General features: G+C 56.1%; 29 protein-coding genes and 7 pseudogenes (1 of these 36 only partly in view). 20 read left to right on the top strand and 16 right to left on the bottom strand.

Annotated features, from left to right (window positions below; all coding sequences use genetic code 11):
• From AWM79_RS23970 to AWM79_RS25465, 3 genes are all read left to right on the top strand, one after another.
• Positions 1 to 2,356, top strand: partial view of a hypothetical protein gene (locus AWM79_RS23970; RefSeq protein WP_244159605.1) — the 3' portion only. Its footprint begins 914 nt before the window's first position; the window shows 2,356 of its 3,270 coding nt (coding positions 915-3,270); its start codon lies beyond the left edge, outside the window; its stop codon occupies positions 2,354 to 2,356.
• Positions 2,357 to 2,378: 22 nt separating this feature from the next.
• On the top strand, positions 2,379 to 3,977 hold the full coding sequence (locus AWM79_RS23965; protein ID WP_060783914.1) for a pentapeptide repeat-containing protein: 1,599 nt from the start codon (positions 2,379 to 2,381) through the stop codon (positions 3,975 to 3,977).
• A gap of 172 nt (positions 3,978 to 4,149) precedes the next feature.
• Positions 4,150 to 5,742, top strand: coding sequence for a pentapeptide repeat-containing protein (locus AWM79_RS25465; protein ID WP_060783913.1), 1,593 nt, complete (start codon positions 4,150 to 4,152; stop codon positions 5,740 to 5,742).
• Between the two features lie 1,169 nt (positions 5,743 to 6,911).
• On the opposite strand, the pseudogene AWM79_RS25835 reads toward AWM79_RS25465, so the two are convergent.
• The 7 genes and pseudogenes from AWM79_RS25835 to AWM79_RS26200 form a co-directional block, all read right to left on the bottom strand.
• Positions 6,912 to 7,049, bottom strand: a pseudogene (locus AWM79_RS25835) (group II intron reverse transcriptase/maturase); the annotation flags it as partial.
• A 377-nt stretch (positions 7,050 to 7,426) separates the two neighbouring features.
• Positions 7,427 to 8,011 carry a hypothetical protein gene (locus AWM79_RS23955; protein ID WP_017134419.1) on the bottom strand — a complete coding sequence of 195 codons (585 nt, stop codon included), beginning with the start codon at positions 8,009 to 8,011 and terminating at the stop codon, positions 7,427 to 7,429.
• A gap of 420 nt (positions 8,012 to 8,431) precedes the next feature.
• Positions 8,432 to 9,253 (bottom strand): hypothetical protein, encoded by an 822-nt coding sequence (locus AWM79_RS23950; RefSeq protein ID WP_156430151.1) that lies wholly within the window; start codon positions 9,251 to 9,253, stop codon positions 8,432 to 8,434.
• On the bottom strand, positions 9,228 to 10,097 hold the full coding sequence (locus AWM79_RS23945) for a hypothetical protein (RefSeq protein WP_060783910.1): 870 nt from the start codon (positions 10,095 to 10,097) through the stop codon (positions 9,228 to 9,230). The genes AWM79_RS23950 and AWM79_RS23945 overlap by 26 nt, the downstream gene beginning before the upstream one ends.
• Before the next feature lie 295 nt (positions 10,098 to 10,392).
• A pseudogene (locus AWM79_RS26210) lies at positions 10,393 to 17,391 on the bottom strand (amino acid adenylation domain-containing protein); the annotation flags it as partial.
• Positions 17,392 to 17,607: 216 nt separating this feature from the next.
• A pseudogene (locus AWM79_RS26205) lies at positions 17,608 to 23,976 on the bottom strand (amino acid adenylation domain-containing protein); the annotation flags it as partial.
• Between the two features lie 102 nt (positions 23,977 to 24,078).
• Positions 24,079 to 27,183: pseudogene (locus AWM79_RS26200) on the bottom strand (non-ribosomal peptide synthetase); the annotation flags it as partial.
• A gap of 1,212 nt (positions 27,184 to 28,395) precedes the next feature.
• Here AWM79_RS26200 and AWM79_RS23930 point away from each other — a divergent pair.
• Positions 28,396 to 28,938, top strand: coding sequence for a cupin domain-containing protein (locus tag AWM79_RS23930; RefSeq protein WP_017134416.1), 543 nt, complete (start codon positions 28,396 to 28,398; stop codon positions 28,936 to 28,938).
• Between the two features lie 25 nt (positions 28,939 to 28,963).
• Here the strand turns inward: AWM79_RS23930 and AWM79_RS23925 are convergent, their stop codons facing one another.
• Positions 28,964 to 30,259, bottom strand: a complete 1,296-nt coding sequence (locus AWM79_RS23925; protein WP_279615817.1) for an MFS transporter — start codon at positions 30,257 to 30,259, stop codon at positions 28,964 to 28,966.
• Positions 30,260 to 30,516: 257 nt separating this feature from the next.
• Here AWM79_RS23925 and AWM79_RS23920 point away from each other — a divergent pair, with 257 nt between their 5' ends.
• Complete coding sequence (locus AWM79_RS23920) at positions 30,517 to 31,335, top strand: AraC family transcriptional regulator (protein WP_017134414.1); 819 nt, start codon at positions 30,517 to 30,519, stop codon at positions 31,333 to 31,335.
• Positions 31,336 to 31,491: 156 nt separating this feature from the next.
• On the opposite strand, the gene AWM79_RS23915 is transcribed toward AWM79_RS23920, so the two are convergent.
• Positions 31,492 to 31,989, bottom strand: coding sequence for a DUF3788 domain-containing protein (locus AWM79_RS23915; RefSeq protein ID WP_244159603.1), 498 nt, complete (start codon positions 31,987 to 31,989; stop codon positions 31,492 to 31,494).
• A 152-nt stretch (positions 31,990 to 32,141) separates the two neighbouring features.
• Positions 32,142 to 33,155 (bottom strand): AraC family transcriptional regulator, encoded by a 1,014-nt coding sequence (locus AWM79_RS23910; protein ID WP_082712673.1) that lies wholly within the window; start codon positions 33,153 to 33,155, stop codon positions 32,142 to 32,144.
• 410 nt (positions 33,156 to 33,565) lie between these two features.
• On the opposite strand from AWM79_RS23910, the gene antA reads away from it, so the two are divergent.
• From antA to antC, 3 genes are read left to right on the top strand one after another with little or no spacing between them, the layout of a single operon-like run.
• On the top strand, positions 33,566 to 34,954 hold the full coding sequence (gene antA, locus AWM79_RS23905; protein ID WP_060783904.1) for an anthranilate 1,2-dioxygenase large subunit: 1,389 nt from the start codon (positions 33,566 to 33,568) through the stop codon (positions 34,952 to 34,954).
• Between the two features lie 2 nt (positions 34,955 to 34,956).
• The gene (gene antB / locus AWM79_RS23900; RefSeq protein WP_060783903.1) at positions 34,957 to 35,448 is read left to right on the top strand and encodes an anthranilate 1,2-dioxygenase small subunit; all 492 of its coding nucleotides are present in this window, start codon (positions 34,957 to 34,959) and stop codon (positions 35,446 to 35,448) included.
• Positions 35,449 to 35,466: 18 nt separating this feature from the next.
• Positions 35,467 to 36,510, top strand: coding sequence for an anthranilate 1,2-dioxygenase electron transfer component AntC (gene antC / locus AWM79_RS23895; RefSeq protein ID WP_017134409.1), 1,044 nt, complete (start codon positions 35,467 to 35,469; stop codon positions 36,508 to 36,510).
• A gap of 202 nt (positions 36,511 to 36,712) precedes the next feature.
• Here the strand turns inward: antC and AWM79_RS23890 are convergent, their stop codons facing one another.
• The gene (locus AWM79_RS23890; RefSeq protein ID WP_060783902.1) at positions 36,713 to 37,633 is read right to left on the bottom strand and encodes a LysR substrate-binding domain-containing protein; all 921 of its coding nucleotides are present in this window, start codon (positions 37,631 to 37,633) and stop codon (positions 36,713 to 36,715) included.
• Positions 37,634 to 37,793: 160 nt separating this feature from the next.
• Here AWM79_RS23890 and AWM79_RS23885 point away from each other — a divergent pair, with 160 nt between their 5' ends.
• From AWM79_RS23885 to AWM79_RS23865, 5 genes are read left to right on the top strand one after another with little or no spacing between them, the layout of a single operon-like run.
• Positions 37,794 to 39,002, top strand: coding sequence for a CaiB/BaiF CoA transferase family protein (locus tag AWM79_RS23885; RefSeq protein WP_017134407.1), 1,209 nt, complete (start codon positions 37,794 to 37,796; stop codon positions 39,000 to 39,002).
• A gap of 60 nt (positions 39,003 to 39,062) precedes the next feature.
• The gene (gene dctP / locus AWM79_RS23880; RefSeq protein ID WP_082712672.1) at positions 39,063 to 40,064 is read left to right on the top strand and encodes a TRAP transporter substrate-binding protein DctP; all 1,002 of its coding nucleotides are present in this window, start codon (positions 39,063 to 39,065) and stop codon (positions 40,062 to 40,064) included.
• Between the two features lie 55 nt (positions 40,065 to 40,119).
• Positions 40,120 to 40,638 (top strand): TRAP transporter small permease subunit, encoded by a 519-nt coding sequence (locus AWM79_RS23875; RefSeq protein ID WP_017134405.1) that lies wholly within the window; start codon positions 40,120 to 40,122, stop codon positions 40,636 to 40,638.
• On the top strand, positions 40,626 to 41,942 hold the full coding sequence (locus AWM79_RS23870) for a TRAP transporter large permease (RefSeq protein WP_017134404.1): 1,317 nt from the start codon (positions 40,626 to 40,628) through the stop codon (positions 41,940 to 41,942). Before AWM79_RS23875 ends, AWM79_RS23870 begins: the two co-directional genes overlap by 13 nt.
• Before the next feature lie 58 nt (positions 41,943 to 42,000).
• On the top strand, positions 42,001 to 42,744 hold the full coding sequence (locus AWM79_RS23865; RefSeq protein WP_060783900.1) for an enoyl-CoA hydratase/isomerase family protein: 744 nt from the start codon (positions 42,001 to 42,003) through the stop codon (positions 42,742 to 42,744).
• A gap of 65 nt (positions 42,745 to 42,809) precedes the next feature.
• Here AWM79_RS23865 and AWM79_RS23860 read toward each other — a convergent pair whose 3' ends face one another.
• Positions 42,810 to 43,781, bottom strand: coding sequence for a hypothetical protein (locus AWM79_RS23860; protein ID WP_060783899.1), 972 nt, complete (start codon positions 43,779 to 43,781; stop codon positions 42,810 to 42,812).
• A gap of 2,600 nt (positions 43,782 to 46,381) precedes the next feature.
• Positions 46,382 to 46,948: a hypothetical protein gene (locus AWM79_RS23850; protein WP_156430149.1), complete on the bottom strand. Its 567-nt coding sequence runs from the start codon at positions 46,946 to 46,948 to the stop codon at positions 46,382 to 46,384.
• A gap of 380 nt (positions 46,949 to 47,328) precedes the next feature.
• Here AWM79_RS23850 and AWM79_RS23845 point away from each other — a divergent pair.
• Both AWM79_RS23845 and AWM79_RS24755 read left to right on the top strand, forming a co-directional pair.
• A pseudogene (locus AWM79_RS23845) lies at positions 47,329 to 47,600 on the top strand (type II toxin-antitoxin system ParD family antitoxin).
• 17 nt (positions 47,601 to 47,617) lie between these two features.
• Complete coding sequence (locus tag AWM79_RS24755) at positions 47,618 to 47,959, top strand: type II toxin-antitoxin system RelE/ParE family toxin (protein WP_244159673.1); 342 nt, start codon at positions 47,618 to 47,620, stop codon at positions 47,957 to 47,959.
• A gap of 205 nt (positions 47,960 to 48,164) precedes the next feature.
• Here the strand turns inward: AWM79_RS24755 and AWM79_RS26195 are convergent, their stop codons facing one another.
• Positions 48,165 to 48,293 carry a hypothetical protein gene (locus AWM79_RS26195; RefSeq protein WP_482211631.1) on the bottom strand — a complete coding sequence of 43 codons (129 nt, stop codon included), beginning with the start codon at positions 48,291 to 48,293 and terminating at the stop codon, positions 48,165 to 48,167.
• A 1,303-nt stretch (positions 48,294 to 49,596) separates the two neighbouring features.
• Between AWM79_RS26195 and AWM79_RS23840 the strand changes: the two genes are divergently transcribed.
• The 5 genes from AWM79_RS23840 to leuS all read left to right on the top strand — a co-directional run bounded on the left by AWM79_RS23840 (position 49,597) and on the right by leuS (position 57,056).
• Entirely contained in the window at positions 49,597 to 50,835 is a 1,239-nt protein-coding gene (locus tag AWM79_RS23840) for an aminotransferase class I/II-fold pyridoxal phosphate-dependent enzyme (protein ID WP_017134396.1), read from the top strand.
• 110 nt (positions 50,836 to 50,945) lie between these two features.
• The gene (locus tag AWM79_RS23835) at positions 50,946 to 52,163 is read left to right on the top strand and encodes an ATP-grasp domain-containing protein (protein ID WP_060783895.1); all 1,218 of its coding nucleotides are present in this window, start codon (positions 50,946 to 50,948) and stop codon (positions 52,161 to 52,163) included.
• The gene (locus AWM79_RS23830) at positions 52,160 to 53,239 is read left to right on the top strand and encodes an MFS transporter (protein WP_060783894.1); all 1,080 of its coding nucleotides are present in this window, start codon (positions 52,160 to 52,162) and stop codon (positions 53,237 to 53,239) included. The genes AWM79_RS23835 and AWM79_RS23830 overlap by 4 nt, the downstream gene beginning before the upstream one ends.
• A gap of 50 nt (positions 53,240 to 53,289) precedes the next feature.
• The gene (locus AWM79_RS23825; protein WP_017134393.1) at positions 53,290 to 54,351 is read left to right on the top strand and encodes a fatty acid desaturase family protein; all 1,062 of its coding nucleotides are present in this window, start codon (positions 53,290 to 53,292) and stop codon (positions 54,349 to 54,351) included.
• Positions 54,352 to 54,461: 110 nt separating this feature from the next.
• Entirely contained in the window at positions 54,462 to 57,056 is a 2,595-nt protein-coding gene (gene leuS / locus AWM79_RS23820; protein ID WP_060783893.1) for a leucine--tRNA ligase, read from the top strand.
• 136 nt (positions 57,057 to 57,192) lie between these two features.
• Here leuS and AWM79_RS24740 read toward each other — a convergent pair.
• Positions 57,193 to 57,385 (bottom strand): annotated as a pseudogene (locus tag AWM79_RS24740) (tyrosine-type recombinase/integrase); the annotation flags it as partial.
• Positions 57,366 to 57,647: pseudogene (locus tag AWM79_RS24735) on the bottom strand (IS3 family transposase); the annotation flags it as partial. The pseudogenes AWM79_RS24735 and AWM79_RS24740, both read right to left, overlap by 20 nt.
• Positions 57,648 to 57,671: the final 24 nt, after the last annotated feature.

Below are 57,671 nucleotides of genomic sequence, written 5' to 3'. Positions count from 1 at the left end.
GTTGACGATGAGCAACACCTATGTTCGTTACCTGGGGGCCTACATCCGATTCTTCGACGCCAAGGGTAACGCCATCAGCGTAGCGGATTGGAAAATCGATAATCCTGACATGACCTACAATGCGCTGCGAGGCCTGAACATCGACTACGACGACCTGCGCTGGCTCGGCTATATAGGACCGGTGAACAACGTAATGGCCGTGCCGATCCTATCCGATCCGGGTGTGCTGCAAGTCACCCTGACCTTTCCCGAGGACGCGGTAAGCGCCGCGATCTATGGCTCTGGTTTAGGCACAGGCTCCGACGCATGGCCGAAGTCGCCTATTGTGGGCGGCGTCATGACCGGCTGCGTTAATCTCGCCGTGCCTGCGTTCATGCTCGGCTTTGCCACGGCGATGCAGGCCTGCAAGCCGCTGTATCACTTTGTCAACGGGCTGATGTCGGACGCCAAGTTCCTCAGCGCGGTGATCGGCGGCGGATTAGCCTACTATGGCACGCAATTCGGCACGAGTGCCGCCAATAAGCAAATGAACTGGCATGCCTTCTCTTCACTGGCGAAAGTGCTGTTCGATCCGGCCGCCACCAAACTCCTGGCATGGATCGAGGCTGAAATGGTGGGTGAGGAACTGGTCGACGAGATCCCCTTCGCAGGCTGGATCATCGCCGCCATCAATGTCGTCACCGGCATCGCCCAGATAGCTGAGACGATCGTGGAAGTGGCCACCTCGCCGTGGAACATTGCGAACTCGATTTCGACCTCGATCACCACCACGGTGAAGGTCCACCCCGACCCTCGACACCAGGCATTTCCACAGCCTCCGGCAGGCAGTAAGGCCAGTCTGAAGGTTAAAGTCATCTATCAAAACCAGTTGCGGGCGACCGTGATAGCTACCGTACCGGTGCCCACGAGTACCCCTCCCATATTGGCCGCGGTTTTCCCAAACAACACACTGGGCGGCCAAGTTAAGTTCGAAGCCGATTACTACATCGACACCTGGCTGGCTGGCAAAGCGACCACGGGTGTGGTGAACAACGATGAGGCCGACGCCAGCGATATTGAGATGTTCCTGGTGCAATATCCGGTGCCGCTGAGCGAAAAATCGGTCTATGAACATAGCGCCTTGCTGACGTATCAGAACGCTACTTACGTTTGGCAATCCACAGGCAAGGCACCCACGGCCACGATCACCGACGCCAACACCAGCAGCGATGGCAATGCAATTTCCATCTGGTCCGGGCTCACCTTGAGCCAGCGCTACGGCGCAGTGGGTACGGCCTGGAAGGCAGCTGGCATGGGTATCACTTCCTTGTCCAGTGGACTGGGTGGCCAATTATTCGCCATGCAGAACACCAATATCCCAGGCACACCGATGGACGACCTGCAATTTCCGGCCTACGGCCTGGACGCGCAGACCCTGTTGGTCTATGACCCCTATCCTCCCAAGTTCTTGATGCAGGATGGCAACTGGATACTCGGTCCAGACGGTCATCCACTACCGGACCCAAATGACCAGCCTTTGGGTGAGTATTACGTCGACCCGCGCAAGGCCAACAACGATCCCTTAAAGGACGGCGGCTTCCACCTACGCAAGGTCACGCTGTCGTCACCGACTCCGTTCGACATGGGTAACAACCTACTCAGCTACGGCCGCTTCCAACTCCAGCCCGACTCCATCGCGCTACACCCCTCAGGTTTCGTCATCGCCGTGAGTACGCAACCTGCGAAAATTCAGATAGGCCAATTGGTCCCGGCCGGGGCGGCCGACGCGGACGTACCAATGGCCCGCATCCATGCCGGTCTGGCGCGAACGGTCGACCGGCCGGGGCTGCTGTTCCATCCCGTGGCAGTGAGTTGCGCTTACGACGGCACAGTGCTGGTGCTGGAAGACACCAAGTCTTTCGATGACCAGGGCGTGGTCCTCGCCCGCGTGCAGGCTTTCGACCTCAATGGCAATCCGGTGAGCCGCTTTTTTGACGGAGGGGGCTTACCCACTTCGTTCCTGAACCTGTCCACCACGGGCGACAACACCTACTTGGACATCTGCGCGATCGGCGATCAGCACATGACCTACCTCTACATCCTGTACTACGCGGGGGACGGTTCACAGGTCAGCGACTACCACATGGCCATCTATCAATATGGCACGTCGGCACCGACCACCAATCCACTGGTGACTACCGATGGCTTGGCGGCTGCTCGTCTGGCAGTTGATATGTGGCATACGCTCTACGCGCTGAACTACGCGATGGTGACTGACGGCCAGGGCAAACCAGCAGGCCCGAAGAACGCGACCACGGGTCCTAACGGCCGCACTGTACCCTCGATCAGTGAATGGCTGCCGCCGGTTCCCCAATGATCTGACACTTCTGGAGATCACCATGGTCGACAAACGTAGACAGGCAATGCACGGTCTCGCCCTGGCCCTGACCTCGTTCACCGCCGCTGCGCTCTCCGAGTCGCCAGCGCAGGCGCCGACATCCTGCGGTGGTTCGCCTCTGACCTGTCCATTCAGCACCCTCACCGGCGTCGACTGGTCGGGTCGGGACCTGACCAATGCCAACCTGCAAGGTGCCGACCTCACCCAGGCCAACCTCAGCGGTGCGAACCTCAGCGGCGCCGAACTCGCCGGTGCCAAGCTCATCAACGCCAACCTGAGCAACGCCATACTTAAGCGGAGCGGCAAGGGCGATGCCGACCTTTCCGGCGCCAATCTCCAGGGCGCCAATTTGACCGGCGCGAAGATAGACGGCACTGACCTGGAATACACCGATCTGGGGGGGGCGGATTTCTCCACCACCGACCTTAGCCGGGCACGCCTCGGACCGACGCTCCACACGGGCCTTTACGCCGGGCGCAAGACGCTCTTGCGCAACACCCTCCTGCCCGCCAACCTGGCGCTGGATCCTGCTACCAGCGACAGCACCGACGCACGCTTCGCCACTGTGGCGGACCCAGCGGTAACGAAGACAACCTGGGAGGTCGATTGCGGCTCGTCGGATCTCAGCCAACTGACCAACGTGGTCTACGTCACCCCTGCCGGTATTGACAGCAACAGCTGCGGCACGTCGCTGGAGGCGGCCTGCGCCACAATCGAACAGGCCCTCGGCAACTGTCAGGCGAGCGGCTGCGGCGTGCTGGTCGGCTACGGCGAGTATCAGCAAACCACCTCGCTGGCGGTGCGCGACGGCGTCAATCTCTACGGAGGTTGTGTGCGCACGGACCAGAGCAGCGACGGTCTGCGCTCGTTGATCAAGGCGCCGCCAAACGGTGTGCCGGCCATGACGGCGACCTACATCGACTCGGCCACACAGGTAGAGAATTTCAAAATATTTGCCAGCCCTGCGACGTCGACGGGGGGCGCGGCGAGCATCGCCTTGCAGGTCAAATACAGTGAGCAACTCGCCATCGTCAACTCGGAAATCTACGCGGCGCCCGGGTCTCCTGGCGACAAAGGTTGCGACAGCTGCAAGACAGATAGCAGCGGCGTAGCACTATGCAGCGGCTTGGGTTTGCCCTCGTTGGACATGCTGGGGAGCTTCACCGATACCCTCTGGAGCGGCAGTCGCGGTGGGGATGGCCGTGCGGGTTACGACGTTCACCGCTATATCAGCCGAGGCGGTGGCGGTGGGCAGCAGGGGGGCGGTTCATTTGCCGTGCTCCTGACCAATACCGCGGTTCATATCGGCAACAGTCGCATCGTCGGCGCAAGCGGTGGAAAAGGCGGGGACGGCGGCAACGGCGCAACCAACCCTTTGCACAATACGGGTAGCGGCGCGGGCGGTAATGGCGGGCCGACCGTGGGCTTGGCCTCAGCCGGCAATGTCCAACTCTCTACCGACCCAGATGTCGTGTTTTACCTTGGCAGCCACGGGCCTGGAGGCAGTGCCGGCACTATCCAAGGTAAATATTATGATGCCCTCTGTGTGGCCCGAGGCGAAGGTACTCCTGGGTGGGCCTATGAGCAGAAGGGATTTTGAGGGGAAACAACCAGGCAGAGCGAGTGGTTAAAGACTCTTTTGTACCGATGACCAGGGCCATTCGACTGCCCCGAATAACGCGACGAGAGGCCCGATGACCGCGCCGTATTCTCGATCAGTCGCTGGCTTGCGACGACTCCTCAACAACGATACGCCACATCAGGAGATCACCATGGCCCTCAAACTTCAACCGGCAATGCACGGTCTGCTCCTGGCGCTGACATCATTCGCCGCCGCTGCACTCTCCGCATCGCCAGCGCCGGCACCCTGCGGCGGTTCGCCGCTGACCTGTCCATTCAGCACCCTCACCGGTGTCGACTGGTCGGGTCGAGACCTGACCAATGCCAACTTGTTGGGTGCCGATCTCACCAATGCCAACCTCAGCGGCGCGAACCTCAGTGGCGCCGAACTCGCCGGTGCCAATCTCACCAATGTTAACCTGAGCAACGCCATACTTAAGCCAAGCGGCAAGGGCTATGCCGACCTCTCAAGGGCCAATCTCCAGGGGGCCAATTTGACCGGCGCAAAGATGGACGGCACCGACCTGGAATACACCGACCTAGGGGGAACGGATTTCTCCGCCACCGACCTTAGCCGGGTGCGCTTCGGACCGACGTTACACACGGGCCTTTACGCCGGACGCAAGACCCTCTTGCGTAACAGCCTTCTGCCCGCCAACCTGGCGCTGGATCCTGCTACCAGCGATATCACCGACGCGCGCTTTGCCGCCGTGGTGACCCCAACGGTAACGAAGGCAGCCTGGGAGGCCGACTGCGGCTCGTCGGATCTCAGCCAACTGACCAGCGCGGTCTACGTCACCCCCGCCGGCACTGACAGCGACAGTTGCGGCGCGTCGCTGGAGGCGGCCTGCGCCACGATCGAACAGGCCCTCGGCAACTGTCAGGCGAGCGGCTGCGGCGTACTGGTCGGCTACGGCGAGTATCAACAAACCACCTCGCTGACGGTGCGTGACGGCGTCAGTCTCTACGGAGGCTGTGTGCGCACAGGCCAGGCCAGCGACGGCCTGCGTTCCTTAATCAAGGCGCCGCCAAACGGTGTGTCGGCCATAACGGCCATCAATATCAAATCGGCCACGCAGATAGAGAACTTCAAAATATTTGCCAGCCCCGGGGCGTCGACGGGTGGTGCGGCGAGCGTCGCCTTGCAGGTCAAATACAGTGAGCAACTCGCCATCGTCAATTCGGAAATCTACGCGGCGCCTGGCGCCACTGGCGACAAAGGTTGCGACGGTTGCAATATAGGTAACAATGACCAACCAATGTGCGGTGGCATGGGCTTGCCCTCGGTGGACATGATAGGGAGCTTTACTAGTACCCTTTGGAGCGGGAGCCGTGGTGGGGGCGGCCGTGCGGGTTACAACGGTTATCGCGGTGTCAGCGGAGGCGGTGGCGGTGGGCAGCAGGGGGGCGGTTCATTTGCCGTGATTCTGGCCAATACCGCCGTTCATATGAGCAGCAGCCGTATCGTCGGCGCAATCGGCGGAACAGGCGGCAACGGCGGCAACGGCGCAACCAACCCTTTGCACAATACGGGTAGCGGTGCGGGGGGTAATGGTGGGCTGACCGTGGGCGTAGTCTCAATCGGCAATGTGCAGTTCTCTGCCGACCCAGATGTCGTATTTTACTTTGGCGGCCATGGGCCTGGAGGCATTGCCGGCATTTTCCAAGGTGAGTCTTATGATGCCCACTGCGTGGGAGTGGCCGAAGGTAGTCTTGGGTGGACCTATGACCAGAAGGGATTCTGAAGGGAAACAACCAAGCAGAGCGAGTGGTTCAGAGTTTTTTGTACCAATGACCAGGGCCATCCGACTGGCCCGAAGAACGCGATAAGCAAATTTCGATCAACCCCAGATTCGAGCCGCATTGTAACATGCACATAAGCTTTGACGTGCCGAATTCATATTGACCCCTTGATCGCATTGGATTATTTAGCATCATTCACCGAAAACATATAAAGCCAACTGGATTTATCGATTTCATCTATAAAACTTAACAACCAGAGTGACGAATTCATTCGATTAAGCCGAAACACACTCTACCAACTTATAATAATAGTCAACCTATTCGACGTGTTTGAGTCATTATCCTTCTACGACGTCGCCGGCTTATGTATTCCAAAACCAGTATGTCATCGGTGTGGCTCTAATCGAAATTTCGGAAACTCAACCAGTCAGGATTTTTCACGAGGCATTTAGAGGTGGGGTATGGGTACAATTTCTCGACACCTCTAAATTCTGACCGCATAGCTGCCCCTTTTTCTTCATATGTTCCCTAATTCCTTCGATCACATCTTTTCGATAGGATCGGTTGTAATATTGCGGAATGGCATTAGCAATTATTTTAAACGCTCCACATGAATAAAATATTGTAGAAAGAGCGACAGGGTCACACATGGCACCGATAGACAAATGGTGTTCATAGCGAGAAGTAAAGTTTATATAGAGCCATCACTCAAATTAGCGACAATATCTTGACAAAACCGACATCACACCCATGATCAACGGATGATAAATTACTCCCACCATCCTTTTTTTATTGTCAAAGATTTTATTTTTAAGCTCTCTTCCTTTAACTTTGGCATTTTTTATTGGTATCAATGGAAGCTTGGATAAGTTGCTTTATATCGTCATAATAAAATGAACTGATTTTCTTATCGACATACTCGATTGACAGGTAAATTCTCTCTGGACACTCTACATCTAAAGCACTGAAATCATTTGCGATATTTTTTAGCCTATCAAAAGCTTTAAATAGGTCAACTAAATTCAGTAGTTATGATAAATAAAATTTTTATCTATTACTTTTACTAGTTATCTAATCTATTTCAGAGTTTTGAAGAATTCTGCCTCAGTGCTTTCAAAGGCTGTCCCACCTACACCCTCGCTCCACCGCACTCTTACCCTCGTCCACGCCTAAGTAGAGACTGCAAAATTTGCAGTAGCGCTTGTCGGATCAAACGGTTGGTAACCGTGGGAATACTCAACTCGCGTTCGCTGCCATCAGGCTGAGGAATGACCACGCGTCGTACCGGACTGGGACGATAGGTTGCGCTTCACTTCGTTCGCTGTGGTCAGCTTACGGTCGGACGTTCACTTACCAGATTGCGCCTATGCTGGGCGCACCGAAAAAAGGCAAGCCTTTCGGGCCTGCCTGTATAATTGGAGCAAGGACTTAGTTACACTACAGCAACGTTGCATATGATATCCACAGCCCCTCAGATAGTGGGTACTAAATCAATATCTACCTCCTTCAAAATTTTGTCATAACGTCGATCTATTATTTCGTCTGTATTTCTATGTCCCTTGCCGCCTCAAGCCACTCTCTGGAGTAGTACCCAAGAGCTCTTTCTGACGAGTCTCATAAGCGTTGCCACACCGAATAGCTTCGTCGCTCTTGAGTTGGTCGAACATCACTTCAGTTGCCAGAAAACTAAAACCAACCACTGATAAATCCAACAACTTTATTGAAGGTATCCTTAATCTTGCTGAACACCTCACCAACCCACTTCATGATATTTTTTGCCAAATCCATGATAAAAGTTTTGACTGTATTCAGAACCTCATTGAATTTACCACCGAAGGCCTCCATAAAACCAACGACAGCACTGGCGCTTTCTGGATGATTCTCAATTTCAACAATAGCTTCGTCATACATTTTATCGATATGCTCTTCAGCATTTTTTTTATCTTTTTCTCTAAGTTTATCCAGCTTCTTCTTATACTCATCGACATTTGATGAACCACTATTTTTAAACTCCGTTGTAGCTACTGTAAGCCCACGCTGAGAATCTTCGGCATGTGCTCCGCCTTTACCCTTGGCCGAGGCTTGCAAAAGTACCACGGAAGGTTCTGTTAGCTCTTTTTGCCCTCCCTTGATTGCAGAAGCATGTAGACTCCTAAGATGTTCTGAAGGCGTTGTTTTTGTAGCACTTTCCTCACGAACACATTTCTTATGATGAGCACGCATTTCATTAAGCAGCTCGATATACGAATTTATTGTTGCAGCAGTCATCATGACACTCCTTTAATATGATCGGGGCATTCATTATGCCTCACCTGGAAGGTTATATAACCATCCCACCTAAATAACTATTATATTTAACAGTTTATTAACGCAAAAAATAAAACAAGCAATTACGGTGAAGTTTTTAGACTGTTTTTTTATTTAAACCGAATACAAAAAAACCAATGACAATAACCTCCGAGAGGAGGAGTGTCGGACTTTTATTAAATATGGAATGAGCTGTACAACGATGGTAGCTAAAAATAATTGCTAATGATAGGCGGCCTTATCGAACGGCAACGGAGGCTTTCGCTTGCCTCGTCGCCCCGGCCAGATGGGTGTTTAAATCACTATAGAAAGTAGAGGTTTCATTGTATTGCACAATAAGAAAACTGAAAACAATCGGAGATATAGAGTTAGTCCCAGCCACCTCTAGAGGCTAAAATCCACCCCAGCAAAGCTATCGTCTTTTGGGCCTAGTTCTTTTTTTATTTTACTCTTGACCTCCCGCCACTCTTCCAGGTCAAGCTTCAAACTAAAGCCATTCAGTATAACATTAGTCTTTGTATGGTTATATTCCACAAACAAAAAGTCAAAACTTTTTATTTCAGTTGACAGATACATCATTATATAAGCTATTCGAATACTGCCATCGGTATACTTTATTGCGTTTGAGATATCTGTATGAATACCTTCGTTATTCCCCTTCTCTATTCTCTTCTTCCAAAATGTATCGGTTAGTCGAAACGCGTCTGGAGCATAGTTTTTAGGTTGCTCTTTGATAAAATTCTTAAATTCAGTCGCCAGTGGATCGTCATTGTCCAAAAAGGCATCACACGCTTCAGAAGCCACGGCATTCATGATGTTAGTTTTTGATTTATATGTCTTGTTAATCAAATCCACTTGCGCCGCTTCAATCTTGCACCAAGACAGGTTATATATTTCATTATTAATTATATTATAATAGCCATAGCTGAGTACTCCCTTGGGGGTTCCCCAGATATCTTGGGTCAAGGTATATTTTGCTTTTTCATGGGATTTATATTGAATATAGGCGAGGGTCAACTCGATCATCTCGCGCTCTTCCTCAGTCAGCGCTTTGGCGTACAACAAGCAGCTTTTTACTGTGGAGAGTGTATCCTTTTTTGCAGAATTCATTTGGTTTATCTCATGGTGAATGCAAGGCAAGCCTGAATTTGCTTGCCCTGAAGATTCTGCGCAGTTACGATTAGAAACTGAAATCAACGGCGTCAAGCAATCCCTTCCAATCAGGGTTCGACTTCGAAAGTTTTTCTTTAATTATGCGCGCCCAATCGCCGTCCTCCCACATGCCCTCACGGTATGCCACCCCAAAAGCGGCGGAATAATATTGGTTTGTTTTGTGGGCTTTGCTGATCAGGAATTTTTTCCAAGAGTTATCTTTATAGTTTGACCCACTAAATCCGTAACTCCAGGCAAGTCCACCATTATGAGACCATACGGGTGAAATATCGAATATAGTTTCCCCCTTTAGTTCATTATGCTCCCCCCAGCAATTATCCAATATCTTCTTGACGTCTTCTTTAACTTCCTTCTCCCCCGTCAACTTGCTTAGAACCTCCTTGAAAGGATTTCCAATGTCCGATGCGACTTTACTGGCGATATCGAGCATGCAGTCCGCGACTGGAACACCATATTCGAGAGAGTCAGAATCAAGAAATTCAGTCCTGGCGGTGAAAACCGAGCAAAAAGGATAATTTGCTACTGCACGGAATGCAATATCCATATATTCTTTAGATGCCAGGTTTTTAGGCTGTAACAAATCCTTGTCGTCCCATCCATCTTTTCGTGCAAAACTTCGAGTGGTCTGGTCCAGTACAATCCCACAATACTCTATCATGGTGGCTTGTTTTTCGCTTACCACAGGGGCAACAACTGTTCTGTCGTTAATTCTGATAATTTTTGCAACCTTCTCTTCTTCCTTAAGTTGCAAAGGATTTAGCTTGCGATAATTTTGCTCCAGGGTAAGCATATCCAAATCGCTGAAGGTCTTTTTTAACTTGTCCGCTTTATCTATAAGCTCATAAATATCTTTTTCGGTTAAGATGAGACTTTTCATATTCGATGTCCTTGGCGCCGTAAGTTAAATACCATCTCGATTTTTCTGTTTGATCGCAGACTAATACACTCTCTCGATTATAGTACTATCATTTTTTATGGTTTTTTGTCGGTTGCCTTGGTCATTCTGCTTATTTATGGAACTTTAGAAATCACCCCAGCCGGTTAACTAAATTTTGAGTGCCGTGGTCATTCGAATTGAAAAACTTGATAGTATCAGCGGCAGGCGGCTGAAAAACGCCGAGTGAAGTGTTCGGAAAAATTTGACCAAAACACTTCACCTTCATCCGCCGAAACTATCCCTTCAACACTTCGCTGATCAGCGCCCCCACCTGGTCGGCATGCCGCTTGATGATCGTTTCGTGGTCGCCTGGAACCGACATCAAGACCATTGCCGAGGGCGCCAGCAGTTGCTCCCAGCCCAAGTAGCGAGACGGCTCTGCATGTCCCTCCAACGGTGTCAGTGCGGTGTCCTGTGCAATGAACAAGTGCAGCCTGGCATCCAGCGCCCGAGGCCGCCAGGCATGCATGGCTTTGCCGTGGCCCAGCATGCGGTAGAGGAACTGGCGGTTTTCCTGTGGCGTGTCATGGGCCAGATGCCATAAGTCTTTGCCCGCGCGCTTGTACTTTTCAAGGGCCTCGACTATGTCCTCGACCACCTCCTCCACTGTTCGCCGGATGGATATTTCGATCAGGTCCGGCTCGTGCTCGGCAAAGTTATTTGTCACGAAAGCATGGAGCGTCACCAAGCTGGCGTGATGGGTGCTGTCTTGCCTGTCAAGGGGCGCCAAGGTGGTGTCGAACAGTCCGAGGAACTCTATCGACTCACCCGCTTCCCGCAACTGCGTGGCCATTTCATAAGCGATCAAACCGCCAAAGGACCAACCGGCAATCCGATATGGACCTTGGTGCTGGATTTGGCGAACAACGGCGACGAAACGTGCGGCGATCTCAACTAAATCCTCCAGAGGTTCGGCTGACAATGGCAGCGCAGGCAAGCCATAAACCGGCACATCGGCGTCGATGTGTCCGGCAAGATGCTCGAAGTACCAGGCGTAACCTTGCAATGTGTGCGTAAGGAACAGTGGCCGCTGGCGGCCCTCGCGGTTGAAGGCTTGCACCGACGCCTGATCGCTCGGGACACCTGCCTGCGAATTCAGCAGAGCCGCCAGCCTGGCGACGCTGCGGGTGTCGAAGAGGCTACGTACCGACAAATCCACCGCCAACGCCTCGCGGATGCGCACGACCAATTGCGACGCCATCAGCGAGTGGCCGCCCAACGCGAAGAAATTATCGTGGCGCCCGATCCGATCGACCTCCAGCACCTGCGCCCAGATCGCCGCCAGCGCACTCTCCAGTTCGCCTTGCGGAGCATCGTCCGTGTGTTCCATGCCGGTCAGCGCATTCAATGGCATTGTACGCAACGCCAAGCGATCCAGTTTTCCGTTGGCTAGCATCGGTAAAGCCGACAACGGCACCAAACGGCTGGGCACCATGGCCCCAGGTAACCGCTGCGCGAGCCAATGGTGCAGCTCATTGTGGTCGATCGGAGCGCCGTCGCTGATATAGAAGCCGATCAATTGATCGTGCTCACCGCCGACGCGACGCGCCACCGCGGCGACTTTCCTCAGCCCTGGATAGCTGCCCAGCGCCAGTTCAACCGCGTTCAGTTCAACCCGCTGGCCACGCACCTTGATCTGGAAATCCTCACGCCCCAGGTGCATGAGTTGGCCATCGGCCAACCACATGCCGATATCGCCGGTCATCAACGCACGTGCGCCGGATGGCAATACGATGAAACGCTCGGGGCTCGATGCCGGCGGGTTCCAGTACCCAGGACCGACATTGGCGCCTTCGACGAAAATTGCGCCCACGGCGCCTACCGGCACCGGATTGAACTGCTCGTCGAGCACCTGCACTTGCACGTTGGCAATCGGGCGGCCCGCCGGCATCACCGCACCGAGGCCCGCCAAGTCTTCGCCTTCACTGTAGGTGATGTCGTTGAGTTCGGTGCAACCGTAATTGTTGTACAGCCGTGCCCGAGGCAGCAAACGGGCAAAACGGGCCTTGACCTGACGGCTCAGCGGCTCACCGGCGGTCACCACATGGCGCAACCTACCCAACTGCGCCGCGTGATCGAGCAGTGCATTGAGGTGCGAAGGCACCAGGTTCAGCCTCGTTACCCGATACTCACGCAACGCTGTGGCGAAAGCAGCGGCGTCCTGGACGGTATGGTCGGCAACAATAACTTGAGGCACCCCCACCAGCAGCCCACAAAGCATCTCCTTGATCGACGGCACAAACGACATGGAGGTCTTCTGTGCAACCACTTCGTCCGGCGCAAACGGTGTGCGCGCCCACAAGGCCTGTAAGCCATTAAGCAGTTGCCGGTGCTCCACCAGCACGCCCTTTGGCTGCCCCGTGGAGCCCGAGGTGTAGGCGATGTAGGCCGGATCATCAGGCTGATTGTCGCGCACCACAACGGTTGCGTTGGCGTGTTGATCGACATCGCGATCCAGGTGCAACAGCGGTAGCTGGATGGGCGCCAGCCCAGCCGCGAGGTCGGAAGTGGTCAGCACCCATGCCGGCATCGCCGCCTCGAGGATGCGCTGCACATAGGAGGCCGGGTAACCCGGATCAATCGGCACGTAGGTGCCGCCCAACTTGAACACCGCCAGCACGCAAGCCAGAAAATCGGCCGAGCGCGGCTGATAGAGGGCAATCCGCGCGCCAGGGGCAATACCCTGGGATTGCAACGCCGCGACGACTGCGTTGCAGCGTTGGTCCAGCCCGGCAAAAGTGATTTCTTGGCCGTTATCAAGACAGGCTATGGCGTCGGGGCGCCGCGACACCTGCTGGGCGAACAGTGCCGTTACCGAGGTTTGCTCAAACACTTGGGTCGTGTCGTTACTGCGTGCGATCAATGCGTGTTCGCTTGGGGTGAGGGCCAACAAGCTGGCCACTTTAAGCCATGGCGAGTGAATCAGCCGATCCAGCATTTCGAGCCAGATCGACACCATCAGTTCCACCTGGGCCGGGCTAAAGCGCAGGCTGTCGAAGCTGGCGACGATGTCCAACTGGCGGGCATCGCCGAACACCTCCAGATCCAGATCCGCCTGAGCAGGACGATCGGCTTCGATGGGCCATTCGCTGACGGTCATCTGGTCGCCCCAAGCCTGAGTGTCGATGCCTGGGAAGTTTTGATGGCGCAACATGACTGGCAAGGGTGAACGACCGTCGGCCTGACGCAACCGGGGCGCCACCGCGAGCATCTGCTCGAACGGCAATGCCTGATGCTCCAGTGCCTGAAGCACCACCGCATGGACCTGATCGAGCACATCGGCGATCAACGATTGGCCGTCCAGCCGCACCCGCAACGGTAGAATGTTGACGAAGAAGCCAATCAATGGGTCCAACACCGGATCGTCGCGACCGGCCACCGTGGTACCGGTACACACATCCGTGTATCCGGTTTGACGATGAACCAATAGCGTCCATCCGGCGAGCAGTACGCTGAACAGACTGGTGCCGCGCTGCTGGCTAAACTGCGCGAGGCCCTTAGCGAGGTCCTCGCTCACTCGCCGCCGCACGACGCCGGCAGGCCCTGGCGTGACGCTGGCCGGGGTGCCCGGCACCGCGAGATCGATCGGATCGGCCTGGCCGTCCAGGGCAGTGCGCCAATAATCCAGATGCTGGGTCAGGTCCTGACGGCGCTGCCAGTGTGCATAATCGGCGTGCTGGATGGTCAGCGGCGCCAGTTGCGCTTGCGCGCCGGCCAGGTGCGCGGCATACAGCGCCCGCAGGTCGCGCACCAGCACCGACGTGGACCAGCCATCGCAGACAATATGGTGAATCACGATGGACAGTACGTGGCGCTGCGGTGCGAGACGCAACACCTCGGCCCGTATCAAGCGCCCCTGGCGCAGATCGAACTCAACGCCAGCATGCGCCTGTAGGGCTTGCGTCAAATACTGTGGCGTGACAGGCGACACTGCTAGCCTGAGGGCGCAGGAGGCCTCGATGCATTGCGCAGGCACATCGTCGCCGTCGGCCAGCAGAAATCGAGTGCGCAACGGTTCATGCCGTGCCACCAGAGCGTCGAACGCGCTCTGCAACGCATCGAGGGACAAGACGCCTTCTAGCAACAAGGCTCCGTGCCAATTGTATGCACGTCCACCATCCCTGGCCTGAATCAGCCATAAACGCTCTTGGACGAAGGACAATGGCAAAGGAATGTCACGAGGCTGTGCAACCACTGGCGAGCGAGCCACCCCGCAGGCGCTTGCCACTTGCGCGGCGAACTCCTTCAGGCTGCGCGACTCGAACAGTGCACGTAGCGCCGGTTGATCGCCAAACTGCTGGCGTACCGATCCTGCGACACGCATGGCCAGCAGGGAGTCGCCGCCCAGTTCGAAGAAATTGTCATGACGGCTCACCGCCTCGACAGTCAGCAACCGCGACCAGATCTGCGCCAGTGCCACTTCGATTTCGCCCTGCGCCGGTTCATACCGTGCTCGGACCAGGGCGCTGTCATCCGGGGCCGGCAAGGCGCTACGCTTGAGCTTGCCGTTAGCCGTCAGCGGCAAATCGGGCAGATGCACGAACGCCGAAGGCACCATATGCGCGGGAAGATTCGATGCCGCCCGTGCGCGCAGGCTTTCGTTGAGCCCTCGGGTGCCGGTGTAGTAAGCCACCAGCCGCTGGCTACCCGGCGTATCCTCCCGAGCAACTACCACCACTTCAGCGACACCGTCCACGGCAGACAGCGTGCCTTCGATTTCCCCCAACTCAATGCGAAAACCACGAATCTTTACCTGATCGTCATTGCGACCCAGGTACTCGATCTCGCCATTGGCCAGCCGGCGCCCGAGGTCGCCGGTCTTGTACAGGCGTGCGGGAACGTGACTGAACGGGTCGTCGAGAAAGCGCTCGGCCGTCAGCTGCGGACGGTTGAGATATCCGCGTGCCACGCCCGCGCCTCCGACATACAGCTCGCCGACCACGCCGAGCGGCACCGGCTCAAGCCAGGCGTCCAGCAGGTAAAGTCGCAAATCATCGAGCGCTATGCCAATGGGGCTCGCGCCGATGTACCGGGTATCGGCTTCGGTCAACGCACGGTAGGTCACATGCACGGTGGTTTCGGTAATGCCGTACATGTTGACCAATTGCGTGGCGCCATTGCGTGGCCGGGCGTACCAGGGCTTCAGGCTGGCGACCTCCAGCGCTTCGCCACCCAAAATCACCTGGCGTAAGTAATGGCTTTGCGGGCTTTCGCCCTGCGCGGTGATTAACTGGCGAAACGCACTCGGCGTCTGATTGAGCACAGTCACTCGCTCATCACACAGCAGCGCGTAGCACGCTTGAGCTGAGCGACGGGTCAACGGTGGAATCACCAGCAGTCGGCCGCCATGCAGCCATGCGCCCCAGATCTCCCAGACCGAGAAGTCAAAGGCGAAAGAATGAAACAGCGCCCAAGTGTCCTCGCCATTGAAGCCGAACCGGCTGGCCGTGGCATCGAACAGCCGGGTCACGTTGCGGTGCTCGACCATGACGCCTTTTGGCTGGCCGGTCGAGCCCGAGGTGTAGATCACATACGCCAATCGCGCTGCGTGCGCCCCTGGCACACACGGGTTATGCCGGGGTCCACCCTCGCCCTGGGCAATATCCAGTTGGGTGATCGCCAATGGCCCAAGCACCTCTCTAGTGGCTGGCGTCACCAACACCGCCAACGGCTGACTGTCACCCAGCATGTAGGCCAATCGCTCGGCGGGGTAGCCGGGATCCAGCGGCACATAGCCGGCGCCGGATTTGAGGATGCCAAGCACGCCGACCATCATTTCAAGACTTGGCTCCACGCAAATCGCCACCCGGTCGTCGGGCTTGACCCCTTGGGCGATCAAGTCATGGGCCACGTGGTTGGCTCGCGCGTTCAACTCAGCGTAGGTCAGTGATTGCCCCGCGAACGTGACGGCGAAAGCATTCGGCGAGCGTTCGGCTTGCATTTCGAACAATTGGTGCAGAGTGTTTAACGGCGGGTAGTCGGTGCGCAACGCATTGCAATCATCCAGCAGCTTCATCCGTTCCTGCGCCGGCAGCACCTGCAAGGCGCAGACGGGCATTGCCGAGGCGGACTCCAGTGCCTCATTGATGTGCTCCAGTGCGGTCAGCATGTAACCGCAGACGCGCTCGCCATCGATGCCCGCCACTGCCTGAACGGTCAAGCTGAAGGCTTCGCCGAGGTCGTCCACGGCCATAGTCAACGGGTAGTTAGTGCGCTCACGGCCCCCCAAGTGCTCGATATCGTCGCCTAGACGCTGATTCTTTTGTGCCTGAGGCGCATCCGCGCTGTAGCGGTAGTTGAACAGCGTCGTAAACAACGGGGCTGGGGCGGTCACTGCACTGCAACGCTGGGCCAGCGAGAGTGGCGCGTGTTCATGGACCAGCAACTGCACCAAGCGATCATGGGTCTGGCGCAGGCTAGCGGCGGTGTCCAGACGACCGATATCGACGCGCAGCGGCAAAGTGTTGATAAACAACCCAAGCACCCGGTCGGCGGCCTCGCCGCCTTGCAGACGGCCAAACAGCACGGTGGCGAACACTACGCTGTCGCGTCCCGTGGTCTTGGCCAGCACCAGCGCCCACGCCAGGTGCATCACACTGGCCGCACTGACGCCGTGACGCCGTGCCTGGCTGCGCAAGCGGCGCGATAATGTGTCAGGCACCAGGTGCTGGACCTCAAGCGCGTCGTGACCATCGCCGTTGATGTCCAGCACATCGAAAGGCGCGGTCGGCTCGTCGATATCACCGAGCATTTCCCGGAAAAAAAACTCATGCGCCGCCCTGCTTTCGGCCAGGCAGGTCTGGGCGATGAAGTTCCGAAACGGCGCCGGCGTGGGCAAGCAATCGGCGCGGCCCTGTTCGATGGCCCGCGCCTCCTCAAGCACCAGATCAAGACTGGTGTGATCCAGTACCAGATGGTGGAACACGATATTCAACAGCCAGCGGTCATTGGCCTGATCGTGACCGAGCGAACAATTCAGCAACGGCGGCCGGGTGATGTCGATCCGTTGGGGCGGCTTTTGCTCCGGCGCAGTCACCTCGAAGGTGTTCACCATCAGTTGCGCTTTACGGTGAACCACTTGCACTGCCTGTTCCAGGCCATGCCAGACAAAACCGGTGCGCAGGATTTCGTGACGGTCGATGACCTGTTGCAAGGCCTCGATGAAGCGCTGCACCGCCGATCGTGTCCTGAACCCCAGCGCACCGCTCAGCACGTAGGGGTCGCGCTCCTGCTCGATCAGGTGATGGAACAGGATACCTTCCTGCAACGGCGCCAGCGGATAGATGTCTTGTACATTGGCTGCACCGCCGGGCACTTGGGCGACGAGGGTATCGAGTGCCGCTTGATCGACGGTCACCAACGGCAACATGTCCGGAACGATGCGCTCGGCATTCCTCGGAATCCTATTAGGCGGTATCGCTAACTCGGGACTGCGAGTCACGATATGCCGTGCCAGCTCGGCCAGGGTGGGCGCGCCGAACAGTTGGCGAATGTCGGTAAACAGATGGGCCTGGCGCATGCGCTCGACCAGGCTGACGGCCAACAGGGAATGCCCGCCCAGCTCGAAGAAATTGTCGTAACGGCTGACCGACTCCACGTTCAGCAACTGCGACCAGATCCGCGCCAGGGTGGACTCGACGGCGCCTTGGGGTGGCTCGTAGGGCGCACGCACCACAGCGTCGCCGCCCGGTGCCGGCAAGCCGGCACGGTCGAGCTTGCCGTTGGCGGTCAGCGGTAAACCGGGCAGATGCACGAATGCCGATGGCACCATGTGCGCCGGCAGACGTGATGCGGCTTGCGTTCGCAACCGCTCGTTGAGCCCCTCGTCAGCGGTGTAGTAGGCCACTAGCCGCTGATCGCCGGGAGTGTCCTGACGGGCGATCACCACCAGCTCGGTCACGCCTTCGACGCTGCCAAGAACGCCTTCGATTTCACCCAATTCGATGCGGAAACCGCGGATCTTCACCTGATCGTCATTGCGTCCCAGGTATTCGATCTCGCCATTGGCCAGCCAACGTCCGAGGTCGCCGGTCTTGTACATCCGGCACGGGGCAGCGCTGAAGGGGTCGTCGAGAAAACGCTCGGCGGTCAACTGGGGCTGATTGAGATAGCCACGCGTCACGCCAGGACCGCTGACGTATAACTCGCCGACCACGCCCACCGGCACGGGCTCACGCCGGACGTCGAGCAGGTACAGACGCAAGTCGGCAATCGGCCCGCCAATGGGGCTGGCGCCAATGCGCCGGGTGTCGGCTTCGGTCAACGTCCGATAGGTCACGTGCACCGTGGTTTCGGTGATGCCGTACATATTAACCAGTTGCGTCAAGCCATTGTCTGGCCGCGCATACCAGGGTTTCAGGCTGGCGACATCCAACGCTTCGCCACCGAAAATCACCTGGCGCAGGCAATGGGTTCGAGGGTTGGCACCCTGGGCCGCGATCAGTTGGCGAAAGGCGCTGGGGGTCTGGTTGAGCACGCTGACTCGCTCCTCGCACAATAGCGTGTAGCACGCTGGCGGCGAGCGGCGTGTCAACGGTACCACCACCAGCAGACGACCGCCGTGCAGGAGCGCACCCCAGATTTCCCAGACGGAGAAGTCGAAGGCAAACGAATGAAACAGTGCCCAAACGTCGTCGCTGTTGAAGCTGAACAGGCTGGCTGTGGCCTCGAACAGACGAGTCACGTTGCCGTGTTCGACCATCACCCCTTTTGGCTGGCCGGTCGAACCCGAAGTGTAGATTACATACGCCAACCGCCCGGCGCCGTGGCCTGCCACGCAAGGATTGGATTGCGGGCCGCTGTCGAGCTGCGCAATGTCCAATTGCGCTACCGCCACCCGACCGAGCACGTCGCGGGTAGCCGCCGTCACCAGTATCATCGTCGGCTGACTGTCGGCCAGCATGTAAGCCAGCCGCGCAGCGGGATAGCCCGGATCGAGCGGTACATAGCCGCCAGCGGATTTGAGGATGCCGAGCAGGCCAACGATCATGGCCACGCCCGGCTCCACGCATATCGCGACCCGATCGTCCGGTTTCACGCCATGGGCAATCAGACGATGGGCTACCCGGTTGGCTCGCGCATTCAACTCGGCGTAAGTCAGTGATTGCCCCTCGAACGTGACGGCGAAGGCATTCGGCGAGCGTTCGGCTTGCGCCTCGAACAGTTCGTGGAGGGTCTGTGGCCGCGAGTGATCGAAGCGCGGCGGATTGAACGCCTCAAGCACTTGGCTGCGCTGCTGTTGCGCCAGCACCCGCAAGGCATTGATGGGTGTATCCGGCGCACACTCCAGCGCCTCGACCAGCGACGCCAGTGTAGTGTGCAGACAATCGCAGACTTGTTGCGGATCGATGCCGTGCGTCGCTTGTACGATCAAGCCGAAGTCGTTGCCGATATCGTCGACGCATAGCACCAACGGATAGTGGGTGCGTTCGTGGGCTGAGAGCAGTTGCACCCCCGGCCAAACGTATTGCCCGACCGCCAGACCATCCGCCTCGTCACCGTGACGGTAGTTGAGTAACGCGCTGAACAGCGGAGTCGGCGCCGCTACACCGCTGCAGCGCTGCGCCAGGGCCAAGGATGCGTGCTCGTGGCCGAGCAACGCCGCCAATGCCTGGCTGGTCTGACGCACGCCCTTTTGCACGCCAGCGGCACCCGCATCGATACGCACCGGCAAGGTATTGATGAACAGACCCAAGGCGCGATCCGCTCCGGCACCGCCCTGCAGGCGCCCCAGCAACACGCTACCGAACACCACGTCGTCGCGGCCCGCCAGCACCGCCAATACCCTGGCCCAAGCCAAGTGGTAGAGACTGGCCGCGCTCACCGCCAGTTGCCGGGCCTGGCTGCGCAAGCGCAGGGCCAGTTCGCCCGAGACGCTGGCCGAGGCTTGCGTCACCGGATCGGCATCGGCCTGGATACCGGCAATGCCATAAGGCAAGGTCGGCTCATCGACATCGTGTAGTCGCTCGCGGAAGAACGCTTCGTGCGCCTGAGCCTTGCCACTCGATCGCGCCTGCGCCACATAATCACGATAGGGCACGCTAACGGCCAGCGTCGCGCCCTGCCCGGCCAGAATGGCCTGGACTTCGCGCTGCACGAACGCCAGCGCGACATGGTCCATCACGATGTGATGGAACCTGAGCAAACCGACCCCGCGCCGATGGCTCTCGTCTTCGGCATAGGCCCAATGGATCAACGGTGCCCGGTCCAAGTCGATGCCACGCTGGCGAACGTCGAAACGGCGCAGCAGTTGCTCCGCCACATCACCTTCGCGAGGGTCTGCCGAGAAATACTCGGTTGTCACTGGTGCCCGACGCCAAACCACTTGTACCGGGGCGTCGAGCCCTTCCCACAGCACCGCCGTGCGCAACACGTCATGGCGATCGATGACCTGCTGCATCGCCTGGACCACCTGCTCGAACGCCACTTGTCCGGTAAACGCAAACAGCGCGTGCAGCACATAGGGATCGCCCCCGGTGGCGCTCAAGTGGTGATACAGAATGCCTTCCTGCAGCGGCGCCAGCGGATAGATGTCCTGTACATTGGCGGCGCCACCCGCTACCCGAGCGACGATACGTTCGATGGCCGGCGGGGTCAGTCGCACCAACGGCAGCATGGCCGGGGTAATGTGTTCGGCGTGCGGCGGTATGGCGTTGGCGGGCACACTGAACAGTGGCTGCTCGGTGCTGACCTGGCGCGCCAGCTCGGCCAGGGTCGGCGCACCGAGCAGTTGCGCCACTTGGGCAAACAGACCGACACGGCGCATGTGTTCGATCAGGCTGACCGCCAGCAACGAATGCCCGCCCAGCTCGAAGAAATTGTCGTGACGACTGACCGGCTCCACGTTCAGCAACCGCGACCAGATACCGGCCAGCGCGTTCTCGACGTCACCCTGCGGCGCTTGGTAGATGGCTCGTGCATAGGCCCCGTGCGGTGCGGGCAGCGCCTTGCGGTCGAGCTTACCGTTGGGGGTCAGCGGCCAGGCATCGAGATGCACGAATGCCGCCGGCACCATGTACGGCGCCAGGCGGCTGCCGACGTGCTCGCGCAGCGCTTCAGGAACGACGGCGCTGCCGGTGTAATACGCCACCAGCCGCTGGCCGGAACGCTCATCGTGCCGTGCCAGCACCACGACCTCGCGTAAGCCGGGCATCTGGGCCAGCACCGTTTCGATTTCGCCCGGCTCGATTCGAAAGCCCCGGATCTTGACCTGGTCGTCGTTGCGTCCCAGGTACTCGATTGCACCATTAGGCAGCCAACGCCCAAGATCGCCGGTCTTGTACATCCTCGCGCCAGGTGCCTCGCTGAAGCGGTCGTCGACGAACCGTTCAGCGGTCAAGCGAGGCAGATTCAGGTAGCCGCGAGCGACCTGCACGCCAGCGATATGTAATTCACCCGCAATGCCCACCGGAACCGGTTGTCCCTGAGTGTCCAAGATGTAAATACGCGTATTGGCGATGGGCCGACCGATCAGCGACACGCTGTCCTCGGCGCTGCATGCCCAGGCCGTGACATCGACCGCCGCTTCGGTCGGCCCGTAAAGATTGTGCAATCCGGTATCCGGCAGCACCGTGGAGAAACGGCGGATAAGGCTCAGCGCCAGCGCCTCGCCGCTGCACACCACGCGGGTCAGGCTGTGGCATTCGGCGGCCTGGGCGGATTCGAGGAAAACCTGCAACATCGACGGTACGAAATGCACGGTGCTAATCCGTTCCCGAGCGATCAGTTGTGCCAGGTAAACCGCATCCCCGTGCCCCTCGGGACGTGCGATCACCAGCTTCGCGCCGACCATCAACGGCCAGAAAAACTCCCAAACCGAGACGTCGAAACTGAACGGGGTCTTTTGCAGGATTACGTCTTGCGCTGTCAGACTCAGTGCCTGCTGCATCCACTGCAAACGGTTGACCACCCCGCGATGCTCGTTCATCACGCCTTTGGGCCGTCCGGAAGACCCGGAGGTGTAGATGACATACGCCAGCGTCCGCCAGTCCTGCGCCAGCGCCGGGTCGTGCGAGGGGAACTGGGCCTGCGTGCGCACATCAGCGAGATCGAGGCAGATCGCGGCGTCCGCCCGCAACAGACCTCGGGTCGGGCCGTGCAGCAGCAGCGCGACGGGCGCGCTGTCCTCCAGCATGTGGACCAGGCGTTCGAGCGGGTAGCCAGGGTCAAGCGGCACATAAGCGCCCCCGGACTTGAGAATGCCAAGCAGGCCGATCAGCATGTCCAGGCTGCGCTCGACACAAATCGCCACGCGGTCATCGGCTCGCACACCCCGTTCGATCAACTGATGGGCCACGCGGTTGGCCTGTCTATTCAACGCCTCGTAGGTCAGTGACTGGTCTTCGAAGGTCAGCGCGATGGCCTCGGGAGTCGCCCTGACCTGCTTTTCGAATAACTGATGTAGCGTCAGCGCCTGCGCAAAGGCGCCGTCGGTGGCATTGAAATCGGCCAGCACCCGCTGGCGTTCCCTGGCCGGCACCGCGACCAGGTCATGCATGGCTTGTTCGGGGTTGCGTTCCAGTGCGTCCACCAGACTGGCCAAGACGGTCTGCACGCTGTCGCACACCAATTGCGCATCAATGCCCGTCATTGCCTGGACATTCAGTTCGAACCCTTGTCCTGCGTCATCCACCGACAATGTCAGTGGATAGTGGGTGCGCTCATACTCCTCGAGCAGTTCAATACCTTGCCAGTTCAGCGGCCCGGCGCCTTGCCCCTGGTGTTCACTGCGGCGGTAGTTGAGCAAGGCGCTGAACAACGGCGTGCCTGGGGCAACCCCACTGCAACGTTGGGCCAGTGCCAGCGGCGCATGCTCATGGGCGAGCAGGTTGGCCACCCGCGCCGCGGTATCGCGCACACTGGCGGCCACGCCCTGGGAACCCAGGGTCAAGCGCAACGGCAAGGTATTGATGAACAACCCCAGCGCATGTTCGCCACTCGCCCCCTGCATGCGCCCCAGCAGAACAGTGCCGAACACCACCTCTGTCTGTCCCGAGAGCATCGACAACACCCGTCCCCACGCCAGGTGAAACAGGCTGGCAGTGCTGACACCTAGCCCCCGTGCATGCGTGCGCAAACGCTCGGCCACCCTGAGCGGCACAGGTTGGATCACTGCGATGACCGAGGCATCATCGCGAGCCTGTGCCACGCCGAACGGCAGCGTCGGCGATTCGATGTCCTGTAGCATCTCGCGGAAAAACGCCTCATGGCTTGCGGCGCTCATACTGTGTCGACTCTGCACCACGTAGTTGCGATAAGGCGTCGCGCCAGGCAGCAGTGCCTGTTGATCGAGCAGATAAGCCTGCATCTCCTGTTGCAGGACACTTAAGCCGGCATGATCCATCGCCAGGTGATGAACGATTAGCAATGCCAGCCAGCGGTCGTTGCTTTCGTCGAAGGTGCAGGCCAGTCGCAGCAGCGGGGCCTGGCGCAGATCCAGACGCGAGCGGCCGACATCGAAACGCTTGATCAGTTGGCCGGCGATATCGCCGTCCTGGGCTTGGAAATTCAACCAGTGCAACGGCAGCGACACATCACGCAGGACCACCTGCAAAGGCACGTCCTGCCCTTCCCAGACCAACGCCGTGCGCAGAATGTCATGGCGGTCGATGACCGTTTGCAAGGCCCGGATGAAGTCGTCGAGCCGGGCGCGGTGGTCCAGCGCGAACAGCCCATGCGACACGTAGGGATCGCCGCCGCTGGTCGACAAATACTGATAGAGGATGCCTTCCTGCAACGGCGCCAACGGATAGATATCCTGCACATTGGTAACGCCACCGGGGATGTTTTCAACTAAGCCGTCGATCTGCTCCTGGCTCATTTCAATCAGTGGCAAGAGGTCGGGGGTTATCCGTAAACAGCCGGCTTCGATCCGATTGGCCGGAATTTCGACCTCCTGGCCGGTGCCCGTGTGCTGGGCAAACGCTTGCAGCGTCGGAGCACCGAACAGGGCGCGAGGCTCGGCATTCATGCCCTGGCGACGCATGCTCTGGATCAGCCGCACGGCAGACAGCGAATGCCCGCCCAATTCGAAAAAATTATCGTGCCGCCCTACTCGCTCGACGCCCAGTACCTGTTGCCACAACAAGGCCAAGGCCTGCTCCCGCTCGCCTTGCGGTGCCTCATAGGCATGGTTGAGGCAAGCTTGCGGCGCCGGCAAGGCTCTGCGGTCCAGCTTGCCATTGACGGTCACGGGAAACGCCGCCAGGTGCACGAACGCCGACGGCACCATGTAGACCGGCAATACCTCGCCGGCGCGACGGCTCAGGCCCTCGGCCAGCCCGTCGATGCCGGTGTAATAGGCAACCAGACGTACTTCGCCAGGACTGTCCTCGCGCGCGAGTACCGCCACCTCGAGCACACCGGGCAAGGAGACCAGCGTGGTCTCGATCTCACCCAACTCAATGCGAAAACCACGGATCTTTACCTGGTCGTCATTGCGTCCGAGAAATTCGATGTTGCCATCGGCCATCCAGCGCCCCAGGTCGCCACTCTTGTACATCCGCGCACCCGGCGCGGCGCTGAACGGATCGTCGATAAAACGCTCGGCGGTCAATCCCGGTTGGTTCAGGTACCCTCGCGCAACGTGCGCGCCAGCGAGATAGAGCTCACCGACCGCGCCCGGCGGAACGCGCTGGCCGAACTCATCAAGTATATGAATCCGGGTGTTGGCCACCGGGCGACCGATGTGCAGCGCCGCGTCGTGCTGATGCACTTGTCCGGCAGTCACCAGTACCGTGGCTTCGGTTGGGCCGTAGGTATTGATCAATGCTTGTCCGGCCGGCAGACCGACCGGCCATTGGCGCAACCGATCGCCGCCGATCAACACCTGGCTGGCCAGTGGGTTGGCAAGGTCGCTGGCATACGCCAGCTCCGCCAACGGGGTGATCAGAATGGCAAGGTCAACGGTCTGCGCTTTCCACCACTGCAACAAGGCGCGCGGATCGTTCACCGTGTGTGCCGGCGGCAGCAACAACGTGCCGCCGACACTCAGCGCCGTCCAGATTTCCCAGACACTGGCGTCGAAACCGACGCCAGCGAACCAAGTACTGCGACTGCCTTCGCCCAGCGCAAACCGCTGGTTATGCCAGGCAATCAGGTTATTCAACTGGCGATGCTCAACCATCACGCCTTTCGGTCGACCAGTGGAACCCGAGGTGTAGATCACGTAGGCCAGTGACGTGCCGTGACACCCTATTGGATCGGGATTGGCGCGCTGCGCTTCGGTCATGGCCTGCAAATCACCCAAATCAAGCTGCGGCATCGCCGTCTCGGGCAACAGGTGCGCGGTTCGATGGTGGATCAGCATGACCTTGGGCGCGGTTTCGTCGAGGATGTAGCGCAAACGCTCGGCTGGATAGGCGGGGTCCATGGGTACATAACCCGCACCGGACTTAAGAATCCCGAGCATCCCGACAATGCTGTCGAGGCTACGCTGGGTACAGAGGGTTACGCATTGGTCTGCCTTGACGCCCAGGGCCATCAGTCGATGCGCCACGACGTTGGCGCGGCTGTTCAACTGCGCATAGGTCAGGCGGTGCCCGTCCTGCTCAATGGCGATGGCATCCGGCGAACGCGCCGCCTGCGCTTCGACCTGTCGATGGATCATCGGCGCTGGCGCAAAGGCCACATCGGTGGCGTTCCAGGCGTCGAGTTGGCGCAACTCCGGTGCCGTCACCAGCGACAGTCGCGATACGGGCAATTCGGCGTTGTCCAGCACCTGTTCGAGCATATGCCGCAGCCGAAGGCTGATCTGCCGGATTTCTCCGGGGTCGAAATAAGCCTGGTTGTAAAAGAAGTGAATCCAAACGTTTTCGTCGAATTTGTTTTCGCGGATATGGACCGTCAACGGGTCCTGCTCATGCCTGTTCGATCCCATGATCACCTGCGCCGGTGCCCCATCGAAGCGCAGGTCATGGTCATCGCGCTCATAGGACACCGTCAGGTCGAACAACTGCGCCCGCTGCGAGCGCCACAGGCCCAGCGTGCGATTCAGCTCGCTCAACGGAAAGCGCTGGTAGCGGTAATCCTGCTTGAGCATCCGCCCCAGTGAAGTGACCAGCGCAGAGAAGCTCAGGTGCGGATCAAACGACAGGCGCAACGGGCTGACGCCGACAAACATGCCAGCGGTCGATTTGAGACGGGCACTGCCGCGATTGAGCGTCGGCACGGCGATGGACAACTCATCGCGGCGCTCGGTGCGGCTGAAGTAGACGTGGAAAATTCCGAGCAGCACATGGAATGGAGTCGAGTCGCAGGCGCGGGCCAGTTCGATGATCCGCTCGAAGAAAGCACGGGACAGGCGCAGACACTCGTGGCCGCCCGGCGCCAGGCCTTGCTGTGGGCCGGTGCGGTGGCGCGGAGTGAACAGCGGGTCGGGCAGCGTGCGGTATTTGTCCAGCCAATATTCCAGGTTGCGCAACTGTTGCGGCGAGTGCTCGAACGCCTGGTCCTGCGCAATGAAATCCCGGTAACTCGGCGCCGGTTCAGCCTGATCTTGGGTCTGGGCCTCGCTGTATAATGTTGACAGTGATTCGACCAGCAAGCCGATTGCCCAGCCGTCGACGATCAGGTGGTGAAAGTTGAGCGTGAAATAGAAACGCGCATCACTGACCTTTACCAGCTCAAAGCGAAACAAGGGGCGGCCGATCAACGTGAAGGGAGCTTCCAGGCGCTGCTCAAGCAGCGCCAATGCCGCGCTCTCGGCGTCCTCCCGCTCGCTGAAGTCGTGAAAGGGCACCTCCACCGCCAGCGTCTCGACGATGCGTTGCAGCGGCACGCCGTGCTCATCAATCGACGATGTCAGCACGATGCGCAACGCGTCGTGCTTGCGCACCAACCGGTTCACCGCTCGCTCGAAGCGTTGCGGGTCGACGGTGCCTGCGATCCGCACATGACCACCGATCTTATAGAGCGGCGCACCTTCGTGCAGCACTTGATCGAACCAGATCTGGCGCTGAGCGGTGGTCAGGGGGTATACATCAGCGGGCGAAGATGGGCGATTCAAACAATAGCTCCCTGGCCTCATCGGCCCAAAAATGACTGACGTCACGCATGAACCGACACTCGATGCGTCAGTGTTCGAATAAAAAAGATCAACGGATTGCCTGATAGGCGATCCAGTGCATCGATGAATGTCCAACTTTATGAGTGTATAGACATAGTCGCCATTAGTGCACCATAGCACTAACGTGAAAGTTGCGGAATAACTGATCTCCCGGCTACGTGCCGATAGGTTCCGGATGAAACTGTGCACCGTGCAGAGGGACGAGTCTTATTCTGTGTACTGCCTATCATCTCGTCACTTATCCAGGCCGTTAGTTCAAACGAAACATTGATCAGCTCGGTGATCAATGAGTGGCAGAGAACCACAAAAAGTTCCTTGAGCAGTGTCTTGAATACCCGATTGCGCTGCGGCGAATTACACTGATACGGCCCCGTATGGATGGTGGAGCAAGGGAAACGATCCCACGTGCTCATGGACGATACGTTGATGCTCAAGGCAGATGACCGACGAAGACCGGCCATTACGACCAGCGCAGTTGTTTTACGCGCCGATGGGCTTTTTTACTTTTTAATCAAGGCCCAATTACTATACACCAAGAAAAATTTGTACAGCATGTGCTTTTCCAGACCAACCCTAGCGCCGTTGTGATTTCTGTCCATTTTTCGGACGTAGATCACAAATCAAAAACAGGGGTTAAATTGCGACCAGCAAAAAATATTCAATTTTCACGCCATGATTAACCTATCACTTACGAATCAGCGGGAGAGATGGAAGGAGGTCATGCTTTGATCAGATCGACCATGAGTGTTAAACCGCTGAATTTAGCACATCACGGCGCCTGATCATGACGCTCCACGTCTCCCCTGCAATTAACTATTTAGCCTTCGGACTTCGGCTGGCGGGTACACCTATAAAGCACTGCTGTCAGTTTCGGAGTATTAGCGCCAAGCCCCGATCCATTGCCCATTGACAGCCGCAATGACCCTTATGCTGTCTGCAACGAAAACGAACGGCTCGGCAGGGGCATCGGTCTGCATGGTCCACTCATTTACTCGCTTCTTGGCTCTGGTGCCCGCGACATTCGAGTCGTAACCCATAATGCGTTCCAAGCAGGCAGCCGCTTGCCCGACATCAATCAAGGACATGATCCCCACAGGATTTCTGGAGCCCTTGTCGTCAAGGCACGGCAAGTACGTAATTGCATCGACAACGCTGGCAAGTGGAGACTGTGCGATGAAGAAAACCTTGGAATTTGCGCCCGTCGGTAGCCAAAAGATGCTTGTGGGGGTGGCTGCGGCCGCCGTAATGCTCGCCGTCAGCGGAGTGTTATTGCCACATGACGGGAAGAAGGATGTTGTAGACTGGTTGGCCGATCTGTGCACCGGTATCGGCAGGCCACTGTTCTCGTCTGCAACCGTGAACACCGACGAATCCGGCGCAGTCAGGCCCGCGACCTCACCCAAAGTGATTTCATGCGAACCGTTGCCGAACGTGCCAGGCAAGTCGGTTACTACGCTCCTCGTTAACTTTCCGCCACTGGGCTATTCGCCGGCTCATCGCCATCCAGGCTCTGTCACTGCCGTGATCCTGGAAGGCACGATCCGCTCGCAATTGGCCGGTAGTCCCCCAGGTGATTATCGCTTCGGCGAAACCTTCTTTGAGCCAGCCGGCGCGCTGCACTTGTTTGCAGAGAACCCCGATCCGGTACACCCCGCCAAGCTTGTGGCGATGTTCGTGGCTGACGACAACTGCGGGCCGCTGGTTCTACCACCTTGAGTGGCCGGCATTGCGCACGTGGAGGCTATCTGAATCGCCGAGCGCTACTGGTGGCGGCTCCCATCAGAGCGAAAGCCATACCGGCGATCAGACAAAAGACCGCGCCATGATTTCCACCCGTGGCGAGGATCAGTGAGACCAAGGCGGAACCGAGAGACCATCCGACGTATCGGGCCGCGGCATTCATCCCACTTGCAGCGCCGCTACGCCCTACAGGTCCTGCTGTCATCATGGCGGTGTTGTTCGGCGTCTGGAACAGACCAAAGCCGATACCGCAAAGAGCCAATCGCCATATGACATCCCACTGCGCCGGAGCCGCAGGCAAGAAGACCAGCAAAAGCAAACCACCGGCCAACACTGCCAACCCCGTGCTGCAAATCACCGAGGCCGGGTAACGGTTGATCAAACGACCAGCGATTGGGGCGGTGACGGCGGTCATCAACGGCCAGGGCGTTACAAGAAAACCTGTTTCCACGGCGGAAAGATGAAGCTCCGTCTCAAATAAAAACGGCAAGGCGACGTAAGCTAGAATTTGTGCCGCGTAGGAGCAGACAGATGTCCACACCGATAGGGTAAACCGGGGGATGCGGAAAAGATCGAATGGCAACATTGGCATAGGGTGCCGCTGCTGTTGCCGAATGAAGAGACTAAAAAAGACCAGACCGACTACGATCTCTCCCGTGGCGATGCGCCAATCGCCGATACCCAGCGTGCCGACTCCAACGACGAAAAGCCCGAACGCTAGCGCATTGAGAACGGTCCCGGTCAGATCAAGCCGGCGAGCGACTCGAACGTCCGGTGGTGCGACGGCAATAAATAGAGGTAGCACGAGGCCAAATGGAACATTCACCAGGAACAACCAAGGCCATTGTGCCACGGCGAGTATTGTCGCCGCGATGGTAGGCCCCAAGGCTCCGGGTATCGCCACCGCTAACGCGACCAACGCCAGCCCCTTACTGACCCTGCGGTGTGGGTAGATCACCCGTACAAACGCAACGCCCGCGACAGCAAGCGCGGCCGCTCCAGCCCCCTGAACCAAGCGCGCCCCGAGCAACATCGGCAATGTTGGAGCCAAAGCGCACCCCAACGAGGCGAGAACAAAAATAGCTAGACCGGCGGCATAAAGGCGCTTCAGACCGAGTGATTCGGCCAGACTTGCAACAGGCAACAAACAGACCGTTGCCGAAAGCTGGTAGATATTCACCACCCAAACGGCCGCTGCATCACTGCTCGTGAATGAACGCGAAATATTCGGCAAGGCGATATTCACGATGGCGCTTCCAAGAGAACTTAGCCCCAGTCCCAGCAAGATGCAGACCATTGCCCAGCGGCGCTTCGACGTCGTTAAACACTCGACGCCACTCATCAGGATGCAATCTCGCGCGCGGTCTTTAGACGGCCCACGGCGCACATCCCCTTAGACGCTGTAGATCGATACGCAATGTCACAGCAATAGTTATCCGATGTCGGCCATATCCGTGCACTAATGAGCGGTATTTTCTTCACTATCAGCTCTTCCGTTAAACAAGCCGGGATGGACATAGACGCTGCAGACAATGATACTAAGGCGTGTGAACGATGTGCGGCCAATCGACATATATGACACGCCAAGCGCAACTACCTATGCCATTCAGGATTCTTCACCGGACGAAGTCCCGAGGTGCGTCCGTCGCCTTGCACGAACATGAGGAATCACAAGTAATCTTCGCGGCTTCGGGAACCATGCAGGTCTACACCGCATCTGGACGCTGGTTCGTCCCTCCCCAACTCGCACTCTGGATGCCAGCCGGCATGCCTCATCGGGTCGATATGCTTTCCGATACCGAATTACGGATGATCTATTGGCATCCCTCGGCGTTACGGACGTGGGCGCCAGAACGGCCACTCGATTACGTATTCGCTGTCGCGGTTACTCCACTGTTGCGGGAATTGATCGCCACGAGCTTCAAGGAAGATATATCGTCTGCAAAAGCCGAACTCGCCGCCCGATTGATTCTTCACGAGCTTAGCGAGACACCCGACCTTCCAGTATTCCTGCCGATGCCAACCGGTATGATCGCAAGACGCGTCGCTGATCTGGCTTTAGCCGATTCACGGATGCACCTCGGAGTCAGTGACCTTGCCCATCGAGCAGCCACCTCGATTCGCACCGTCAGCCGCATGTTCCCGGTAGAAACGGGATTGACCTTCAAGGTCTGGCGGCAACGAGCACGGATCGCCCTGGCAATCGATCGACTCTCGGCGGGAGACTCAATCTCGCGGGTCGCGGCAGACGTAGGCTTCGCCAGCACAGCGGCGTTCTCGTTTGCCTTTCGACAGGTAACGAAAATGACACCCACCGCCTTTCTTCAGCATCTCCCCGACTCGGGTAGCCCCGGCGACATGAGAAAGCTGTAGCAACTCTCTGAGTCGCTCGCAGCTTGGGCTGACACCGGTTTCGGGAGGCGCTATCTGGATTCATCACTTGCAAGGCAGTGCTGCCTGCAGTTAGGCAACCCGTGAAGCGCTAGCCGATGACCGAGGAGATGAGCTGATGGTGTGCGCGCAAATAAATCAGGAGCTGATCAATGGAGGGCGCTTCATACTCACAAGCTCTTTCAGATCATGCAGATCATCCGCGGATGAGATTGCAACTGCCAGCCATTTCCCGTCATGGTAGGTGCGGGCTTCATCGTAGAGTTTGACCAACTGCGGGGGCCAAAAATAACGCCGCTCCTCAAACTTCTCTCGCTCTGCTCGACCCAAGACCACCTGCACCGAAAACAACCTGTATGCTGGCTGTAAGGTGCAGAACGCTTTGATCTTCTTGTAGCGCAGGGACCAACCGCGTTTCTTGCCACCATAGAGCCAATCCGGCTCGAAAACACCGGGGTAGGATGCGTCGATCCAGCTTCGCAACTGCACCCAATGCTCAAACGCCTCCGTCCCGATCCAGTCGCGAACAGTGCGTTCATCAGGGGCGGCTGATTTGCCGGCGATCCTATCGCCGATCTGAGGCGATTGTTCCATGTCGTTTTCTTGCTGACTGTCATGGGGGGATGGAACGTTCATCTATCCACGGCTCCGGCTGGACCAGCGCTTATCGGGGGGCGACAATGACGGCGATTTCAACGAAACCAATATACGGTACCGACACTGATCTTGTCGAACGCGGGGTGATTGCGTTGGATGGGCGGGTGCACAACTAAAGGCTGCTCGTGCCGCTATACACTGCGCATGCGGCGGGCCTCGTTACGCTGCAAGGTCATGCTCGGGGACTCGTCGAATAACTTGCGGTACTCAACGGAAAAGCGGCCGAGGTGCGTGAAGCCCCAGCTCAAGGCTATCTCGGAAATGTTGCGCGCAGAGCCGTACTCAAGGATATCCTGGCGCACGGCATTCAAGCGGTATTTTTTCAGGTAAACCATCGGCGACAGTGCGAAGTGCTTCTTGAAGGCTTCGAACAACTTGAAGCGTGAAACCCCACTCGCGGCCTCGATATCCTCAAGGCGCAGCGATTCTCGGGCATTGGCGTGGATGTATTGCCTGGCTTTGATCAGATAGTGCGGCAACTTCACGCCCAACACGCGCTTCAGCTCTTCGGAATAATTGTTCGGTTGAGCAAGGATCAAGCCTTTGATCAAGGAACTCTCGATATCCCGGGTGAACGCCAACTGCTCATACAGTTCGCTGCCGCGCTCCAGTTCGGCGATGAAATAACGTGCCATTCGCCACCACGAAGCCGATGCTCCATCGACCACATCCATCACCGACTCGAAACGCAACGGAGCTTGCAACGGTCGTTGCAACATATCCTCCAGAGACTCACTCATGGCGGCACGCGTGATGACCACCTGGACTTTGCGACAATCGCCGGAGATCGCCAGCACCTGGTTTTCATTCGGTGAAATGATCACACCTTGATCGCGATTGGACTTCACCACACTGCCGTTCTTGCTCAGTTCCTGCTCGCCCACCAGCGGCAAACTCAGGCTGTAGCTGCTGAAATGCTCAGCGTCCTCGATATCGACAGTGACATCAGTGCCGTACTCGATAGTGCCCAACGTGGTGGCCATCGACTTGAACACATTAGCGCTGTGGTGAAAGCGGATCCGCTCGGGGGTCGCGGTCACGAGACGATGCGGCCCACAGATGCCAGACATCCAGGTCCTCGCACCTTCAAGGTCAAATCTATCAATACGAATATCGCGAAACTGCGCATTAGTTTTGCTGTTCATCACGATGCACCCACGACCATGTTTTCTGCGCGCTCTACGGCGCGTATCCCCCGCAAAAACAGCAAGTTCCAAGCGACAAAGCCGCTAATCCGACCCAGTGGATAGCAATTACCGACTCAGTGGATAGAGCAGTCGTTTTAAACCTTGGACGCGTCCTCGAACACTACACCCGTCCAGCCAGACAGTACCTGAATGCTACAGACAGGTGTGGCCTTTTATCGCTGGATGCGAGATTTGGATAGGAGCTGCACGGTTTGATACGTGGATCTGTTACCCGGCGCGCAGCGGATCTTTTAGGCGCCACTGCAATTTTTTGGACTGCCTTCGCCGACAAATCGGATAGACCCCTACCCGCCTCACTCTCTCTAATGAGTACAACCGATTGGCCCAAATAAAAAAGGTATAGACCCATGGGTGGCGAAAAGAACGTCGAGCAATGGAAAGCGTTTATCGAGGGCTGCATAGACTTCCGACCGACAGACGGCGTATTCCGGATTGCCCGGGACATATTCACCGAGCCACAGTTGTTCGATCTGGAGATGGAACTGATCTTCGAAAAGAACTGGATTTACGCCTGTCATGAAAGCGAGCTGGCCAACAATCACGACTTCGTCACGATGCGCGCCGGCCGCCAGCCCATGATCATTACCCGCGACGGCGACGGTCAGCTCAATGCGCTGATCAACGCGTGCCAGCATCGCGGCACGACCCTGACTCGCGTCGGCAAGGGCAACCAATCGACCTTTACCTGCCCGTTCCATGCCTGGTGCTACAAAAGCGACGGCCGCCTGGTGAAGGTCAAGGCGCCCGGCGAATACCCCGAAGGTTTCGATAAGGCCGCACGCGGCCTGAAAAAAGCGCGCATTCAGAGCTACAAGGGTTTTGTGTTTATCAGCCTGGATGTCCTCGCTGATAACAGCCTCGAAGACTTTCTCGGCGACGCCAGGGTGTTCTTCGACATGATGGTTGCTCAATCGCCGACCGGCGAACTGGAGGTACTGCCCGGCAAGTCGGCGTACACCTATGACGGCAACTGGAAACTGCAGAACGAAAACGGCCTGGACGGCTATCACGTCAGCACTGTCCACTATAACTACGTGGCCACGGTGCAACACCGCCAGCAGGTCAACAGCGAGAACGGCAGTCGTGCCAGCCACACCCTGGACTACAGCAAACTGGGCGCCGGCGACGCCAACACCGATGACGGCTGGTTTGCGTTCAACAACGGCCATAGTCTGCTGTTCAGCGACATGCCGAACCCCACAGTGCGCTCCGGCTACGCCACGATCATGCCACGGCTGATCGAAGAACACGGCCAGGAAAAAGCCGAATGGATGATGCATCGGCTGCGCAACCTGAACATCTATCCAAGCCTGTTTTTCCTCGATCAGATCAGCTCGCAACTGCGCATCATCCGCCCGCTAGCCTGGAATAAAACCGAGATCATCAGCCAGTGCCTGGGGGTTAAAAACGAATCGGACGCGGATCGGGAAAACCGCATTCGTCAGTTCGAGGACTTCTTCAACGTGTCGGGCCTGGGTACACCGGATGACCTGGCGGAGTTCCGCGAAGCTCAGCGCGGTTTCCAGGCGCGCCTGGAGCGTTGGAGCGATATTTCCCGCGGCAGCCATCGCTGGGTAACCGCCGCCACGCCCAATAGCGAGTCCATCGGCATTGCCCCCGCCATGACCGGCACCGAATTCACCCACGAAGGGCTTTACGTCAATCAGCACAGCAACTGGCAGAAATTCCTGCTCGATGGCCTGGAGGCCAAATCCCTGAAGCTACGTGAGGTGTGAACATGAATGTGCAATTGCAGTATCAGATCGAACAGTTTTTCTACCGCAAATCCGAACTGTGCGATGCCCAGGAGTGGGACGCTTATATCAACCTGTTCGATGAACACAGTGAGTTTCACCTGCCGCAATGGGACTCAGAACATGTCTACACGCGCGACCCGAAACGCGAAATGTCGCTGATCTACTACCCGAACCGCTCTGGACTGGAAGACCGGGTGTTCCGCCTGCGCACCGGCAAATCTGCCTCGTCGACCCCGATGCCGCGCACCTCGCATTTGATCAACAACGTGCGGATCAGCGAACTCGACGACAGTGAGCTGGAGGTGCGCCTGAACTGGCACACTCTGTTCTATCGCCTGGCCACTTCCGAGCAGTTCTACGGTCGTGCGACCTATCGCCTCAAGCCCCACGCCGACAGTTGGCTGATCACCCGCAAGCATGTCCTGCTGCTCAACGACACGATCAATTCAGTGCTCGATTTCTACCACCTCTGACCCCCTGGAGACCGGAGCATGCACCATAAGGTCGCGTTCAGCTTTGCCGACGGCAAAACGCTGTTCTTTCCCGTACAGCCCAACGAAATACTGCTCGACGCCGCCCTGCGCAATGGCATCAACATTCCTCTGGATTGCCGCGAAGGCGTCTGCGGAACCTGTCAGGGCCGCTGCGAGTCGGGCGATTACAGCCAGGACTATGTCGATGAGGACGCGCTCTCCAGCCAGGACCTGCGACAACGCAAAATGCTCACCTGCCAGACTCGGGTCAAGTCCGATGCGACGTTTTATTTCGATTTTGCTTCCAGTCTGTGCCATGCCGCAGGCCCCAAACAACTCAGCGGCACGGTCACTGAAGTCCGACAGATTTCAGCCAGTACTGCGATCCTGCGTTTGCATCTTGGCTTGAGCAACCCGTTGGATTTTCTACCGGGGCAATACGCTCGATTGCTGATCCCGGGGACTGAAAGTAAGCGGTCCTACTCGTTCGCCAATCGACCGAGCGGCGACAATCAACTGCAATTCCTGATTCGACTGTTACCCGAAGGGGTAATGAGCAACTACATCCGTGAACGCTGTCAGGTGGGGGACCACATCGGACTGGAGGCACCTCTGGGCGCATTCTATCTTCGTCACGTGGCCAGACCCTTGATCTTGGTGGCCGGTGGTACCGGGCTTTCCGCCCTGCTGGGTATGCTCGATGAACTGGCCGAGCGTGGATGTGCGCAACCGGTGCATTTGTACTACGGCGTGCGAGACGCTGCCGATCTGTGCGAACGCCCACGCATCCAAGCCTATGCCGAACGCATACCTGGGTTTCGCTACACCGAAGTGCTCAGCAATCCGACGCCGCAATGGTCGGGCAAACGCGGCTACATTGCCGAACACTTCGATAGCATTGAACTGCGCGAGGCGCCGGTCGACATGTACGTTTGCGGGCCACCGGCGATGGTCGAATCGATCAAGGGCTGGTTGCAATCCCAGGCACTGGACAACGTTCATTTGTACTGCGAAAAATTTACCGAGAGTGATATCTGGACATCGGTGGTCGCTCCGACCTGATCCGAGCCAATTGTTCGCTGCCACACCAGAACATTAGCCCTGCCCGCCGCCATGGATACCCTATTCGCCCTTGATGGCGCGTTGCCGATCCAGACGCTCCGTGGACCGCGGGCGGGCGACTATCCGGATATCTACTTCGACACCTCGCTTTTAAACCCTGCAAAGCGTCCCTAGGCGACGCTTGACCTGGAGAGAGGCCTGGCTATAACAACTCGCAGCCCTTCCAGAAGCCATTTTCCAGCAACTCATGCAGGGCCGCATGGCATTGGTCAATCACGGTCGTAGTAACCGGTGATATGGGCAGCGTGTTACTGATACACAGGTAGACATCTCGCCCGAATCCGCCCTCGATACCGTGGATGTCAACCTGGCGGTTGAGGATTTCCTCGTGGCCCGCCGAGTAAGGCAGAATCGTCGCCGCCAAGCCGGCACGCACGGCGGGAATCAGGATGGCCGAGGTGCTGGCCTCGCCGAATAGATCGAACGCCAGGTTGGCCCTTAAAAACGCATGCTCGACCCGCGACCGTAATGTGTTGGGCATGCTGGGAAGAATCAATGGCATCTCGGCGATTCGTTTCAACGACACGGGCCCTGTGGTGGGGATCACGTCATGGCGTGTCATCAAATACAACTCTTCACGAAACAACGGCAAAAAATCCATGTCCTTGGGTTTTTGTGGGTCCGGCACCAATGAAAAGTCGACTCGACCATGCCCGACCAGCGACACCAGGTCGGCGCTGGGCGCATCGACGATTTCCAGCATGATCGATGGATAACGCTCCTTCACCAGCCGCATCAAACGCAACGCCAGCAACTTTGAGGTGCTGGAAGGCATGCCGATCGAGACATTGCCGGTCATGTCGCCCTCTTTCTTGGAGATCAGGACACGGGTGTTGTCGACCTGTCGCAGGATCGTTTTCGCATGCCGATATAACAGGTCGCCTTGCTGCGTTGCCTGGATTCCCCGCGAGCTGCGATTCAACAACTTTACACCCAGTTCATCCTCCAAGAGGGTGATTTGCTGACTCAGTGCCGGTTGCGCGATATGCAGCCCCTCGGCAGCACGCGTCATGTTCTGCGCTTCAATGATCTTCACGAAATAGTTCAGCTGTTTGAGATTCAAGCCGTTCTCCTGCGAAGTTGCCGTGAGTGTCTGAACAGAGCGTCTGCAAGGCTCGATAAGAAAAACTTATAGCACGCTCAACAAACGGTATTTCAGTCTGCCTCGATGAATGCCTAGGATCATTGAAAAGAACAAAAAAGCAATCCAGGAGACACGCTCCATGCAATTGCCTCTTTCCGGCGTCAAGGTACTCGATCTGACTCGCGCATTATCCGGCCCTTTTTGCTCCATGATCCTGGCGGATCTGGGAGCCGAGGTCATCAAGGTCGAACCCACCCCCCATGGCGACATGATCCGCCAATGGGGGCCGTTTGATGGCGATATAAGCGTCTATTATCTTAGCGCCAACCGAAACAAGAAGGACATTGGGGTCGATTTCCGTCAGGCTGAGGGATTGGCCTTGATCAAGGAACTGGCACTGAAATCGGATGTGGTCGTGGAAAACTTCAAAGTGGGCACCATGGCTGCCATGGGACTGAGTTATGAAACACTCTGCGCCCACCGTCCGGAACTCATCTACGCCTCCATCTCCGGCTTTGGCAGCACGGGTCCCGCCAGGAACTGGCCCGGATTCGACCAGATCGCGCAGGGCTATTCCGGCTTCATGAGCTTGACCGGCACGCCGGAATCAGGCCCGACTCGAGTGGGCACCGCCATCGGCGATCTTACTGCCGGCATGTGGGTCGCGATGGGGGTGTTGGCGGCCTATATCGAGCGCCAGCGTAGCGGTCGTGGCCAACAGGTTGAGACCTCCTTGCTGGCCAGCCTGATCGGATTGCTCAGCGTTCAGGGTCAACGCTACCTGAGCGTTGGCGAAATTCCCGGCCCATCAGGCAACGTTCATCCAGTGATCGCCCCCTACGGCACATTCGAGACCGCCGATGGCCCGCTGAATCTGGCACCGGCGGCCCAGGATATGTGGATTCGCCTTTGCCATATTCTGGAGTTGCCGCAACTGACGCAAGACAGCCGCTTCAAGACCAACGCCGAGCGCATGCACAATAGCCTGGCGCTCAAGGCATTGCTCGAAGGCAGTTTGCGCAAGAAAACCCGCATGGAATGGACCTCGGCGATGATCGAGGCCGGCATACCGGCGGGGCCTATCAACACGTTGGAAGACGTATTCAATGACGAACAGGTGATCGCTTGCGGCTTGGTTGAAACCGTTGAACATCCACTACTCGGCGCACTGAAACAGGTGGCTCTGCCAATAAAAATGGCTTCGCTGGCGCAAGGCTCCGTGCGTACCGCCCCGCCTTTGTTTGGTCAGCATACAAAGCAAGTGCTGGCCGATTACGGTCTCTCGCCAGAAACAATCGCGCAATTGTTAGAAAAGAAAGTGGTGCATCAATGTAACCGTTCATTCTGAGCAGCACGAACGATAAGCCGTCTATGGTCAGAGTGTTATTAATAATAAAAACGGAGATCAATGATGAAATTCATGAACCTGGCGTTATTGGCAACCAGCGTGCTGATGTTGGGCACAGCTCAAGCCGAAACACTGAAGCTGACCCATCAATGGCCGCAGGGCGATGGCCGTGACAAAGGCGCGCGGCAATTTGCCGACGAAGTCGTCAAACGCGATCCTTCGTTCAAGTTCCGGATTTATCCAGGCGCTTCGCTGATCAGCAACCCGATCAAGCAAATCGATGCGCTGGCGGGCGGTTCGATCGATCTGGCAATTTTTCCGCTGATCTACGGCGTGGGCAAAGCACCTGAATTTTCCATCACAATCCTGCCAGGAGCCGTCAGCAGCGTGCAGGATGCCATGCGTTTCAAAGGCACCGACTATGAAACGCAATTGCAGGCAGTCGCCGAGAAGCAGGGCTTTCATATTTTGACCTGGTGGTGGACAGAAGGTGGCATCGCCAACCGGATACGGCCAACCACCACACCGCAAACCGTTCAGGGCCTGAAGTTCAGGGGGGCCGACCGAACCGTGGACACCGTCCTGGAGAAAGCCGGCGCTTCGGTATACGCCATGCCATCCACCGAGCTGTACAACGCGATGCAAAGCGGCGTGCTGGACGGCTTGATGACCTCGTTTGAAACCTTGATGAGCATGCGTCTGTATGAGCAGGTCAAATACGCAACGCTGGGCGGTGATTACACAATATTCGTGGTGTTTCAGCCATTGGTGATCTCGACAAGGGCGTGGAATGCGCTGACCCTGGAACAGAAGAAGATCTTCGAACAGGCTGCCGACGCCACGCTGGCCGACTTCAATGCCGATCAGGACAAGATCAAAGCCGAGGTGGTCGCCAGGTTCAAGGCCGCGAAAGTCGACGTGCGGCAAATGTCGAAGGACGAATACGACCAATGGCTGACCCTGGCCAAAAACACTGCATGGCCCGCCTATGCCAGCATCAGCCCGCAAGCCAAGCGTCTTTTGGAGGCCGTGGAACAACTCAGCCAAACCGCCCAGAAGTGAAGGCAGGCGGATGAGCCGCCCGATCCGTTCAACAATAATAAAAGCGGAGACGAACATGCATAGCTTTGATCGCTGGATAACCCGTGTCAGCACTGCCCTGGCCGTACTTTCGGCCGGACTGCTGCTGGCGGCGACCCTGATCATCACGTGGATGGTGTTCAAGCGTACCATTGGCCTGCAGAACTCATGGGAACTGGAGCTTTCGATTGAACTGATGATCGCGGCGATTTTCCTGGCATCGCCCTACACGCTAGCCACTGGCGGTCACGTCAAGATGGACCTGTTGAGTGTCATTCTGCCGGAGCGATTCAAGTACATGCTGGCACTGATAGCACAACTGTGTGCCTGCTTGATTTGCCTGTATCTGGCCTGGGAAGGATGGCGCATGACTCAGCACGCCTTCGTCACCGCGGAGCGCGCCCTGGGGATCTGGCAGCCTCTGGCCTGGCCCAAATACGCCACGATTGCGTTGGGCATGCTGATCACCGCCCTGCAGTACGTGAGCTGCATGCATCAAGCCTATTGCCTGCGTCGTGATGCACATGAGAAGGAGGTTGCAGCATGTCTGAATTAGAACTTGGCGCGTTGCTGTTCGTGGTGACCTTTGCCGTGCTGTTTTCCGGCATCCCGATTGCGTTCGGGCTGATTCTGGTGTCCGTGGCCTTCCTTTATTGCTTCGGAGACTTGAACGGTCTTGCGGCGATACCCACTACCTTCGTCGGCGAACTGTCCAACTTCGCGCTGTTGACCATCCCGTTATTCGTGCTGCTGGGCTGCGCCATCGGCGCCTCTCGTGCGGGCAAGGACCTGTACGATTCGTTGCATCGCTGGATGTGCGCAATTCCCGGTGGCCTGGTTATCGCCAACATCATGGGGACTGGCCTGTTTGCCGCGATGTGCGGCTCCAGCCCCGCCACCGCTGCCGCCATCGGGCGTGTAGGTATTCCAGAAATGATCCGCCGAAATGTCCCCCCGCGCCTGGCTACAGGTGCGATTGCCGCAGGTGGCACGCTGGGCATTCTGATTCCGCCGTCGCTGACTTTCATCATCTACGGCATCATCACCCATACCTCCATCGCACGCCTGTTCCTGGCCGGCGTCGTGCCCGGCATCATGCTGTTGGTGATCTTCGCCGTGTATGCCTGGGCCAGCAGCTATCGCCAACTGCGCAATGACCCGCAGCAGGTGACAGAACGCTACACACTCAGCGAGAAGATGTCGGGGCTGATCCGCATTCTGCCGTTCCTGGCCATCATCATTTCGGTGACGGTGGTCATGTATGGCGGTTTTGCCACGCCTTCCGAAGTGGCTGCAATTGCCGCCTTTCTGGCCCTGGTGCTGGTGGTCGTGGTGTACCGGACATGGCATCTGGCCGAACTCTGGACAATCATGCGCGAGGCTGTGCGCGAGTCCTGCATGATTCTGATGATCGTGGCCGGCGCGGCGGTGTATGCCTACATGATGTCCTATCTCTACATCACGCAAAGCCTGGCGCAATGGATGTTCAGTTGGAACCTGAGCAATTGGGAGCTGATTCTGGTGCTCAACGTGTTCCTGCTGATTGCCGGTTTCTTTCTGCCGGCAGTCTCGATCATCCTGATGAGCATGCCAGTGATTCTGCCGGTGCTGGTGCATAGCAATATCGATCTGATCTGGTTCGCGGTGATGCTGACGATCAACCTGGAAATCGGCCTGATCCATCCGCCCATGGGGCTCAATCTGTTCGTAATCCGTGGCGTGGCGCCGCAGGTTGCGCTGCGCGACATCATGATGGGCGCCTTGCCCTTCGTCGCCATTCTGCTGGCCTTTATCGTGCTGCTGGCGATAGTCCCAGGCATCGCCACCGGGTTACCCGATCTGTTGATGGGGCCTGCCTGAGCCACGCACATGACCGACAGATCCGGTACCACGACCAATCACCCTGCGAGGAAGACCAATGCCTGATTTGAAAGAAGATGGTGTGCCACAGCTGACACTGAAGGGTGCAGTGGCAACCCTCACACTGTGTCGCCCTAGCCAGCACAATCGTATCGCACCACAAGACTGTGATGTGATCAGCCACCACCTACGGCAACTTGAGAAGACGCCTGAATTGCGCTTGCTGATCATCACCGGCAGCGCAAGCAAAACCTTCAGCTCCGGCTATACGCTGGGAGCAATCAAGGACCAACTCGACAGCCGCTTTGAAAACATGCTGGATCACCTCGAACGTTTTCCATTGCCGACGCTGTGTGTGCTCAATGGCAGCGTCTATGGGGGCGCCACCGATCTGGCGTTGTGCTGCGACTTACGGATCGGCTTGCGCGGCACCCGCATGTTCATGCCAGCCGCCCGTATCGGTTTGCATTATTACCCCGGCGGCATACGGCGCTACGTCACTCTGTTAGGTCTGGCGGCGGCCAAAAAACTGTTCCTGACGGGCCTTAGCATCGACGACGACGAAATGCTGCGCATCGGTTTTCTGCACGAGCGGGTAGCCGCCGATGAGCTAGAGGCCACCGTCCGCCGGTACATCGACGGCATTCTTGAGGGCGAAACCAACGTGCTCATCACCATGAAGGCCGACTTGATGGCACAAGCGGCCAATACCGCGGACGAAGCCGTGATGCGCAGCCACTATGATCAATCGCTGAAATCAGCCAGCCTCGCCGCACGGTTGCAGGCGCTGGAAAAACTGTAGCGGCTGACTAACCTGTCCGGCCAGCTTGCCTTTGTCGAAGCTCTCATTGCGAAACAAAGGCTTCGTTAATCTTCATTGAGGAGAATAGGCAATATTTCGTTTAAGCCTGTTAAGTCGCGGTCAAGGTGTATGACTGTAGGGTTGTTGCAATTGCTTTCTGCCACTTTCAACCTTATTTTTCTATCCACGGCAGGAGGAGGGCAATAAGCAAGCGAAACTGCAAATCCGCTCAAAAATTCAACCGTCGAGTTAAGAATGAACGCCTGCCTACCAAGCAATGGGTGCATTCCTTGGAGTGGGAATATCCCGTCATTAGCACGCGTATTAGCCGCTACAAAATGCTCATTTTCAATAACACCATCTTCTTCAATCTGAAGAGTATCCTCATTAAAGTAGATTCGGCGTGCTAGCCTGACTTGCGCATTGGTAATCCCTCCGAAGGCAACCCATTCTCTTTGGTATCGAAAGGCCGATCGCGCGAAAGCAATGTCTCGTCGACTCTCATCTTCTGGAGGATTCCGCTCCAAAGCCTCCATATAACGATCGACCTCATAGAAATTCTGCTCTGCTCGTATTTCATATATATAAAGCGGGCGGACCCGCTGAGTTGGCGGAGTAAGCCGGAATCTCGTCTGCGCAACTTGACGTGCAGCTTCCAGCGTTTCTGCTGTTGCGACAAAAGCAGAGCCCTCTGGGCCTAGTTGCCTCAGGCTTACCCCTAAAACATGAGCCAATAAATAGTCGTTTTCTCCCCAAGGAGCAAAAGCCTTAGTGTTTTCCGTAGAAAAAATTTCATCAGGCGGTCGGTCATCAACCCGATAGACCTTCTTTGGGGGTGCGGCCAGTACGCTGGAAAAAAACAAAATAGAAAGTAAAAAAATCGCGCCCCTGGCCTTCGTGAAAAAATGCTGCGATTTCATACTTTGAGCATTAGGGATGAGACCAAGAGCTTTCAATGAATAAACTAAAAGACCTGTTTTAAAAAAATTCGACATTTCATATAATCTGCAGAGAATCATCTCAACACCCAAGAACATGTATCTCTCTCCAATATTCATTCGAACCAGCCAGATTAACCAATAACCCTAACCACCATCAACAGAATAGAACGGCAGATTATTTATAATTATCTTATTCATTTCTCCGTTGCTGCAATACTCATCAATTTTTACCTCTCGACCGGTAGCATATGCTGTTAGCAATATCGAAACCATAATCCGCCCGCCTATCTTGTCCACGCCATACTTTGGACTCAGCTTCACCTTATAGCTTGGGTATCCCTTTATTGTAAAAGTCGGATAATACATATCATTACTATACTCAATAGAATCTACCGGGCCGGATTTCGGCGGGCATTTATATTCATCAGAGTAGGTATACGCGCACGAAAAAATTGTCACAATTACGACAAAAAAATTTAATTTATTTAGGAAAATCATGATGTACCATTGTTAACAGTGCAACTAATCAGAGAGAAATAGTTAGATGCGATTATGAAAAATAAGGCCTTAGGTTTTATAGCTGATACGAACTTTATTTACATGCCCATCTCCCTCGCAATATCCAACATACACATCCGACCCTGTCACGTATGCCGTTAACACTATTGCCGTCATGACCTTTCCATAACTCTTATCGATACCATAATCTGGGCTTATCAACATCCAATCATACGGATAATCAACCAACACAAAAGAGAGATAATTAAAATCGTTATCAAAATGAACCCTATCTATTTTGCCAATCTTGTTCGGCGCTCGCGCGCACGAATTTGCATACAAGTCGGTGGACACCAGAAAAAACAAACACAAGATAATCAACCTGCAAACATACATTACTACACCTCACCAAATAGGCTCACCGCATTCATGACTGGATATATTTCCTGGCTGGGTTAGTAGCATAGTTGCCGCGCCTCTATAGAACAAGCCTTCACCCACCGCAACTACAGTTTAGAACTTTGAAAAATACTTTTCCCTAGTAATTTTTATAGTTTTCCCCTGTACCAGGATAATTGTCATCTGACCGGACTCATCAAAGCGCGTGGCACCAAGTAGCGTATTACTGAACTGGAGCGCGAGCTGCGGGCAAGGAAAAGGCACTGGCGCAGGCCGTGGCCATTCTGGGGCTGAGCAAACACTCACTGTTACTTGGGGGGCGACGACAGGGACCGCTAACCTCGTCGCCAGAATGGCTGCAATTCGTTGACTGGTTAGCTGAAGCCGTCGCTGGAGAGCTGGGCGCAACGCTGGACAGAAGAGGACGTTATGCAAACCGAGGCACGAACTACAACGGTACGCGCCACGCCGGTCAGTGCCCTGAGCCAGGACGAGCGTGACGCCCTATAATCAGACGCTCTATCGTACAAATCGGCGATACTGAGGTTAGCCAGAAATACATGACTACTTCAGGCCATTCCAGATATGCATGGCCGCCCAGAAAAATTCAGTTATTTTAAAGTAGCATACTCTCACTGAATTCATCTTATCTTCTCTAAAACTATGAATATTACTAGGGAAAAATCCGTTTCCGAGCCCGATAATATGTAGACATGAAACATGGCATCCTGCTGAGCAGCAGCATAACAACCATACCTTTATCTGATTAATACCAGCGCCATCACGAGTTTGCCATGAGCGATGTAACCCCCTGCCCTCCCTATTTTAACAAGGTGAATCCCCAATGCGCTTTATGAGGTTAATGTGTTTGTGTTATCTGTTTCTGGCATCTGCTGAATCATATGCGGCCTACTCGTGTGCACCGGCGCCCAATAAGGTTGGAAAAATTGATAGAATCAGTTTCTCCAACAATGAAGATCATGTCAGATTTACCATAATTAACTACCCATACAACTGGATGGCACTAAGTCCAAAATATGACATAAATACGGACTATGGGCGCACTATGATGGAAATATTACGAGCAGCGTTTGCCACAGGTTCGAACGTTGATATTCACTGCACGAATGGAGAGGTTAATAAAATCCGTATCAGCTACCAACCCTGATATTTTGCCTTCAAGAAAAATCTTGTCTACTTCTAAAATTTTCACCTTGCCAAACACTGGTGCGCCATGACCTCGCTAAAATCAGCCATATGCATTCTCTTTTTAACAGCCCTCTCCTGCCTAGACGCTTACGCTGAAGAGTATAAATGTGCGAAGCAATCCAGTGCAATAGACTCTATTGAATATGATAACGAAAATTATTACCTTGTTTTTACACTTAAAAAAAGTCCAAATAATAAAATGATGCTGAGCCCATCGTATGGAGTAGATAAAGCACGCGGCCGAGCTATAGTTTTGATGTTGCTAACAGCATATGCTACCGGTCAAGAGGTCGACATTGGACCCTGTGTTGACGGGGACATGGATCAACTCACTATACAAACCCTGTCACAATCCTCTAGCGACAACCGTTAAATTTCCGATAAAGCAAATATCTGTCAACACCGGTTGAAAGCTGATCCACTAACACTTAAGGCTCTCGCGAACCATGACCAGTTTTTTCTCTAGATTCCAGCGGTGCCGTCGCTCCCACCCCACAAGCCCCCCATTTTTATCATCAAACATACCCGTTTACCTATCCCTTATAGCAATGGGGAACCGGTGCCCTGTCCTTCATGGGGCTTATTCATACTTACTCTCTGGATTTTATCGTAACCTCAATGCACGCGCCCTTCTCGTGACACTTTTTTATCATGCCATCCCATACAGTTAATTTATCGTTGTAGTTCCGTAGAACAAATGACTCACCTTCGTCAAAAGCATAGTCCTCTCCCTTGCCTTTGATAGTACCTATTCTATAAAGTGTCGCTTTCGTGGCATCGGTTGTAATTAGCTCAGCGGTATGGAAATTGGCAACTGGATATGAAGGATATTTTTTATCACTCAGCAACAAACAGTCATAACTACCCCCACTATTTTCACTATAACCAGTCCATTGGACTAATGTGAGAACATCCATGGATCCAAATAGAACCTCAGTCCTTGAGACATACACCCTAACCAAAAATCCTGACCCCGGAGGCCATTGCACAAGCACTTTTTCATCCATCTTAACGGTCGCTTTCCAACCTACGCTCGGCCTAAAATCTATGTATGTCTCTCCACTTTCATATGTACCTCTCTTATCTACAATTGCAGTAAAACAAATGTCGCAATTTTTTTTCGGGAAGGCTATCCTTGAAGATAACAGCTTGTTCAAGCTCTGAGCCAGGATTAGTACCACAAGATATTTTCATTTTTTTCACCCGCATCTATAAAGTGATCAATAAATAATATTTTGATTTCCAAAAATCATATTGAACGCTCTCTCAGGTTATTGTGTCCGCCTCTCCAAATTTCAGATTTTCTTCATACACACCCATAGATTGGCCAATTATTTTCAGAATAAACCTAGAAAATTTAATAGTTTTAGCACGTCATTTTAAAATAGTTTGAGGGGTTGTGGTGGGTTGACCTTGCCCGCAGCGCCTGATTTTATTATCGGGCAAGGCTACGGGTCGCCGACGAGGAGGATGGTGCGCGTCGTACCATCACCGACATCTTTGAGCACCTCGTACATCGCGCAAGGTGCGACTGATAATGGCGACCCCTCACCAGGAACAGGTTATCCATGACCTGGTGCAGTCCGGCCGTTATCAGAATGCCAGCGAAGTGATGCGAGAAGGTTTGCGCCTATTGGAACAGCGCCTCGCCGAAGACACCGCCAAAATTGATGCCCTGCGTCAGGCGACCTCGATCGGCATCATGGTCCTTGAGCACGGGCGCTTTACTCAGTTGAACGAAGGAGATCTGGAGCACTACCTCGGGGTTTGAACCTTGAGGCCACCCTCCCCGCGGGAGAGAAACACTGAGCATACCGCAGTAGCGGATTTCCAACGCGGCACGCGCCGACATTGTCGACATCCTCAGGCTCTCCCAGACGCAGTTCGGCGATCAAGCACGCCAGCGGTATCAGGCGCTGATCCTCTCGGCGCTGCAAGCTATTGCCGGCACGCCTTATCGCATTGGCGGCCACGACCGTGATGAGCTTGCACCGGGCCTCCGCAGCTATCGCCTCATCTATTCACTCCAGCAGGCCAAACAAACCCATGGAACGGTCAAAAGCCCACGGTATATCGTGTTCTATTGTGTGACAAACGACGACGTGATCGAGGTCGTCCGACTTCTTCATGACGCCATGGAAGTGCAATTGCACCTGCCCAACGACTGATCACCGACCTGGTCTAAAGACTTAACCGGCCATGAACAGCGAAGGTAGGCGCTCCTCTACATCTCAACCTGAGCGCCCTCGCTGTCAGCCGACTCGGCGGCCAATTGAAGCGGGAGGTTCTGGGCCCGACCGGACTATCGAGACCCACGACCAGAAACACGATGTTCAACTTTGCGTACCACTTTCAATGCTGAACAATCGCTTCCTAGGCGTTTTCCGTGGCCAGGCGCCTGGCATTACGCTTCAACTGCCGATAGACACGCGGATCGATACCCCTAGCGACCAGTGCCCCCGCATCTCGTAGGCTAATTTCAGGATAGGTAGCGAGAGAAATACGGGGTTGCTTATCCGCCCAGGAACAGCGGAAGTGCCAGCACTTGGCGCCTTTTGTATGTCATAACTGAACGTCTGCAGCCGGTTCATGCCGCTGCGCTTTTCAATCAGGTTGCCCCACGCATCGTAGGTGTACTCCTGATCCCGCCACTGCTTGATCCGGTTGTCTTTGACGTGATCAAACTGACTGGTGGAAGTTTGGCGTCGAGGCTATCAAATTCTTCTTCGACCTTAGCGGGCCTCCGCACAATAGGCCCTACTAGGCTTTTGTTCGCTACGTCGGAGATGCGACGAACCAACGAGGTGGTTTTCTTATGACCAAGAGATACAGCTGTTGTCAATGCGACAATGAAAAAGTTAAAGATGATTGCGGTATTGAAGGGTGCTGGAAGCTCATACGTGTTCTCACATAAATGCGAGCACACATTTGCAAAAAAGTGATCAGGAAATCACTATCGAAATAAATATCACCTTACCTATCCATTTCATCAGATCCTTACCTCTGGACCAAAGGCAATACTAAATTTTCAGGCCGGTCGTAAGCAAGCAAAGCCTGACGTATCTAATGATGGAGCAACGATTATAAATTCCACCATTAAAGATAATGACAACTGAACCAAACCCAATAATTACAGATTGAGCCCATTCAATTATCGAGGTAATGACTCCTTCTGCAAAATTGCATTACCCGGCTAGGGTAATGCCTGTGACCAAACGTTGCAAGAAATTGGATCCGAAAAATTATCACGGGTTTGTGACAATCAAAAAAACTCCATTATTCAGAGCGTTAACTCACGAATACGCATAACAATTTACGGCAGCTGCCTTCATGGCTATTCGGACTAACAAGCCTCTATTTTTGACATGGCGCAGGCATACAACAAGCATTTCTTGAATTGAATCTATACGCCCTTGCGAGCTTTTCTACAATCCAGCCGACGCCATCGAAAACATCAACGGTTTTCCAACGAACCAAAATGCTTGGGCCTAGCACACTCCAAAACCGTATACCAAAGCCTAGATGTTGCCATCTCATGCGCCAAAGATTAGATAATTCAACAAAAATTACCCTCGGCGTTACTATTCAAAGACTCCCTTGTTTTTTTTAAATAACCGCTTGACATGAAAGTTAGGCTTTGGCCATATGTGACCTTGCTTAGCCGACTACTCAACTCTTGGTAGTGACCAGCATCTGAGAAGCAAATCAGTTTGTTCACGATGAATCCTTATCGGTGTCTGGCAGCGCTCGGCGCATACGCAAAGGCAATTTTTATTGATGCTTGACCCAAGCTAATGGAAGGCTTATGTCTGACTTGAAGAATCAATATATTAATACCGCAAGGACGGTCGAAATTGGCAATCCCTCCTGGCAACTCGCACAGAACTCCGGGTTGACCGATTTGAGTGTCAGACATGTCGAGCGCAGCCGCATGATTGATCATAATGGGCACGCGTTCATGAACATGTGCTCCTGTTCGTATCTTGGGCTGGAAATCGACCCACGCCTGGCCAGATGGGCTGCGGACTATGTACTACAAAGTGGCACTGTCAACCTGCCAACTTCCCGCATCCGGATCCGCCTGAAAGAACTGGATGAACTGGAGCAGGCCATGTCTGCCCACTTCAAGTGTAGCGCTTTCACCGCAACCTCATGCAGCGCGGGGATCGTCGCATCGCTGCCATTACTGGCAGGCGGAATTTTTACGGATGGGCAACGCCCGTTCATGATCTTCGACAAGCATGCGCACTTTGCCTTGAACCAAGTCAAAGCGGTCTGTGGTGACGAGACTCAAGTGGTTACCTGCAACCACAATGATGTCGACTTCATTGAGGAAATGTGCAAACTCCACCCGTTGGTCGCCTATGTTGCCGACGGGGCCTACAGCATGGGCGGCAGCGCACCGATCGAGCGTCTCCTGCAACTGCAGGACAAGTACGGGCTATTCCTCTATTTTGACGACTCGCACTCGTTGAGCGCCTATGGCGAGAAGGGCGAGGGCTACATTCGCACCTTTATGCCGGAACTCAATCCACGGACAATACTGGTGTATTCCTTGGCCAAGGCCTTCGGGGCCAACGGCGGTGGAATTTTCATGTCCGAACGGGCGAATTACCAACAGGTCTTCCGCCGCTTCGGCGGACCGATGTCCTATTCACAGTATGTCAATCCAGCCACCATCGGTGCCTCAATGGCTTCGCTGGATATTCATCAATCTCCCGAACTAGGTGCACTACAGAAAAAGCTCAACTCCAACATCCAGCTGTTCGACAGCCTGTTCCCTACTGAGCATGCGGGGTCTGGCTTGCCGATTCGCGTCGTTCCTCTGGACAGCCCCGACATGGCGATAGGAGTTTCCGAGGGTGTGTTCAAGCGCGGCTACTACACCTCTGCCGTGTTCTTCCCGATTGTAGCCAGAAACAAGTCAGGGCTGCGCGTGATGATGCGTGCTGACATGTCTCATGAGGACATCCATGGTTTCTGTGCGGCCGTACGCGCCGAGGTCGAGCGAGCCCGTCAGGGTTTGCCGGTTGCCCATGGTTGAGTGCATGACGATGAACCGTATTCCGGTGGGCAGCAATAGTCGTTGGATCACACGACTCAAGGATGGATCGATGTTGTCTTTGAAACCCTATGGCTAGGAAGCCAAGTGCTATGAAGTCTATTTTACTGCTCGATGTTGGTAACCCGTTATACCGTGAGTTCGCGCTAGCCTCTCTGGCGCGTCAGGCTCCGGTGGTCCTGGTGGGTACCAGCCTGCCCGAATGGGCCAAGTGCTACGTCACGCACTGGATAGATATCGACCCGGAACAGGTTGACGAGATCGCCGCCCAGGTCGAACAACGCGGTATCGACTTGTTCATGGTGGTCACCTACTACGAATTCTACGTCGAGGCTGTGGCATTGTTGTCCGCCCGCTTCGGGCTGCGTGGCAATAGCCTGGATACTGCCCGTATGAGCCGAGACAAACGCCTGATGCGCGACGCATTTGCCCGGCACGATGTGTCGTCGCCCGTATCAGTGCTCGCCATGACCGATGAGGAAATTGTCACGGCAGCACGGCAGATCGGTTTTCCGGTGGTCATCAAGCCGAGAAAGCTGGCCGGCAGCATCGGCGTTGTGCTGGCTCAAACCGAGCAGGCTCTTCAAGCGGCCATCAAGGCCAGGCAGGCTAGCGAAAAACAGATACGTACCCGCAGCGCCATCATGCACGAGACGCTGGTGGAAACCTATGTCGATGGGCCAGAAATCAGTGTTGAGAGTGTGGTGGTCGACGGCGAGGTGAATATCGTTGCCGTGACTCAGAAGCGCCTCGGCCCGCCACCTTACTTCGAGGAAATCGGTCACCTGGTCTCTTTTGAGCCGGGCGGGCAGGAACTGCCACCAGCGGTGGTGGTCTTGGTGATCGCGGCCCATCGAGCGCTGAGCGTGCAATGGGGAATCACGCATACGGAGATTCGTCTAGGCAAGGATGGTGCGAAAGTTATCGAGTTGGCGACCCGAGCCGGAGGAGATCAAATACTGAAGCTAGTAGAGCTCGCCAGCGGCCTGGATCTGTTCAAACTGTTGGTGGATGGCTTCCGAGGCGTGCCCCTGGACCTGCGATCGACGCGCCATCGAGTAGCCGCTATCGACTTCATCTACCCCCCCCGTGCGGGAGTGCTGGACAAGATACAAGCTGCCGAGATCTTACAGCCCGCAGGGATCACGTCGCAATTGGTCGTCGAGGCCGCCATCGGCAGTACCTTGGAGGTTCCGCCGCAGGCTTTTCTCGATCGAGCCGCGTTTATTATCACCCAGGCGGACACTGTGCACGCGTGCATCGCAGCAAGCACGGCGCACGTTCGTGGCATTCAGGTAGTTCTCAAATGAGAGGACTCATCAGAGGCGTGGCGCTGCCGACGACTATGCACAATATCATCGCTCTGCGTCTGCTTTTCGTCATGGCCAATGCACTGGGGCCGTTCGCTGCCTTGTTCTTCAACCGCCACTATCAGCTCGATGGCCCGGCCGTGGCGCTGGTGATTACTCTCGCATCGGCGTTCTACCTCACGGGCAATCTGTTGGGAGGAGCGTTGGCCAGTCGCTACGCCTTTCGCCCGTTGTTACTCGGTACATCTTCGTGCTCATCTATCTTTCTAGTACTCGCGATGGTGTTCACTACCCCGCACCTGTCGATCATCATGGTGCTGCTGTTCATATTGTGCGCAGGAGTAATCACGCCAACGTTCAGCATGCTGACCTCATTGGCGACCACTGACGCCAACCGCATCGCGTCCTTCGGCTATTTGCATCTGGCCAGCAACTTAGGCTCGGCACTGCTGTTTGTAATCGGTGGTTATCTACTCGGTCTGCACAGTCAGTACCTAATGGTATTCGCCGCTAGTCTGAGCGTTGCGTGCTTACTGGCAAGTGCCCTGCTAGCGCTGCCCGAGCGACTGGTTCATGGACCGCAGGCGCGACAGGGGATCTTGCGCGACATGATAGACATGCCAAAGATCGTGGTCGTTGCCGGAGCACTATTTTTCGCGTTGTCGATACTGGACGCGCAGCGTGAGTATCAGTTGCCACTTTGGCTAGATCTGAGGGCCGTTGACAGCTCAGCGAGCACGTTCGCAACCATAGGGCTCGTTAATGCGTTACTGGTCATCCTGATTACTCAACCCTTGATCGCCTTGACCTTTCGATTCAGCACGCTCACCAATCTGGCCATGGCGAGCATTTTCTACGGTATCGGATTTGGCGCTTACGCGTTCTTCGAGCATGCCGCGCTGATCCTGTCATTCGTCTTCTTCTGGACGATGGGGGAGATTCTTGGCATCACCCATATCACCGCGCTGAGCTGGAGCCTCTACGGATTGTTTGGGCTTGCACTAGGAAGTGCCTGCCTGTTTGCTGTGGTCCGGGGAGTTTCGACTTCGCAGGTTTCTTCATCGCGAAGCAGTTGAGCCGGGAGGCTCGTTCGTTTCAGACATCAAAAGGAAAAGGTGTATTCAGCATGAGTGAGGTACCGCCGCAAGACCTGTATGACCGCTTGTACCGTGGCAATCCGAGTCTGGTCAAAACCCGTGATTTCGAAGACGTCGACGTTAGGACTAACAACCTGATCTTTGCATTTCTGGTGCTGGTCAACCTTTACCAGTTCTTCATCGCCCCTCTGCTGTTATCGATAACCCCCTGGTTCATGCTGACCCTGCTACCGACCCTTCTGTTCTCTTCGACTACAGGTGTGATGGTGCATGAAGCGATCCATGGATTGCTGCATTCGGATGCTCGCAGAAACCGGCGCATGGGGCAGGTAATGGCGGTATTCATGGGCATCGCCTATGACTTGCAACGTTTCGATCATCTGCGCCATCACCGTATCAGCCGTACAGAGAATGATTGCGATGAGATCTATATCGCTCCTCATCCATCGAGGCGCAGGGTATTAAACTATTACTATCGCAAGTTGTTTGGTGCCTACTGGCATGATTTCGTACTAAGTGCGGTCGTATGTTTCCTGCCAATCCGATTCATCTTTCCGATCATGAGTTTCATCTACGGCTCGACAATTGAGCAGGCAGATCATTCGGCTTTATCCATCACCCTGCGCAACAAGAAGTTGAGTGCGCTGCGTACCGAGGGTGCATGTATCTTGCTGTTGTTGGGCTGCAGTGCTTATTTATATGACGGCAACTTGTGGGTGCTAGTGGTTCTCTACTTGCTCAGAGCCTTAATTCTCACGGTGCTGGACAGCTTTGCCCACTACCAGACCCCAATCAATGACTCGCTGTTCGCACGCAACGTGAAGGTACCGATTTTCTTCGAGCGAGTGTGTTTGATGAACTTTAACTACCATGGCGCTCATCATATTTTCCCCACAGTTCCATGGCGCAAAATCCCACAATATATGCATCTTTTTGAGCCTGATTTCTGCTTGATTACCCACGGTAGCCTGTTACGGTCACTGAAAGCCAAATATAAGCCGCCTCGGGCCTTCAGTGTGTGGCCCAATGGCTGGTTGGCAGGAGGCCGTAAAGAGAAAGAAGGCTGCTCGAATCCGACCGGCTTGTCCTAAGCACCTGCACCGGCGTCAGGTGAAGTTCAGTCGACCGAGTGATGTCCAACAAAAACACATGAGTCGAGCAGTTGATTGCCACTCGGCGCCAGTAACATTGAGGAGTGCCTATGCGGCAGCAGTATGATCCAGTCTGGGTTGAAAGCACGGTTCAAGCCAAATGGCTTCGCGATGAAGTCTTCAAGGCTGTCGAAGACGAGAGTCGGCCAAAATTCTATGCCTGCTCCATGCTGCCCTACCCATCCGGGAAATTGCATATGGGCCATGTGCGTAATTACACGATCAATGACATGTTGGCCCGTCACTTGCGCATGAAGGGCTATAACGTTCTGATGCCGATGGGGTGGGATGCATTCGGCCTGCCGGCTGAAAATGCCGCCATGCAGTCGGGAGTGCCCCCGGCCGAATGGACACGGATGAACATCGCCGATATGAAATCGCAGATGCAACCGCTCGGCCTGGCGTTCGACTGGTCAAGGGAAATCGCCACCTGCGATCCGCAATACTACAAGTGGAACCAGTGGTTTTTCCTGAGGCTGCTGGAAAAGGGCTTGGCCTACAAGAAAACCCAGGTCGTCAACTGGGACCCCGTCGATCAGACCGTGCTAGCCAATGAGCAGGTGGTGGATGGGCGGGGTTGGCGATCCGGGGCACTGGTAGAGAAACGCGAGATTCCCGGCTATTACCTGCGCATCACGCAGTATGGCGAAGAGTTGCTGTCGGCCATCGATACCCTGGACGGCTGGCCTGACATGGTTCGCAGCATGCAGCGCAACTGGATTGGCAAGACCAGTGGCGTGCGCCTGGCCTTCCTGCACGGGATCGAAGATGCCGGCGGGCAGTTGATCGACGCGGGTAAGCTGTGGGTGTTCACCACGCGCGTCGAAACGCTGATGGGTGTGACGTTCTGCGCTATCTCTCCTGATCATCCCTTGGCCAAGCGAGCCATCGAGCTCGAACCTGGCCTCGAACCACAAGTGCAGGTGTACCGGCAGTCGGCACAGGCCAGCCCTGCAGCCGGCGCACAGGCGAAACTTGGCATTTGGAGCGGCTTGCATGTCGAGCATCCATTAACCGGGGAACCGATCGCCGTCTGGATCACCAATTATGTGCTCGGTGAATATGGCGAAGGCGCCTTGATGGGAGTGCCGGCCCACGATGAGCGTGATTTCGACTTTGCCCGCCAATACGGCTTGCCCATGCGGCCTGTCATCGCCTTCAAAGGGGCGGCTCATGACCCTGCCGCATGGTCGGATAGCTACGCCAGCAGGGAAGGTCGCCTGATCAATTCCGGCGCCTACGATGGCCTCACGGTGGATATGGCGTCCGTGGCGATCGTCGATGCCCTGGCCGAGCGCGGATGCGGCGAGCACGCCACAACTTGGCGTTTGAGGGACTGGGGCATCTCCCGGCAGCGCTACTGGGGAACACCGATTCCAATTATCCATTGCGAACACTGCGGCGATGTGCCGGTACCTTATGCAGATCTGCCAGTGGTATTGCCGACTGACTGCATTCCCGACGGCAGTGGCAATCCGTTGGAGCAGCATGATGCGTTTCGACACGTCGCGTGTCCGCGTTGTGCCGCACCCGCATTGCGGGAGACGGACACCATGGATACCTTCGTCGACTCTAGCTGGTACTTCATGCGCTACTGCGACCCGGACTGCCACACCTCGATGGTCGGGCCTGGCAGTCGCTACTGGATGCCCATCGACCAGTACATCGGCGGCATAGAGCACGCAGTGCTGCATCTGCTCTATGCCAGGTTCTGGACTAGGGCGATGCGCGACGAAGGGTTGGTGGACTTCAGTGAGCCGTTCAAGAACCTGTTCACCCAAGGCATGCTGCTGCGGGAGAGTTACTACCGCAAGGCCGAAGACGGCAGCCGGCGCTGGTTCTACCCCTCCGAAGTATCGGTCAACTACGATGAGAAAGGCCGCCCGGTGAGTGCCACAGCGTTCGAAGATGGCTTGCCCGTGAGTCTGGGCGGGGTGGAGAAGATGTCCAAATCTAAGAACAACGTGGTCGAGCCCAAGGACATCATCAACCGGTTCGGCGCGGACACAGCCCGACTGTTCACCATCTTCGCAGGGCCACCGGACCAGAGCACGATCTGGAGTGACAGCGGTGTTGAAGGGGCTTATCGCTTCCTGCGCCGTCTCTGGAGCGTTGCCGTTGACGAGCAAACTCGCTGGGACGAAGGTGGCGACCTGGAGACGAATACCACGCAAGCCAGCCGCGTGCGTTTCGAGATCCATGGCTTGCTGCAGCAGATTAACAACGATTATGAGCGCCTGCAGTACAACACCGTCGTTTCGGGCGCCATGAAGATGCTCAAGGTGCTTGAAGGAGCCCGCAGCGCTGGCCGCCAGGTCTGCCGGGAAACCCTGTCCATTCTCCTGCAGGTGCTCCATCCGGTAACTCCGCATATTTCCCAGGTACTCTGGGAAGCGCTGGCATTCCCTGGCGCGATCCATGACAGTGCCTGGCCGACTCCGGACAGCGAAGCCCTGAAACAGGATGAAGTGAAGATGATGGTGCAGGTAAACGGCAAGCTGCGCGGGGAGATTCTCGTCCAGGCCGACGCAGACCATGACACGATCCGTGGCCAAGCGCTCTGCGACAAGGTATTGAGTAAGTATCTAGAAGGCGCTGGAAGAATGATCGTGGTGCCTAACCGATTGGTGAACTTCATCGTCTGACGTTGTGGGCTACCTGTGAAAACCAGAAAGCCGGCATTTTCTGAAAATGCCGGCTTTTTCGTTCAGTTTCAGCGCACGCTCGTTGGAGAGCGTATCAAAGCGGCTGAAACGAATATACCTGTTGCCGCTGATGCGGTTAGTATTTTACTCGAAACGTCGGTGACGTCCTTCGGCCGATTTTGCCGGCGATCACAGATCCGTGTCGTGCTGATATTTGCGCGGCCCAGCCAAGCCTGGACCTTGGCGATGTCCGCCTCATGCTCCACGGCATTGGTTGCGGCCGTAGCGCGCAAACCGTACACGCCGAGGCCGACGACCTCGATGCCGGCCACACTCTTCACCGACCTCTCGCAGATCGTCATGGATTTTGCGATAGCCATACACTCCGCCGCTCTCCAGCCATGAATGCTTGATCAAACCCAGCAATCGCTGGTCGTCTTTAGCGCGTGCAGATTGCGGCTCAGACAACCAGGCGTAATAACCGCTGGGGTGGACTTTCAGAGTCAGGCAAAGCCGTCGAATGGAATAGTCGCCCGCGCGCTGCTTGATAAAGGCGTACTTCAGCCGCACTCCTTGGCAAAGTACGCGGCGGTCTTCCTAAGAAACACCCTCCGT

The sequence above is a fragment of the Pseudomonas agarici genome, from assembly GCF_001543125.1.
Lineage (GTDB): Bacteria > Pseudomonadota > Gammaproteobacteria > Pseudomonadales > Pseudomonadaceae > Aquipseudomonas > Aquipseudomonas agarici.
The sequence above is the reverse complement of the archived record's forward strand: the minus strand, read 5'-3'. Positions and strand labels throughout refer to the sequence as shown.

Excerpts from the sequence above, each read along its gene's own strand:
- AWM79_RS23965 (WP_060783914.1), top strand. The coding sequence starts at position 2,379 with ATGGTCGACAAACGTAGACAGGCAATGCACGGTCTCGCCCTGGCCCTG.
- AWM79_RS25465 (WP_060783913.1), top strand. The coding sequence starts at position 4,150 with ATGGCCCTCAAACTTCAACCGGCAATGCACGGTCTGCTCCTGGCGCTG.
- AWM79_RS23955 (WP_017134419.1), bottom strand. The coding sequence starts at position 8,011 with ATGATGACTGCTGCAACAATAAATTCGTATATCGAGCTGCTTAATGAA.
- AWM79_RS23945 (WP_060783910.1), bottom strand. The coding sequence starts at position 10,097 with ATGAAAAGTCTCATCTTAACCGAAAAAGATATTTATGAGCTTATAGAT.
- AWM79_RS23930 (WP_017134416.1), top strand. The coding sequence starts at position 28,396 with ATGAAGAAAACCTTGGAATTTGCGCCCGTCGGTAGCCAAAAGATGCTT.
- AWM79_RS23925 (WP_279615817.1), bottom strand. The coding sequence starts at position 30,259 with ATGGTCTGCATCTTGCTGGGACTGGGGCTAAGTTCTCTTGGAAGCGCC.
- AWM79_RS23920 (WP_017134414.1), top strand. The coding sequence starts at position 30,517 with ATGTGCGGCCAATCGACATATATGACACGCCAAGCGCAACTACCTATG.
- AWM79_RS23915 (WP_244159603.1), bottom strand. The coding sequence starts at position 31,989 with ATGAACGTTCCATCCCCCCATGACAGTCAGCAAGAAAACGACATGGAA.
- AWM79_RS23910 (WP_082712673.1), bottom strand. The coding sequence starts at position 33,155 with ATGAACAGCAAAACTAATGCGCAGTTTCGCGATATTCGTATTGATAGA.
- antA (WP_060783904.1), top strand. The coding sequence starts at position 33,566 with ATGGGTGGCGAAAAGAACGTCGAGCAATGGAAAGCGTTTATCGAGGGC.
- antB (WP_060783903.1), top strand. The coding sequence starts at position 34,957 with ATGAATGTGCAATTGCAGTATCAGATCGAACAGTTTTTCTACCGCAAA.
- antC (WP_017134409.1), top strand. The coding sequence starts at position 35,467 with ATGCACCATAAGGTCGCGTTCAGCTTTGCCGACGGCAAAACGCTGTTC.
- AWM79_RS23885 (WP_017134407.1), top strand. The coding sequence starts at position 37,794 with ATGCAATTGCCTCTTTCCGGCGTCAAGGTACTCGATCTGACTCGCGCA.
- dctP (WP_082712672.1), top strand. The coding sequence starts at position 39,063 with ATGATGAAATTCATGAACCTGGCGTTATTGGCAACCAGCGTGCTGATG.
- AWM79_RS23875 (WP_017134405.1), top strand. The coding sequence starts at position 40,120 with ATGCATAGCTTTGATCGCTGGATAACCCGTGTCAGCACTGCCCTGGCC.
- AWM79_RS23870 (WP_017134404.1), top strand. The coding sequence starts at position 40,626 with ATGTCTGAATTAGAACTTGGCGCGTTGCTGTTCGTGGTGACCTTTGCC.
- AWM79_RS23865 (WP_060783900.1), top strand. The coding sequence starts at position 42,001 with ATGCCTGATTTGAAAGAAGATGGTGTGCCACAGCTGACACTGAAGGGT.
- AWM79_RS23860 (WP_060783899.1), bottom strand. The coding sequence starts at position 43,781 with ATGTTCTTGGGTGTTGAGATGATTCTCTGCAGATTATATGAAATGTCG.
- AWM79_RS23840 (WP_017134396.1), top strand. The coding sequence starts at position 49,597 with ATGTCTGACTTGAAGAATCAATATATTAATACCGCAAGGACGGTCGAA.
- AWM79_RS23835 (WP_060783895.1), top strand. The coding sequence starts at position 50,946 with ATGAAGTCTATTTTACTGCTCGATGTTGGTAACCCGTTATACCGTGAG.
- AWM79_RS23830 (WP_060783894.1), top strand. The coding sequence starts at position 52,160 with ATGAGAGGACTCATCAGAGGCGTGGCGCTGCCGACGACTATGCACAAT.
- AWM79_RS23825 (WP_017134393.1), top strand. The coding sequence starts at position 53,290 with ATGAGTGAGGTACCGCCGCAAGACCTGTATGACCGCTTGTACCGTGGC.
- leuS (WP_060783893.1), top strand. The coding sequence starts at position 54,462 with ATGCGGCAGCAGTATGATCCAGTCTGGGTTGAAAGCACGGTTCAAGCC.